Raw genomic sequence first — 57671 nt, 5'->3', positions numbered from 1 at the left:
GAGCGGCATCCCCAGGCCCTGGCCGATCAGCCGCGGTTCGCCCTCGGGCGGCAGTAGGACCGCGGGCAGGTGCCCGGCGTTGGCGAGGGTCAGCGTCTGCTCGACCGGGTCGTGCACCGCGTACAGGCAGGTGATGAAGGTGGCGCCGGGCGTGGTGTCGGCCAGGTTCGACACGCGGCCGAGCACGTCGCCGGGCGGCAGGTCCAGCAGGGCGTAGGACCGCACGGCGGTGCGGATCTGCCCCATGACCGCCGCCGCGGTCACGCCGCGGCCCACCACGTCGCCGATGACGAACGCGGTGCGCCCGCCGGGCAGCTCGATCACGTCGAACCAGTCGCCGCCGACCTCCGAGCCGGTGGCGGCGGGCAGGTAGCGGGAGGTGATCTCCAGGTCGGGCACGTCCGGCACGGTCGGCAACATGCTGCGGGCCAGCTCGGTGGCCATGCTGCGCTGGCGGTCGAACAGCCGGGCGTTGTCCAGCGCGATCGCCGCGTACCCGGCGATGCCCTCGACGAGCTGCTGGTGGCGGGCGGTGAACCGGCCCGGCTCGTGGTGGCCGAAGAAGAAGCCGCCCAGCACCTCCTGCGACGACGGCGAGACCACCGACACGGCGAGGTAGCTGCACACCGGCAGGTGCCCCGGCGGCATCCCCCGGTAGGGCTCGCTGAGGCCGTAGCGGGGGTCCCGGGTGATGTCGTCGGAGCGGACCGTGCCCAGGCCGTCGAACGTCGCCGCGAACACCGCGGTGTTGCGCGGCATGGGGAAGCTCTCGAACGCCGCGCGCGGCACGCCGGAGAGGGTGTAGAGCGTGTAGGACTCGCCGTACTGGTTGATCAGGTTGTAGAAGAAGGCGCCGAACTCCGCCCCGGTCGCCCTGGTGGCCGCGTCCGTGGCGTCCTGGACCAGCACGTCGAGGTCGAGCTGGGCGGTCAGCCGCTGCCCGACCACCTGGAGCACGTCGACCAGCTCGGCTTCCGCGCGGATGTCCTCCAGCGCGTTCTCCAGCGCGGCGGCCTGGGCGCGGGCGATGTCCTCCAGCACCTCCAGGTGCTCGTGCAGCGCGTCGCGCCGGGCGGCCAGGCCCGCTTCGCGCTGCCCGTTCCAGGGGTGGGCGAGCAGGCCCGCGCGGACGCTGACCGCGACGGCCCGGAACAGCTCGGCGGCGTCGGTCGGGATGGGCACGCGGGAGAACAGCACCACGCAGAACAGGTCGCCGCTGGGCAGCACGCCGCCGAACCCGAGGGCCGAGGCGATGCCGTGGGCGGCTACGAAGTCCTGGTCGGGTACCCGGTCGCTGCCCGCGGCCACGGGCACGTGGAACACGCCGAACCGGCCCTCGGCGTCGGCGAAGGACCCGGCGGCCACGTCGGCGGGCCGCACGCCCAGCTCGTCGACCAGGGTGGAGATCATCGGCGCGCCCGCCACGGCCTCGGCGTCGGGCAGCGGGATGACGCGGTGGGCCCGCGAGCGGGCGGGGTCGTTCCAGTCCGGCTCGACCCCGGCGGTGGCCTCCAGGGTCAGGCAGCGCAGGTCGGGGGCCGGCGGCTCGGCCGCGCCGGCGAGCACGAGCTCCCGCACGTCCCCGGCCAGGTCGGCGAAGCGTCGCGTGGCGAAGACCCGGACCAGTTGGAGGACAGGTTCGCCGTGCTCGTCGACGAAGCCCTCGCGCAGCCGGTGGACCACGGCCTCGGCGGCCGCGACGAAGTCGGGTGCCCGCTCGGCCGCGCCGCGCAGGACGGCGGCGACCTCCACCATGTCGGACAGGCCGAAGGTGGCGAAGCGGTGGCCGCGCCGGGTGTCTCCAGCTCCGCTCATGACCGGTGGTTCTCCTCCGGCCCCGCCGGAACCTGGTCGACGATGGTGAGCAGGCGGTCCAGCGAGGTCATCGTGATCGCCGACCGGACCTGGGGGCGCAGCGAGGCGAGGACCAGCGCGCCGCCCGCCGCCCTGGTCGCCTTGTGCAGCCGGACCAGCGCGCTGAGGGCGCTGGAGTCGCAGAACGTGAGGTCGGCCAGGTCGAGCACCAGCGGGCCACCGGCGGCGGCCAGCGGTTCCGCGACCGCGAGCAGGCGCGGGGTCGTGCCGAAGTCCAGTTCGCCGGAGACCACCACCACGGTGTCCTCGGGTCGTTCCCGGACGTCGACCGACAGCGGTAGCGCGTCGCCCACCCTCGCCTCCTCCACACCGTTCATCAACCGGAGCCTAACGCGCGACGCCGGATGTCGAGCACCACGCCGGGCCGGTGACCGGGTGTTACGCGATCACCGGTACGCCACGCGCGGGAGTGTCGCACCTCCGTGTGACAGAGGCGGGGGAACGCCGTGCTCCGGCCCCGCGCCGGACCCACCCGGCGTGATCACCGCCGCGGATCGCACCGGTCGAGCGGCAAGCCGCCGACCAGCGTGGTTGAGTGGAGCCGTGACAACCCCGGAGACGACGAACCAGGAGGGGGAGGACCCGTGGACGCGGGTCGAACTCCTCGCCGATGCCCAGGCGGTGGCGGTGCGGGTCGGTGGCGACATCGACCAGAAGACCGTCGAGGTGCTGGACAAGGGACTGGACGAGGGCCTGGCCAAGGCGGTCGAGGCCGAGGCGCTGCTGGTGGTGGTGGACCTCCAGGAGGTGGGTTTCGTCGCCTCCACGGGGCTGTCCTCGCTGATCCGGGTGCACAACGCCACCAGGGACAAGGGGCTGGAGCTGGTCGTGGTGCTGCCCGACGAGCACCGGCTGTCCCGGCTGCTGTGGCTGACCGCGCTCAGCCGCATCCTCACCGTGACCCCCTCGGTCGAGGAGGCGCTCGCGCAGGCTCCCCGCAACCCCGCCTGACCCCCTCGCGCGTCCCCTCACCCTCCCCCGCGCGGGGCGTCGCTCGGCGCGATAGCGCAGCGATAACCGGCGGTTAGCGCAACCGAGGAGGTTGATCGGGGCAGGGAAGCCTACGGAGGGGAACGGTGCCATGGCAGCGGACCGGTGGCAGGGCGCTCGACAGCCCGGCTCCGCGGTCACCGCGGTGGGGGTGGAGCACGTCCGCCTGAGCTACGAGTACCTCGACCGCAGCGACCTCGACGGGTACGCGTCGCTGTTCGACGCCGACGCCGTGCTCCAGCGACCGGGCGAGCGGGAGGTCCGGGGGCGCGAGGAGATCGAGGCGTACCAGGCCCGCCGGGAGCACCGGGGTGGCGCGCACGTGCTGGACGAGGTGATCGCCGCCGAGGGCCGCGTGGCCGTCGTCGGCAAGATCGTCCGCGCGGGCACCGAAGTCGGTTTCGCCGACATCTTCGCCCTGAGCGAGCACGGCCTGCTGCGGTCGCAGCGGACGTACTTCTTCGCCACGCCCGCCTGATCGGCGCACCCCGGCTGCTCCCGACGCCCGCCGGACGATCTGGACGAACGGCCCATTTACCAACGCCGGCGCCGGGGCGCGGTACCACATCCCGGAACCGCCGGTTACGGTCTGCCGGGGGGTCGAGCACGGGGAGTCGAGCTTGGAAGACGGGGCACGGTTATCGCAGGCTTCTCCGGTGTACCGGGTGCTGGGACCGCTGCACGTGTCCAGCGAGCCAGGTCGGGTCGGCAAGGTGCCGCCGGGGCGGCAGCAGGTGGTGCTCGGCGCGCTGCTGCTGGAGGCCAACCGCGTGGTCAGCATCGAGCACCTGATCGACGCCGTCTGGGACGAGTCCCCGCCCGCCACCGCGCGCACGCAGGTGCAGATCTGCGTGTCGGCGCTGCGCAGCACCCTGGCCGCGGTCGACCGCGGTGACGCGATCTCCACCCGGCCGCCCGGCTACCTGCTGCGGGTCGCCGACGGCGAGCTGGACGCCCACGTGTTCGCGCGGCTGACCGCCGAGGCCGAGAACCTGGCGCGCCGGGGCGACCCCCGGACGGCCGCGGAGCTGCTGCGCCAGGCGCTGGGCCTGTGGCGGGGCCCGGCGCTGAGCGGCACCACCAGCAACGCGCTGCTGGCCAAGGCCGCCAAGCTGGACGAGGACCGGCTGGCGGTCCTGGAGACCTCGCTGGACCTGGAGCTGGGCGCGGGGCGGCACCGCCAGCTCGTGGGCGAGATCGGCGCGCTGGTGGCCCAGCACCCGCTGCGGGAGCGGCTGCGCGGGCAGCTGATGGTGGCGCTGTACCGGTCGGGCCGGCAGGCCGAGGCGCTGGAGGTCTACCGCACGGGCCGGGACCTGCTGATCGACGAGCTGGGCCTGGAGCCCGGCGAGGAGCTGCGCCGGCTGGAGGCGGCGATCCTCACCGGCGACGCGGCGCTGGCCGTGCCGTCGCAGGCCCCGCCGGTGGAGGTGGTCCGGCAGGCCGTGCCCGCCCCCGCGCCCCAACCGGTGGTGCCGCTCCAGCTGCCGGCCGACATCGGCGACTTCACCGGTCGCGCCGACCTGGTCGCGCGGGCGCTGCGGCTGCTGGAGCCGGGCGGGCGGGCGACCCGGGTCGTGGCGCTGGTCGGCAAGCCCGGCATCGGCAAGAGCGCGCTGGCCGTCCACCTCGCGCACCTGCTGGTGGAGGCCCACTTCCCGGACGGCCAGCTCTACTGCGACCTCGGCGGCACCAGGGCGCACCCGGCCACCGCCGCCGACGTCCTCGGCCGGTTCCTGCGCGCCATGGGCATCCCCGGCACGTCCATCCCGGACGCCGAGGACGAGCGCGCCGAGATGTACCGGCAGCTGGTGGCGCGCAAGCGGATGCTCGTGGTGCTCGACGACGCGGCGGCCGAGCGGCAGGTGCAGGCGCTGCTGCCGGGCAGCAGCACGTGCTCGGTGGTCGTCACCAGCCGCGCCCGGCTGACCGGGTTGCCGGGCGCGCGGGTGCTGGAGGTCGAGGTGCTCGACCACGACGAGGCCACCGACATGCTCGCCGCGGTCATCGGCCCCGAGCGGGTCGCCGCCGAACCGGCCGCCGCCACCGCGCTGATCCGGCTGGTGGGCTGCCTGCCGCTGGCGCTGCGCATCGTGGCCGCCCGCCTGGCGGCCCGGCCGAGCTGGTCGCTGGCGTGGATGCTGGAGCGGCTGTCGGACGAGCGGCGGCGGCTCGACGAGCTGGCGCACGGCGAGATGATGGTGCGCGCCAGCCTCGCGCTGACCTACGACGGCCTGGACGTCGAGTCGCGCCGGCTGCTGCGGCTGCTGGGCGCGCTCGACGGGTTGAGCTTCCCCACCTGGGTGGCCGCGGCGCTGCTGGACGTGGAGCTGATGCGCGCCACCGACCTGCTGGAGCGGCTGGTCGACGCGCAGATGCTGGAGCTGGTCGCGATCGACGTCACCGGCACCCCGCGCTACAAGTTCCACGACCTGATCCGGCTGTTCGCCCGGGAGCAGCTGGAGCAGCACGAGGAGGAGGACGAGCGCCGGACCGCGCTGCGCCGGGTCGTGGGCGGCTGGCTCGCGCTGGCCGGCGAGGCGCACTCGCGGGTCTACGGCGGCGACTTCACCTCGCTGCACGGCGACGCGCCGCGCTGGCGCCCGTCGCGGTCCTATGTGGACCGACTGCTGGCCGACCCGCTGGTGTGGCTGGAGGCCGAGCGCCCCACCCTGTGCGCGGCGGTCGAGCTGACCGCCGCGGAGGGCATGGACGAGGCGTGCTGGGACCTCGCGGTCACCCTGGTGACGCTGTTCGAGGCGCGGTGCTACTTCGACGACTGGGAGCGCACGCACCGGCAGGCGCTGGACGCGGTGCGCGCGGCGGGCAACGAGCGGGGCGAGGCCGCGCTGCTGTGCTCGCTGGCGTCGTTGCAGCTGAGCTGGTCCCGGGCGCGGGCGGCGCGCGACCTGCTGGGCCCGGCGCTGCGCACGTTCGAGGAGCTGGGCGACGTGCGCGGGCTGGCGCTGGCCCGGCGCAACCTGGCGCTGGCCCACCACCGGCTCGGGGAGAACGAGCTGGCCGCGCCGGTCTACCTGAGCGCGCTGGAGGGCTTCCGGCTGGCGGGCGACCCGGTCGGCCAGGCGTACGTGCTGGCGCAGGTCGCGCAGATCGACCTGGAGAACGGGGACCAGGAGCTGGCCGCGGGGCGGCTGTACGAGGCGCTGGACATCTGCCGGGAGTTCGGCAACCAGCGGGTGGAGGTGCAGGTCCGGTACCGGTTGAGCGACCTGATGGCGCGCCAGGGGCGCAACGCCGAGGCGGAGGAGGCGCTGGCCGAGCTGCTAAACGTGGTCCGCGCCGGTCGCGACATCGTGGGCGAGGCGCGGGTGCTGCACCGGCTGGCGGTGGTGAAGCTCGCCCTGGGCGACCCGGGGGCGGCGGAGGCGCTGCTGCGGACCGCGCTGGAGGTGCGGGAGCGGGCGATGGACCACGGCGGTGCGGCGGAGACGCGGGCGGAGCTGGCGCTGCTGCTGGCCGGGCGGGGGGACCGGACCCAGGCGGTCGGTCTGCTGGGGCGGGCGATCACCACGTTCGCGGAGCGCAACATGAGCGCGGCGCGGCTGCGGGCGCAGCAGGCCCTGGACCTGATCCGGGCGGGCTGAGGGTCCCGGTCCGGGTCACGCGGCCGAGGTCGGGCCCCAGGGGGTGTCGTCGGCGGTCGGACCCCACGGGGTGTCATCGGCCGTCGGACCCCAGGGCGTGTCGTCAGCGGTCGGACCCCAGGGCGTGTCGTCGGCCGTCGGGCCCCACGGGGTGTCGTCACCCGTCGGGCCCCACGGCGTGTCGTCACCCGTCGGGCCCCACGGCGTGTCACCGGCCGTCGGGCCCCAGGGGGTGTCACCGGCCGCGACCGAGGTGGCGGTGACGGCCTCGGCGGCGTGGGCGGCGGTCGCGCCGAGCACCGGGGCGAGCACGATCGCGGCGAGGGCGGCGGTGGTGGCGAGGGCCTTGTTGACGCGCATCTCGTGTCCTCTTCCCGGCTGTCGGTCCCGGTGTCCCGGGCTTGCTGGAACCGACGTTAGGAATGGCGGCCATCACCGGATTATCACCGCGAAAAGGACCGCCGCCGCGTTCGCTATCGCGGCGCGGGAGGTCCGGCGATAACGCCGCGATAAGCGCGCGGACATGCTGGGAACCGGGTCGAGGACCGACACGTTCCGGCAGGTCGGAGCGAGGTGCCGGCCCCCAAGTCGGACAGCGGGATCTCGTCGCCACCTGGAGTTCGCATGGACGCAAGATCGGTAGACCGGCAATTCGGCGAACTGCTCCGGCAGCACCGGATGAGGCGAGGAGCCACCCAGCGGCAACTGGCGGACCTGTCCACCATCAGCGTGCGGGCGATCCGCGACCTGGAGGCGGGTCGGGCGAGCCGCCCGCGCCGCGACACCGTGCGGCTGATCGCCGAGGGCCTGCGGCTCAGCGGCCGCGAGCTGACCTCGTTCGAGGCGGCGGCGCTGCGGGCGCGCGGCGGGGTCGAGATCGACCTCGTGCCCGACCTGGACGCGGTGCCGCCGCCGTCGGCGCTGGACGCCCTGGTCGGCCGGGGCGCCGAGGTCACCGCGCTGCTGGACCTGCTCAGCGAGGGCGGCTCGCGGCTGGTCGCGGTCACCGGTCTGCCCGGCGTCGGCAAGACCCGCCTGGCCGTCGAGGTCGCGGGCCGGCTGCACGAGTCCGGGTCGGTCCGCGTGCTGTGGGACACCGCCGGCGCGAACCCGGCCGGGACCGCCGGCCGGCTGCGGTTGCTGGTGCGCTCCGCGCTGGGCCGCGCCGAGGACGGCGAGGGCCTGGACCCGCTGGCCGCGCTCATCGGGGACCGGGAGCTGCTGCTGGTGCTCGACGGCCACGACGCGGGCTGGCCGGACCCGGACCGGGCGCTGACCCTGCTGCACCGCTGCCGCCGGCTGCGCCTGCTGCGCACCACCCGCGAACCGCTGGACATCCCGGGCGAGCGGGTCCTCGCGCTGCCGCCGCTGCCCGGTGAGGACGCGGTCCGGCTGCTGACCCGGCTGGCCGGGCAGGTCTCCCCCGGCGCGGCGGCCCGCTCGGCGGACGCGCTCGTCGAGCTGGCCGACCGGCTCGACGGCCTACCGGGCGCGCTGGAGGCGGCGGCGTCGTGGTTGCTGGTGCACCGCCCGGAGGAACTGCTGGAGCTGGTGCGCGCCGACCCGCTGGGCGTCACCGCCGACCGGCTGCCGGGCCTGCGCGGCGCGCTGGCGCAGGCGTTGGCCGCGGTGGGTGGTGAGCGGGCCGTGCTCGACGCGGCGGGCGGCGCCTGGACCGTGCCCGACGCGGCGCGGTTGACCGGCGTGCCCCCGGTCGCGTGCGCGCACCTGGTGCGGCGGCTGCGGCTGCTGGGCCTGGTGCGGCCGGTCGGCCACGACCGCTTCCGGGTGCTGAACCTGGCGCGCGCCGCAACTGCCGCACTGCTGCCGGTCGGGCTGCCGCTCGCCGGGGTCCGCGACTCCTAACTTGGCGATCACGACCATCCTGCGACGCAAGGGGTTGCCGTGGACTTGGCAGAACCGGTCAGCGACCGGCGAGGGCTCGACATCGTGGTGACGAGCCTCGCTTCCGACGCCCACACCTGGAACCTGGTGTACCTCCAGCTGTTCCTGGAGGAGCTGGGGCACCGCGTGGCGAACCTGGGCGCGTGCGTGCCCGACGACCTGCTGGTGGCCGAGTGCGCCCGGCGGCGGCCGGACCTCGTGGTGATCAGCACCGTCAACGGGCACGGCTTCCACGAGGCCAAACGGGTCATCGCCCGGCTGCGGGCCCGGCCGGAGCTGACGGCCACCCCGGTGGTCGTCGGCGGCAAGCTGGGCATCGACGGGCCTGGCGGGCTCGACCGCGCCGCCGCGCTCACCGCGGCGGGCTTCGACGGCGTGTTCGAGGACGGGGGCGCCCTGGCCGCGTTCCGGTCCTTCCTGGCCCGGCTGCCCGTGGGCGTGCGGTCATGAGCGACGGGTCGTTCGGCGGGTTCGTGGCCGCCGCCGCCCGCCGCGGCGAACTGGTGGTCCAGCCCCGGATGGGCATCGGCGACCCGGCGGGGATGCGCGCCGGGCTGCTGGCCGTGCGGCGCGCCGGGGTGCGCGCGGTCGGCACCCTCACCCTGGACAGCTTCACCCGGGTCGGCGACCACGGCGCGGTGCGCGCCGCGCTGGCCGCGGGCGACCACCTCAACGGCTACCCCATCGTGGCCTACCCGCCCGAAACCACCCGGTCCGTGCTGGCCGGGGCGCACGACGACTCGTTCCCGGTGCAGGTGCGGCACGGTTCGGCCAAGCCGCAGGACATCGTGGTCGCGCTGCTGGCCGCCGGGCTGCACGCCACCGAGGGCGGTCCGCTGTCCTACTGCCTGCCCTACAGCCGGGTGCCGGTGGCCGAGGCGGTGCGCGCGTGGGCCGAGTCGTGCCTGCTGCTGGCGGGCCTGCGCGAGCGCGGCGGCCGGCCGCACCTGGAGTCGTTCGGCGGCTGCATGATGGGCCAGCTGTGCCCGCCGGGGCTCCTGGTCGCGATCAGCGTGCTGGAGGCGCTGTTCTTCCGCCAGCACGGCCTGGGCAGCGTGTCGCTGAGCTACGCCCAGCAGACGCACCCGGAGCAGGACGCGGAGGCCGTGCACGCGTTGCGGGCGCTGGCCGCCGAGCACCTGTCCGACGTGGAGTGGCACGTGGTGCTCTACACCTACATGGGCGTGTTCCCCCGGACCCCGCGCGGCGCCACCGCGCTGCTGGAGCGCGCGGCGGAGCTGGCCGTGCGCACCGGCGCGGAGCGGCTGATCGTCAAGACCGTGGCGGAGGCGCACCGCATCCCCACGGTCGAGGAGAACGTGGCGGCGCTGCGGATCGCGAGCCGCGCGGCGGCGCGGGCCCGGCGCGACCGGGCGACCCCGGACACCGGGGTGCTGGCCGAGGCCCGCGCCATCGTCGAGGCGGTGCTGGACCTCGCCCCGGACGTGGGCGTGGCCCTGGTCCGCGCGGTCGAGCGCGGCTACCTGGACGTGCCGTACTGCCTGCACCCGGACAACGCGGGGCGCACCAGGGCCGTGGTCGACGGGACCGGCCGGCTGCGCTGGTCCCGGACCGGGTCGCTGCCCCTGGCGGGCCTCGTGCGGGCCTCCGGGCGCGCCGAGACCACCGCCGCCGAACTGCTGCGCTCGCTGTCCCACGTGGAACGGACCTACGACGACGCCGCCCTGCACCCGGTCGTCACCGGTTGACCTCCCAGCCACCCCGAAGGAGCGAGATGGACACCACCACGACCGTCGACGCGGCGACCCCGCTGCTGCCGGCCGACCCCCGCGAGCACCTGTCGTCGCCCACCACGCGCGCGGTGCTGCGCGTCCAGCACGAGGTGCTGGCCGCGGCGCGCGAGCACCTGGGCGGCCGGGGCTTCACCGAGCTGCTCCCGCCGGTCATCGGGCCGGTCACCGACCCCGGCGCCCGGGGCGCGAAGCAGGTCGACGTGGACTACTACGGCCACCGCTACAAGCTGATGACCAGCGCCATCCTCTACAAGCAGGCGTCGCTGACCGCGTTCGACCGGATCTACTGCATCGCGCCCAACGTGCGGCTGGAGCCGCTGGAGACCAGCTCGACGAGCCGGCACCTGGCCGAGTTCCACCAGATCGACGTGGAGGTCGCGGGCGCGTCCCGCGAGGACGCCATGACCGTGGCGGAGGAGCTGGTGCGGCACGTCGTGCGGCGGGTGGTGGAGCGGGCGGCCGGGGAGCTGGAGGTCCTCGGCCGCGACACCGACGCGTTCGCCGACCTGCTGTCCGGCGCCCCGTTCGAGCGCCGCACGCACGCCGGGGCGGTCGCCGACCTGCACGGGCTGGGCCACGGGCAGAACCCGGACGCGGAGATCGACTGGGAGGGCGAGGCGGTGCTGTCGGCCAAGGCCAGCAGGCCGTTCTTCCTCACCGACTACCCGAAGGGCTCGCGCGGGTTCTACGACCGGGAGAGCCGCGAGCACCCCGGCCTGCTGCGCAACTTCGACCTGCTGGCGCCGGAGGGCTACGGCGAGCTGTGCAGCGGCAGCGAGCGGGAGCACGAGTACGGCGCGATCATCGCGCGGATGCGCGAGACCGGCGAGAACCCGGCCAAGTACGGCTGGTACCTGAGGATGGTGCGCGACGGCATCCCGGGCAGCTCGGGCTTCGGCATCGGCCTGGAGCGGCTGACCCGGTACATCGCGGGCCTGGAGCACGTGTGGCAGGCCACCGCCTACCCGAAGGTGCCGGGGGTGGTGTCGCCGTGAGCGGGCTGCGCGCGGAGACCTTCCCCGAGGCGGCGGTGCGCGACCGCGCCCGCACGGGCACGGCGGCGGCGTTCCCGCCGCTGGCGGACTACGGGCACGCCCTGTTCGGCGCGGCGGTGTCGGGGGCGGGGTCCGGGTCCGGGTCGGCGGGGTCGGCGTCGGGGGTGTCGGCGTCGGGGATGGTGTCCGACGAGCTGGACGCCGCGCGGCTGGTGCCGCCGGTGTTCGTGCCGGAGCGCCTGGAGAAGCTGATCGACCTGGCCCGCGAGCCGCTGCACGGCGACGTGGACCTGACCACCTCCGTCGGCGGGTTCGCCTCGGCGCTGCCGGTGTACCTCTCGGCGTTCGGCTCCACCCAGGTCGCGAGCGCCGACCTCGGCGTGGCCGCGAGCGCGCAGGCCGGCGCGCTGGGCGTGCCGGTGGTGGTGGGCGAGAACGTGGTGCCGGTCAACGGGTACGGCCGGCTCGCCGACGGCGGTGGCCGGTCGCTGCTGGCGCGCATCCGCGCCTACGCCGACGCCGTGCCGGACGGGCTGGGCGGCGTGGTGGTGCAGCAGAGCACCGAGGACGCCGACGCCGAGGTGTGGAACCTGGTCTACAGCGACCCGTCGGCCCGGCCGCTGCTGGAGTCCGGGCGGCTGGGCTTCGAGCTGAAGGTGGGCCAGGGCGCGAAACCCGGCCTCGGCGGCATGACCGTGGTCGACGCCGCGGACACCCGGCGGCTGTCCGAGCAGTTCGCGCTGGAGCCGGTGTTCGACCCGGCCACCGGTCGGGTGCTGCGCTGCGCGAGCCCCGGCACGTTCACCGAGGAGATCCTGCGCCAGCAGGTCCGCCTGATGCGCAACAACTTCCCGCGCGCCCGGGTGTGGGTGAAGCTGCCGCCGGGCCGGGACGTGGCCGCCGCCGCGGCGATCGCCTGGGCGGCCGGCGCGGACGCGGTCACCGTGGACGGCGCGGAGGGCGGCAGCGGCTGGGCCCCGGCGGCGTTCCTGGCGGGCGTCGGCCTGCCGCTGGCCGAGTGCCTGCGCCGGATCGGCCCACCCGACGGCTGCCTGCTGGTGTCCGGGCGGGTGTGGGAGGGGTTGCGCGCGGTGAAGTGCCTCGCGGCGGGCGCGGGCGCGGTGGGCCTGGGCCGGGCGGCGCTGATCGCGGTGGACGAGGACCCGCGCGCCGGGCTGGTCCGGCTGGTCGAGTGCCTGGCGCTGGAGCTGCGGATGCTGATCAGCGCGCTGGGCAAGTACCGGGTGTCCGCGCTGTCGCCGGACGACCTGTGGTCGCCGACCGGGTGGGCGGTGCCGGCGCGCGACCGGCTCGGGGCCGTGCGGTGACCGCTCCGACCCTCGTCCGCGGCACCCCCTCATCGGCACGCTACCTGGGGTTCGTGTCCGCCACGGGGCTGTCCTCGCTGGGCGACGCGGCCTGGCTGATCGCCTTGACCGCGGTGCTGGTGGACGTCGGCAGCGCCACGGCGGCGGGCGTGGTCCTGGCGCTCGCCGGTTTGCCCCGGGTGTGCGCGCTGGTCGGCGGGGCGGTGGTCGACCGGTGGGGCCCGACGCGGGTGATGGTGTGGGCGGACCTGCTGCGGTGCGCGGTGATGCTCGGGGCGGCGGGCACGGTGCTGGTGACGGGGCCGTCGGTGCTCGTACTGGCGGTCGTCGCGGCGGTCATGACGGCGCTGAGCGCCTTCTTCGGGCCCGCCTCGGGCGCGCTGCGACCGCTGCTGCTGCCCGATGAGCACCTGGTGCGCGGCAACTCCCTGTACCTGATCGGCCTGCGCGCGGGGCAGACCGCGGGCGGACCGGTCGGCGCGGCGCTGCTGCCGCTGGGCGGCGTGGTGCTGGTGGCGCTGGCCAACGCGGTCAGCTTCCTGGTGTCGGCCGCGGCCGTGAAGCGGGTCGGGCCCCCGGCCGAGCCACCCCGTCCCGGGGGCTCACCCCGGTTGACCACCCGCGTGGCCGAGGGGTTCCGGCACGTCGTCGGGGACGCGGAGCTGCGGGTGCTGCTGCCGGTGATGGCGCTGGTCGAGCTGGCCGCGGCCGGTCCGGTGAACATCGGGTTGGTGCTGCTGGCCGACCACGCCGGCGCGGGCGCCGCCGGGGCGGGCCTGCTGCTGGCCGCCACCACGGTGGGCGCGACCGCGTCGTTCCTCGGCACCCTGGTCCTGCCGGCCGGCCGGCGGGCGGGCGCGGTGCTGCTGGCCGGCGTCGTCGCGCAGGCCGCGGTGCTGGCTTGCCTCGGCCTGGTGGGCACGCTGCCCGGCGCGGTGCTCTGCTACGGGCTGCTGGGGCTGGTGACCGCGCAGTCGGGCGTGGTGCTGGTGTCGCTGGTGCAGCGCCGGACGCCGGTCGAGGTGCGTGGCCGGGTCATGTCCATCCTGCAACTGGTCGTGTTCAGCGCCCCGGTGCTGGGCAACCTCGGTTTCGGCGCGCTGCTCGACCTGGCGGGCGCGCCGGCCACGATGGCGCTGCACGGCCTGCTGGCCGCCGCCGCGGCGGCGGTGCTCGCCGCCACCCCGGCCCTGCGGACGGCCCGCCTCGGTTGAGGCCACCGCCCCTCGCCCTACCCGCACGGCCCCGAGAAGGCGCACCGCGGAACCGCGGTGCGCCTTCGGCGTTCCGGTGCGGGAGTTCGGCGCTCCCGCCCCCGTCCCTGCCTCCCGTACTGCCTCCGATCTGCCTCCCGCACTGCCGGAAACGCCGCCGCACCGCCCCTAGTTTCTGGAGTTGTCGCCGCCGGCGACACCGTCGCAGCCCAACCGAAGGAGCCACCATGACGAACCCGTTCGACGACCAGGACGCGGAGTTCCTGGTGCTGGTGAACGAGGAGCGGCAGCACTCGCTGTGGCCCGCCTCCCTCACCGTGCCCGCCGGCTGGGAGGTCGCCCACGGCCCCGACAGCCGCCCGGCGTGCCTGGCGCACGTCGAGGCGAACTGGACCGACCTGCGCCCGGCGAGCCTCGCCGCGCTGCGCGGCTGAGCCGACCTCATCGACGAACGCGACGACTGGGAGCTGGTTGCGGTGACCACCACACACCCGAACGACGTGGCCCTGCCGGGCACGCACGAGCTGTTCGCCCGGCAGGCCGGGCTGACCCCCGGCGCGACCGCGCTGATCAGCGGGACCGAGCGGGTGACCTACGCCGAGCTGGACGCCCGCGCCGACCGGCTGGCCCACCACCTGCTCGGGCTGGGCACGCGGCCCGGTGACGTCGTGGGTGTGTGCCTGCCGCGCGGGGTGGAGCTGGTCCTCGCGGTCCTCGCGGTGCTCAAGGCGGGTGGCGCGTACACGGTGCTCGACCCGCGCTTCCCCGCCGCGCGGCTGACCGCGGTGTGCGAGCGGGCCGGTGTCCGGGTGGTGGTGTGCGAGGACGACGGGCCCTTCACCGGTTTCACCACCGCCGGCCCGACCAGCACCGACCCGGCAACCACCGCCCCGACCACCCCCGCCCCGACCACCTCCGCCCCGACCACCTCTGGGCACCTCGCCGCACCGACCGGCGCACCGGGTGTGGCGGTGTCGCCCGAGGACGTCGCGTGCGTCATGTTCACCTCCGGCTCCACCGGCGAGCCCAAGGGCGTCGTGGCCCCGCACCGGGCCCTGGTCGGCACGCTGTCCGGGCAGGACTACGCCCGCTTCGCCGCCGACGAGGTGTGGCTCCAGTGCTCGCCGGTCTCCTGGGACGCCTTCGCGCTGGAGCTGTTCGGCGCGCTGCTGCACGGCGGCACGTGCGTGCTCCAGCCCGGCGAGGCGCCCGAGCCCGCCGTCATCGCCCGGCTGCTGGTCGAGCACCGGGTGACCACCGCGCACGTCTCCGCGAGCCTGCTGAACTTCCTGGTCGACGAGCACCCGGAGGCGTTCGCCGGGCTGCGCGTGCTGATGACCGGCGGCGAGGCCGCCTCGACCCACCACGTCGCGCGGCTGCTCGACCGGCACCCCGGGCTGCGGCTGGTCAACGGCTACTCCCCCGTGGAGAACATGATCTTCACGCTGTGCCACGACATCCGGCCCGAGGACGCCCGCCGGCCGTCGGTCCCGGTGGGCAGGCCGCTGGCGGGCAAGCGGGCCGTGGTGCTCGGCCCCGACCTGCGGCCGGTGCCCGACGGGGAGACCGGCGAGATCTACATGGGCGGCACCGGCCTGGCCCACGGCTACCTGGGGCAGCCGGCGCTGACCGCCCAGCGGTTCGTCGCGGACCCGGCGCACCCCGGCGAGCGCATGTACCGCACCGGCGACCTGGGGCGGGTGCGCGAGGACGGCGCGGTGGAGTTCCTGGGCCGCGCCGACGACCAGGTCAAGATCCGCGGCTTCCGGGTGGAGCCCGCCGAGGTGCAGGCCGCGCTGACCGCGCACCCGCGGGTGCGGCAGGCGGCGGTCGTGGTGCGCGAGGACCGGCCCGGCGACAAGCGCCTGGTGGGCTACGTGGTGGGCGACGCGGAGCCGGCCGACGTGCGGGCGCACGTGGCCGGGCTGCTGCCCGAGCACCTGGTGCCCTCCGCCGTGGTGGTGCTGGACGCGCTGCCGCTGACCGCCACCGGCAAGCTGGACCGCAGGGCGCTGCCCGCGCCGACCTTCGGGTCTACTTCGGACAGTGCGCCGCGCACCGCCCGCGAGGAGGCGCTGTGCGGGCTGTTCGCCGACGTGCTGGGCCTGCCTTCGGTGGGCGCCGAGGACGACTTCCTGGACCTGGGCGGCCACTCGCTGCTGGTCGCCACCCTCGTCAGCCGGGTGCGCGCCGCGCTCGGGGTGGAACTGCGCGTCGCCGACGTGTTCACCCTCCGCACGCCCCGGGCGCTGGCCGCCGCGCTCGGCTCGGCCGCCACCGCCCGGCCCCCGCTGGTGCCGGCGCGGCGGCCCGACGTGCTGCCCCTGTCCTTCGCCCAGTCCCGGCTGTGGTTCCTCGACCAGGTCGAGGGCGGCGCCACCTACGCGGTCCCGGTGACCCTGCGGCTGCGCGGCGACCTGCGGCCCGACGCGCTGCGCGCGGCGCTGACCGACGTGGTGGACCGGCACGAGGCGCTGCGCACGGTGTTCCCGGTCGTGGCCGGCGAGCCCGCGCAGCGGGTGCTGGAGGCCGTCACCCCCGCCTGGCGCACCCACGAGACCACCGAGGAGGGCCTGGCGCCGCTCGTGCGCGAGCTGGCCTCGGTCCCCTTCGCGCTGGCCGACGAACCGCCGCTGCGCGCCCACCTGCTGCGGCTCGCGGCCGACGACCACGTCCTGCTGCTGGTGCTGCACCACATCGCGGGCGACGGCTGGTCCACCACGCCGCTGCTGCGCGACCTCGCCACCGCCTACCGCGCCCGCCTCGACGGCCACGCCCCCGGCTGGGCGCCGCTGCCCGTGCAGTACGCGGACTACGCGCTGTGGGAGCGCGCCGCGCTGGACCACGCGCTCGACGCGCAGTCGCGGTACTGGCGAGGGGCGCTGGCCGGGCTGCCCGAGGAGTCCACCCCGCCCGCCGACCGGCCGCGCTCCGCGACGCGCGGCGCGCACGGCGGCGTCGTGCCGCTGGAGCTGGGCGCCGGGCTGCGCCGGGAGCTGCGCGAGCTGGCCGGGCGCACCGGCACCACGCTGTTCATGGTGCTGCACGCCGGCGTGGCCGCCCTGCTCACCCGGTTGGGCGCGGGCACGGACCTGGCGATCGGCAGCCCGGTGGCCGGGCGGTCGGACGAGGCCCTGGACGAGCTGGTCGGCTTCTTCGTCAACACCCTCGTGCTCCGCACCGACACCAGCGGAGACCCGACCTTCACCGAACTCCTCGCCAGGGTCAGGGACACCGACCTGGCCGCCTACGACCACCAGGACCTCCCCTTCGACCGCCTCGTGGAGGAGCTCAACCCGGCCCGCTCGCTGTCCCGCCACCCGCTGTTCCAGGTCATGCTGGTGCTCCAGAACACCCCTCCCGTCGAGGCGGGGTTCCCGGGCCTGCGCACCGAGCACCGGGTGGTGGACCTGGACGTGGCCAAGTTCGACCTGACGATCGACGTCACCGAGACCGCCGACGGGATCACCGGCGCGGTCAAGTACGCGACGGACCTGTTCGACCGCGCCACCGCGGAGCGGTTCGCCACCGCCCTGGCCCGGCTGCTCGCGGCGGTCGCCGCCGACCCCGGCACGCCGATCACCGCCGTGGAGCTGCTCGACGCCGAGGAGCGCGAGCGCCTCCTGGTGACGTGGAACGGCGGGCCCGACGCCACTCCCCGCTGCGCGCACGAGCTGGTCGCCGAGCAGGCGCGCCGCACGCCCGGCGCCGTGGCCCTGGTGTCCGGCACGACCCGGGTCGACTACGCCGGGCTCGACGCCGCCGCCAACCGGCTGGCGCACCACCTGGTCGACCTCGGGGTGCTCCCCGGCGACGTGGTGGGCGTGCTGCTGGACCGCGACGTCGACCTGGTGGTGGCGGTGCTGGCGGTGCTCAAGACCGGTGCCGCCTACACCGCACTGGACCCGAGGTTCCCGGTCGAGCGGCTGACCGCCGTGGCCCGGTCGGCGGGCCTGCGGCACGTGGTGTGCGACCGGGGGCGGACTCTGCCCGGCGTCACCGCGGTCGATCCCCGGGCGGGCGCCGCGCACCCGGGGACCGCGCCCGACGTCGCCGTGGACCCCGCGGACGTGGCGTGCGTGATGTTCACCTCCGGCTCCACCGGCGAGCCCAAGGGCGTCCTGGGCACCCACCAGGGGCTGGTGGCCACGCTGACCGGTCAGGACTACGTGGACTTCGCCCCCGGCGAGGTGTGGCTCCAGTGCTCGCCGGTCTCCTGGGACGCCTTCGCCCTGGAGCTGTTCGGTCCGCTGCTGCACGGCGCGACCTGCGTGCTGCAACCCGGCCACGTCACCGATCCCGCCGTGATCGCGCGCCTGCTGGTCGAGCGGGGTGTGACCACCGCGCACCTGTCCGCGAGCCTGCTCAACCACCTCGTCGACGAGCAGCCCGCCGCGCTGCGGGGCGTGCGGCAGCTGATGACCGGCGGCGAGCCCGCCTCCGTGGCGCACGTGCGGGAGCTGCTGGCGCGCCACCCCGGCCTGCGGCTGGTCAACGGCTACTCGCCGGTCGAGAACATGATCTTCACGCTGTGCCGGCGGATCACCTCCGCCGACACCGCCCTGGCCACCGTGCCGGTCGGCGCGCCGATCGCGGGCAAGCGCGTCTACGTGCTCGACCGGCGGCTGAACCCGGTGCCCGTGGGCGTGCCCGGCGAGGCGTACATGACCGGCGGCCTGGCGCACGGCTACCTCGGCGCGCCCGGCGCGACCGCCGAGCGGTTCGTGGCCAACCCCTTCGAGCCGGGCACGCGCATGTACCGCACCGGCGACCTGGTGAGGTGGCGCGCCGACGGCGGCCTGGACTTCCTCGGCCGCGTCGACGACCAGGTCAAGATCCGCGGTTTCCGGGTCGAGCCGGCCGAGGTCCGCACCGCGGTGGAGCGGCACCCGGACGTCCGGCAGGCGGCGGTCGTGGTGCGCGAGGACCGGCCCGGCGACAAGCGGCTGGTCGGCTACGTCGTGCCGGAGCCGGGCACCGGGCTCGACGTGGCGGCGCTGCGCGCCCACGCGGTCGCGCTGCTGCCCGAGCACCTGCGGCCCGGCGCCTACGTGCTGCTCGACGCCCTCCCGCTGACCCCCAACGGCAAGCTGGACCGCAAGGCGCTGCCCGCGCCGGGCGCCGCCGTGGCCGTCGAGGGCCGCCGCCGGCCGCGCACGGTGCGCGAGCAGCTCGTGGTCGGCCTGTTCGCCGACGTGCTGGGGCTGGCGGAGGACGCCGTGGGCCTGGACGACGCCTTCTTCGACCTCGGCGGGCACTCGCTGCTGGCGGCCAGGCTGATCGGCCGCGTCCGGGGCGCGCTGAACGCCGAGATCGGGGTGCGCGACCTGTTCGACGCGCCCACCCCCGCGGCCCTGACCGAACGCCTCGACACCGCCCGCGCCGCCCGCACCCCCCTGCGACCCGCCGACCGACCCGACGACATCCCGCTGTCCCCCGCCCAGGCCCGCCTCTGGTTCCTCGACCAGTTGAGCGGACCCGGCGCCACCTACAACGTCGCCCACACCGTGCGGTTGCGCGGCGAGCTGGACGCGGACGCGCTGCGCGCGGCCCTGGCCGACGTGGTCGACCGGCACGAGGCGCTGCGCACGGTGTTCCCCGCGGTGGACGGCGTGCCGCGGCAGGTCGTGCGGCCGGCCCACGACGTCGGGCTGCCGGTGCTGGAGGTCGGACCGTCCGGTGTGGACGCGGCGGTGCGGGCGGGCGCCCGGCACGCCTTCGACCTGACCGCCGAGCCCCCGGTGCGCGCGAGCCTGCTGCGGATCTCGCCCGACGAGCACGTGCTCCTGCTGGTGCTGCACCACATCGCCGCCGACGGCTGGTCGATGAACCCCCTGCTCGACGACCTCGCCACCGCCTACCGGGCCCGGCTCGCCGGCGGCACCGCTCCCGACCGGACACCGCTGCCCGTCCAGTACGCCGACTACGCGCTGTGGCAGCGCGAGCTGCTCGACCAGGTCCAGGCCGACCAGCTCGACTTCTGGCGGCGGACCCTGGCCGGGCTGCCCGAGGAGGCGCCGCTGCCCACCGACCGACCGCGGTCCGCCGAGGCCGGTCCCGGGAACCGGATGGAGATCGCCCTGGGCCCGGAGCTGCACGCCGCGCTGCTGGAACTGGCCCGCGCCAACGGGTCCACGCTGTTCATGGTGGTGCAGGCGGCGTTCGCGACCCTCCTGACCAGGATGGGCGCGGGTACCGACATCCCCCTGGGCACCCCGGTGGCCGGACGCACCGACGAAGCCCTGGACCGCCTCGTCGGGTTCTTCGTCAACACCCTGGTGCTGCGCACCGACACCAGCGGAGACCCCACCTTCCGCGAGCTGCTGGCCCGGGTCCGGGAGTTCGACCTCGCCGCCTTCGACCACCAGGACCTGCCCTTCGACCGGCTGGTGGAGGAGCTGAACCCGGTGCGCGACCAGGCGAAGCACCCGCTGTTCCAGGTCGCGTTCGTGGTGCAGAACAACGCGGACGCGCGGCCCGAGCTGCCCGGCCTGGCGGTGGAGGTCGCCCCGGTCACCACCGGCACCGCCAAGTTCGACCTGACCCTGAGCGTGGCCGAGCGGCACGACGCGGCCGGCGCGCCCGCCGGGCTGACCGGTGACCTGGAGTTCGCCACCACCCTGTTCGACCACGACACCGCCGCCGCGCTGGTCGACCGGCTCACCGCCGTCCTGACCACCGTCACCGCCGACCCGGACACCCGGATCAGCCGGGTGGACGTGCTCACCGCCGCCGAACGGGACCGGCTCGCGGGCGGTCCGGTCGTCGACCCAGCGCGGGTGGTCGACGAGCGCTGCGTCCACGAGGTGATCGCGGCGCGGGCGGCGGAGCGCCCCGACGCCACCGCCGTGGTCTTCGAGGACACCCGCCTGACCTACGCCGAGCTGGACACCGCCGCCAACCGCCTCGCCCACCACCTCATCGACCGGGGCGTCCGACCCGGCGCGCTCGTCGGCGTCCTGCTGGATCGGGGCCCCGGGCTGGTCGTGGCGATCCTCGCGGCGCTCAAGGCCGGCGCGGGCTACACCCTGCTCGACCCCGCGTTCCCGCCGAACCGGGTGGCCGCGGTCCTGCGCGCCGCCGACGCGGTGGCCGTGATCACCGACGCGGCCGGGGCGGAGCACCTCGGCGCGGCCGACTCGCCGCCGCCCGTGCGGTTCGTCGACCTCGGCGCGGACCTCGGCGGCCTGCCCGCCGACGCGCCCGGGGTGGTCGTCGACCCCGCCTCGCCCGCGTGCGTCATCTTCACCTCCGGCTCCACCGGCAAGCCCAAGGGCGTGCTGGCCCCGCACCGCTCGATCGTGCGGACCCTCGTCGGCCAGGACTACCTGGACCCCGCGCCCGACCAGGTGTGGTTGCAGTGCGCGCCGCTGCCGTGGGACGGGTTCGCGCTGGAGCTGTTCGGCGCGCTGCTGTCCGGCGCGGTGTGCGTGCTGCAACCCGGCTCGGTCCCGGAGCCGGCCCGGATCGCCCGGCTGGTCGTCGAACACGGCGTCACGACCGTGTTCCTGTCCACCAGCCTGTTCAACTTCATGCTCGACGAGCACCCCGCGGTCTTCGACCGGCTGCGCCACGTGATGACCGGCGGCGAGGCCGTGTCGGCGGCGCACGTGGCCCGGGTCCTGCGCGACCACCCGCGCGTGCGACTGGTCCACGCCTACGGCCCGGTCGAGCACATGATCTACACCAGCACCCACGACGTCCGGGCGGAGGACACCGCCGGTCACACGGTGCCGATCGGCACCCCGTTGGCGGGCAAGCGCTCCTACGTGCTGGACCGCCGGCTCGAACCGGTCGCCCCGGGCGTGGTCGGCGAGCTGTACGTCAGCGGCACCGGCTCCGCGCACGGCTACGTGGGCGAACCCGGCCTGACCGCGGAGCGGTTCGTGGCCTGCCCGTTCGAACCCGGCGAGCGCATGTACCGCACGGGCGACCTGGTGAAGTGGCGCAACGACGGCACCCTGGAATTCGTCGGCCGCGCCGACGACCAGGTCAAGATCCGCGGCTTCCGCATCGAACCCGCCGAAGTCCAAGCCGCACTCGACACCCACCCCGGAGTGCGCCGCACCGCCGTCGTCGTCCGCGAGGACCGACCCGGGGACAAACGGCTCGTCGCCTACGTCGTGCCCGAGGCCGGTGCCGGTCTGACGCCGGCGGCCCTCGGCGCCCACGCCGCGGCCCTGCTGCCCCAGCACCTGCGGCCCGCCGCCCACGTGCTGCTGGAGCACCTGCCGCTCAACCCGAACGGCAAGCTCGACCGCGCCGCCCTGCCCGCGCCGCAGGTGGTCGCGGCCGAGCGGCGCGCACCGCGCACCACCCGCGAGGAGATCGTGGTCGGCCTGTTCGCCGCCGTGCTGGACCTGCCGGAGGACCGGATCGGCGCCGACGACGACTTCTTCGCCCTCGGCGGTCACTCCCTGCTCGCCGCCAGGCTCATCAGCCGCCTGCGCACCGCCCTGGGCGCGGAGATCGGCATCCGCGACCTGTTCGACGCGCCCACCCCGGCCGCGCTGAGCACCCGCCTGGACCGCCGGGCGGCCACCCGTCCCGCGCTGGTCCCGGCGTCCCGGCCGGACGAGGTGCCGCTGTCACCGGCCCAGGCCCGGCTGTGGTTCCTCGACCAGTTGCAGGGCGCGAACGCGGCCTACAACGTCGCCCACGCGATCCGCCTGCGCGGCACGCTCGACGCGGACGCGCTGCGCGCCGCCCTGGCCGACGTGGTCGACCGGCACGAGGCGCTGCGCACGGTCTACCCGGAGGTGAACGGCGAGCCCCGGCAGGTCGTCCTCCCGGTCGGCGACGCCGTGCCGGAGCTGCCGGTGCACGAGGCCACCGGGTCGGCCGCCGACGAGCTGGTCCGGGCCGGCGCCCGGCACACCTTCGACCTGACCGCCGAACCGCCGGTGCGCGCGAGCCTGGTGCGGGTGGCCGGGGACGAGCACGTCCTGGTGCTGGTGCTGCACCACATCGCCGGTGACGGCTGGTCGATGAACCCCCTGCTCGACGACCTGGCCACCGCTTACACCGCCCGCCTGGACGGGACCGCGCCGGGCTGGGCGCCGCTCCCGGTCCAGTACGCCGACTACACCCTGTGGCAGCGCGACCTGCTCACCCACGACCAGCTCGACTTCTGGCGGCGGACCCTGGCCGGCCTGCCCGACGAGGTCCCGCTGCCGACCGACCGCCCGCGCCCGCCGAGGTCCGACGGGCACGGCGAGCTGGTCGGGATCAGGCTGGACGCGGGGCTGCACGCCGCGCTGCTGGAACTGGCCCGCGCCAACGGGGTCACGCTGTTCATGGTGCTCCAGGCGGCACTAGCGTCCCTGCTCACCAGGATGGGCGCGGGCACCGACATCCCGCTGGGCACCCCGGTCGCCGGGCGCACCGACGAGGCGCTGGACCGGCTGGTCGGGTTCTTCGTCAACACCCTGGTGCTGCGCACCGACACCTCCGGCGACCCGACCTTCACCGAGCTGCTGGCCCGCGTCCGCGACACCGACCTGGCCGCCTACGACCACCAGGACCTGCCCTTCGACCGCCTGGTCGAGGACCTGAACCCGGTGCGCGACCCCGCCAAGCACCCGCTGTTCCAGGTCGCGTTCGTGGTGCAGAACAACGCCGACACCACCGCGTCCCTGCCGGGGGTGGAGCTGGAGGTCAGCCCGATCACCACCGGCACCGCCAAGTTCGACCTCACCTTCAGCGTGGCCGAGCGGCACGACGCGGCCGGCGCGCCCGCCGGCCTGGCCGGCGACCTGGAGTTCGCCACGGCGCTGTTCGACCACGACACCGCCGCCGCGCTGGTCGACCGGCTCACCGCCGTCCTGACCGCCGTGGCCGCCGACCCCGCCACCCCCCTCAGCCGGGTGGACGTGCTCACCGCCGCCGAGCGGGACCGGCTCGCGGGCGGTTCGGTGAGCGGCCCCGGGCGGGTGGCCGACGAGCGCGTCATTCACCGGATCGTGGCAGACCAGGCGGCGGCCACCCCGGACGCCACCGCACTCATCTTCGACAACACCCGCCTGACCTACGCCGAACTCGACACCGCCGCCAACCGACTCGCCCACCACCTCATCGACCGGGGCATCCGACCCGGCGCACTCGTCGGCATCCTGCTCGACCGGGGTCCGAACATGGTCGTGGCCGTGCTGGCGGTGCTCAAGGCCGGCGCGGGCTACACCCTGCTCGACCCCGGCTTCCCGCCGAACCGGCTCGCGGACCTGCTGGCGCGCACCTCCGCGCCGCTCGTGGTCACCGCCGAGCACCTCGCCGACCTGGTGCCGGGCACCTCGGCGGTGCTCGTCGGCGCCGACCGCGTCGCGGCGATGCCCGGCACCGCGCCCGCCGTGGACGTCACCCCCGACGACGCCGCCTGCCTGATGTTCACCTCCGGCTCCACCGGGGTGCCCAAGGGCGTGCTGGCCCCGCACCGGGCCGTGGTCGGCAGCGTCACCGGACAGGACTTCGTCGACTTCGGCCCCGACCAGGTGTGGTTGCAGTGCGCCCCGATGCCCTGGGACGCCATCGCGATGGAGCTGTTCGGCGCGCTGTTCACGGGCGGGGTCTGCGTCCTGCAACCCGGTCCCACTCCGGAGCCTGCCCGGATCGCCCGGCTGGTCGACGAACACGGCATCACGACCGTGTTCCTGTCCACCAGCCTGTTCAACTTCGTGCTCGACGAGCACCCCGAGGTGTTCCGGCAGGTCCGGCAGGTCATGACCGGCGGCGAAGCGGTGTCCGTGGCGCACATGGCCCGGGTGCTGCGCGAGTTCCCGCACGTCCGCCTGGTCCACGCCTACGGACCGGTGGAGCACATGATCTACACCAGCTGCCACCAGGTGCGGCCCGAGGACGTCACCGCCGGCGCGACGACCGTGCCCGTGGGCATCCCGCTGGCGCACAAGCGCTCCTACGTCCTGGACGAGCGGCTGCGCCTGACCGCGCCCGGCGCGGTGGGCGAGCTGTACGTCAGCGGGATCGGCTCCGCGCACGGCTACCTCGGTGAGCCCGGCCTGACCGCCGAACGCTTCGTGGCCAACCCGTTCGAACCCGGCAGCCGCATGTATCGCACGGGTGACCTGGTGAAGTGGCGCGGCGACGGCACCCTGGAATTCGTCGGCCGCGCCGACGACCAGGTCAAGATCCGCGGCTTCCGCATCGAACCCGCCGAAGTCCAAGCCGCACTCGACACCCACCCCGGAGTGCGCCGCACCGCCGTCGTCGTCCGCGAGGACCGACCCGGGGACAAACGGCTCGTCGCCTACGTCGTGCCCGAGGCCGGTGCCGGTCTGACGCCGGCGGCCCTTACCGCGCACGCGGCCGCCGTGCTGCCGATCCACCTGCGGCCCACGGCGCACGTGCTGCTGGAACGCCTGCCGCTCAAGCCCAACGGCAAGCTCGACCGCGCCGCGCTCCCCGCACCCACCCACGAGGACGGCGGCCACCGACGCACCGCCCGCACCGCCCGCGAAGAGATCCTGACCAGCCTGTTCGCCGCCGTGCTCGACCTCCCGGAAGCACGCATCGGACTGGACGACGACTTCTTCACCCTCGGCGGACACTCACTCCTCGCCGCCAAGCTCACCAGCCGCATCCGCACCGCACTCGGCGTGGACATCGGCATCCGCGACCTCTTCGACGCACCCACCCCGGCCGCGCTGAGCACCAGGCTCGACACCGCCCGCGCCGCCCGCACCCCCCTACGACCCGCCAACCGACCCGACGACATCCCGCTGTCCCCCGCCCAGGCCCGCCTCTGGTTCCTCGACCAGTTGCAGGGCGCGAACGCGGCCTACAACGTCGCCCACGCGATCCGCCTGCGCGGCACGCTCGACGCGGACGCGCTACGCGCCGCGCTGACCGACGTGGCGCACCGGCACGAGGCGCTGCGCACGGTGTTCCCGTCGGTCGACGGCGAACCGGCGCAGGTGGTCCGCCCCGCGGCGGACGTGCTGCTCCCCGTGCCGACCCGGGACGTCACCGAGGCCGAGGTGGACGGGATCGCGCGGACGGCGGCGCGGACGGCGTTCGACCTGACCGCCGACCTGCCGGTGCGCGCGGAGCTGCTGCGGGTGGCCGGGGACGACCACGTCCTGGTGCTGGTGCTGCACCACATCGCCGGTGACGGCTGGTCCATGACCCCGCTCCTGGACGACCTGGCCACCGCGTACCGCGCCCGCCTCGACGGCCAGGCCCCCGACTGGGCGCCGCTGCCCGTCCAGTACGCCGACTACAGCCTGTGGCAACACGACCTGCTCGCCGGGGACCGGGCCGCGGAGCAGCTCGACTTCTGGCGGCGGACCCTGGCCGGCCTGCCCGACGAGGTCCCGCTGCCGACCGACCGCCCGCGCCCCGGCGCGCCCCTCGGACGCGGCGACCTGGTGGGGATCGCGGTGCCCGCCGGGGTCCACCGGGCCTTGCTCGACCTGGCCCGCGCCAACGGCGTGACCCTGTTCATGGCCCTCCAGGCGGCATTCGCCACCCTCCTGACCCAGATGGGCGCGGGCACCGACATCCCCCTGGGCACCCCCGTCGCCGGCCGCACCGACGAGGCGCTGGACCACCTCGTCGGCTTCTTCGTCAACACCCTCGTACTCCGCACCGACACCAGCGGCAACCCCACCTTCACCGAACTCCTCGCCCGCGTCCGCGACACCGACCTGGCCGCCTACGACCACCAGGACCTCCCCTTCGACCGGCTCGTGGAGGAGCTCAACCCCACCCGCAGCCCGGCCAGGCACCCGCTGTTCCAGGTCATGACCGTGCTCCAGAACAACAGCGCGGCCACCGCGACCCTGCCGGGTCTCGACCTGGAGGTCCGCCCGATCACCACCGGCACCGCCAAGTTCGACCTGACCTTCGCCCTGACCGAGGAGCACGACGCGACCGGCGCCCCCGCCGGCCTGGGCGGCGAGCTGGAGTTCGCCACCGACCTGGTCGACCGCGACACCGCCACCGCCCTGGTCGACCGGCTCGTGCGGGTCCTGGCCGCGGTGACCGCCGACCCGGACGCCCCGATCAGCCGGGTGGACGTGCTCACCGCCGCCGAGCGGGACCGGCTCGCGGCCGGCTCTCCCCCGACCCACGAGCAGCCGCTGGAGGAGCGCGTCATCCACCGGATCGTGGCGGACCAGGCGGCGGCCACCCCGGACGCCACCGCACTCATCTTCGACAACACCCGCCTGACCTACGCCGAACTCGACACCGCCGCCAACCGACTCGCCCACCACCTCATCGACCGGGGCATCCGACCCGGCGCACTCGTCGGCATCCTGCTGGAGCGCGGCCCGGACCTCGTGGTCGCCCTCCTCGCGGTGCTCAAGGCCGGCGCGGGCTACACGCTGCTGGACCCGTCCTTCCCGGCGAGCCGGATCGCGGACCTGCTGGCGCGGGTCGAGGCCCCGCTCGTGGTCACCGCCGCCGACCTCGCCGGCCTCGTGCCGGGCACCCCGGTGGTGCTCGTCGGCGCCGAGGACATCGCCACCGCGCCGGGCACCGCACCGGACGTCGCGGTCACGCCCGACGACGCGGCGTTCCTGATGTTCACCTCCGGTTCGACCGGCATCCCGAAGGGCGTGCTGGCCCCGCACCGGGCGCTCGTGGGCAGCGTGACCGGTCAGGACTTCGTCGACTTCGGCCCCGACCAGGTGTGGTTGCAGTGCGCGCCCATGCCCTGGGACGCCTTCGCGATGGAGCTGTTCGGGGCGCTGTTCACGGGAGGGGTCTGCGTCCTGCAACCCGGGCGCACCCCCGAGCCGGCGCGCATCGCCGACCTGGTGGTCCGGCACGGCGTCACCACGGTGTTCCTGTCCACGAGCCTGTTCAACTTCGTGCTCGACGAGCACCCCGAGGTGTTCCGGCAGGTCCGGCAGGTCATGACCGGCGGCGAGGCCGTCTCGGTGGCGCACATGGCCCGCGTCCTGCGCGAGTTCCCGCACGTCCGCCTGGTCCACGCCTACGGACCGGTGGAGCACATGATCTACACCAGCACCCACCAGGTGCGACCCGAGGACACGACCGGCACCACCGTGCCGATCGGCACCCCCCTGGCCCACAAGCGCTCGTACGTGCTCGACGACCGGCTCCAGCCCGTCGCACCCGGTGTGGTCGGCGAGCTGTACGTCGCCGGTGTCGGCTCGGCCCGCGGCTACGCCGGCGAACCCGGCCTCACCGCGGAGCGCTTCGTGGCCTGCCCCTTCGAGCCCGGCGCGCGCATGTACCGCACCGGTGACCTGGTCAGGTGGCGCAACGACCAGACCCTGGAGTTCATCGGTCGCGCCGACGAGCAGGTCAAGATCCGCGGCTTCCGCATCGAACCCGCCGAGGTCGCGGCCACCCTGGACACCCACCCGGCGGTCCGCCGCAGCGCCGTCGTCGTCCGCGAGGACCGGCCCGGGGACAGGCGACTCGTCGCCTACGTCGTCCCCGAGGCCGGTGCCGCGCCCGACACCGCGGAGCTGCGCGCCCACGCGGCCGACCGCCTGCCCGAGCACCTGCGGCCCGCCGCCTACGTGCTGCTGGAGCACCTGCCGCTCAAGCCCAACGGCAAGCTCGACCGCACCGCACTCCCCGCACCCACCCGAGAAAGCGGCGGCGAACGGCGCACGGCCCGCACCGCCCGCGAGCAGATCCTGATCAGCCTGTTCGCCGCCGTGCTCGACCTCCCGGAAGCACGCATCGGACTGGACGACGACTTCTTCACCCTCGGCGGACACTCACTCCTCGCCGCCAAGCTCACCAGCCGCATCCGCACCGCACTCGGCGTGGACATCGGCATCCGCGACCTCTTCGACGCACCCACCCCCGCGGCCCTGGCCGAACGCCTGGACACCGCCCGCGCCGCCCGCACCCCCCTGCGACCCGCCAACCGACCCGACGACATCCCGCTGTCCCCCGCCCAGGCCCGCCTCTGGTTCCTCGACCAGGTCCAGGGCGGTGGCGCCACCTACAACGTGCCGCACGCGGTCCGCCTGCGCGGTGAGCTGGACGTGGACGCGCTGCGCGCCGCCCTGGCCGACGTCGTGGACCGGCACGAGGCGCTGCGCACGGTCTACCCGGCCGTGAACGGCGTGCCCCACCAGGTCGTCCTCCCGGTCGGGAGCGTGCCGCCGGACTTGCCGGTGCACGAGGTCACCGGGTCCGCCGCCGACGAGCTGCTCCGGACCGGCGGGCGGCACGTGTTCGACCTGACCGCCGAGGCCCCGATCCGGACCACCCTGCTGCGCACGGCGCCCGACGAGCACGTGCTCCTGCTGGTGCTGCACCACATCGCCGCCGACGGCTGGTCGATGAACCCCCTGCTCGACGACCTCACCACCGCCTACACCGCCCGCCTCGGCGGCCACGCCCCCGGCTGGGCGCCGCTGCCCGTCCAGTACGCCGACTACACCCTGTGGCAGCGCGACCTGCTCGCCCACGACCAGGACGGCCAACTGGAGTTCTGGCGGCAAGCTCTGGCCGGCCTGCCGGAGGAGACGCCGCTGCCCACCGACCGACCGCGCCCGCCGAGGTCCGACGGGCACGGGGACGTGGTGCTGGGGTCGGTGCCGGCCGACGTGCACTCGGCGCTGCTGGAGTTGGCCCGCGCCAACGGGGTCACGCTGTTCATGGTGCTCCAGGCGGCGTTGGCCACCCTGCTCGACCGGATGGGCGCGGGTACCGACATCCCCCTGGGCACCCCCGTCGCCGGCCGCACCGACGAAGCCCTGGACCACCTCGTCGGCTTCTTCGTCAACACCCTCGTACTCCGCACCGACACCAGCGGAGACCCCACCTTCCGCGAACTCCTCGCCCGCGTCCGGGACACCGACCTGGCCGCCTACGACCACCAGGACCTCCCCTTCGACCGCCTGGTCGAGGACCTGAACCCGGCACGGGCCTCGGGCGGCCACCCGCTGTTCCAGGTGATGTTCGTGCTCCAGAACAACAGCGCGGCGCGGACCGGGCAGGCCGGGCTGGAGCTGGAGGTCGAGCAGGTCACCACCGGCACCGCCAAGTTCGACCTGACCTTCGCCCTGACCGAGGAGCACGACGCGGCGGGCGCACCGGCCGGCCTGGGCTGCGGCCTGGAGTTCGCCACCGACCTGGTCGACCGCGAGACGGCCGCCGCGCTGGTGGACCGGCTCGCCGGGGTGCTGGCCTCGGTCGCCGCCGACCCGGACACCCGGATCAGCCGGGTGGACGTGCTCACCGCCGCCGAGCGGGACCGGTTCACCGGCGGGGCCGCGTCGGGGACCCCGGGCACGTCCGACGGGCGGTGCGTCCACGAGGTCGTCGCCGCGCAGGCCGCCGCCACCCCGGACGCCACCGCACTCATCTTCGAGGACACCCGCACCACCTACGCCGAACTCGACACCGCCGCCAACCGACTCGCCCACCACCTCATCGACCACGGCATCCGACCCGGCGCACTCGTCGGCATCCTGCTCGACCGGAGCACGGACCTGGTCGTGGCGCTCCTGGCGGCGCTCAAGGCCGGCGCGGGCTACACCCTGCTCGACACCGCGTCCCCGCCCGACCGGCTGGCCGACCTGGTCGAGCGGATCGCCGCGCCGCTCGTGGTCACCACCGGCGAGTTCGCCGGACTGGTGGCGGGCACGCCCGTGCTGCGGCTCGAAACCGACACCGACACCGACCGCGTCGCGGCGTGGCCGGCCACCGCACCGGACATCGCGGTCACGCCCGAGGACACGGCGTTCCTGATGTTCACCTCCGGCTCCACCGGGGTGCCCAAGGGCGTCGTGGCCCCGCACCGGGCCGTGGTCGGCAGCGTGACCGGACAGGATTTCGTCGACTTCGGCCCCGACCAGGTGTGGTTGCAGTGCGCGCCCATGCCCTGGGACGCCTTCGCCCTGGAGCTGTTCGGGGCGCTGTTCACCGGCGGGGTCTGCGTCCTGCAACCCGGCCGGACGCCCGAGCCCACGCGGATCGCCCGCCTGGTCGACGAACACGGCATCACCACGGTGTTCCTGTCCAGCAGCCTGTTCAACTTCATGCTCGACGAGTACCCGGAGGTGTTCACCCGGCTGCGGCAGGTGATGACCGGCGGCGAAGCGGTGTCCTCGGCGCACGTGGCCCGGGTCCTGCGCGACCACCCGCACGTCCGCCTGGTCCACGCCTACGGCCCCGTCGAACACATGATCTTCACCAGCACCCACCAGGTGCGACCCGAGGACACCGCCGGTCACACCGTGCCGATCGGCGTTCCCCTGGCGCACAAGCGCTCCTACGTGCTGGACCACCGGCTCGAACCGGTCGCCCCGGGCGTCGTCGGCGAGCTGTACGTCAGCGGCACCGGCTCCGCGCACGGCTACGTGCGCGAACCCGGCCTCACCGCCGAACGCTTCGTCGCCTGCCCCTACGAACCCGGCGAGCGCATGTACCGCACGGGCGACCTGGTGAAGTGGCGCAACGACGGCACCCTGGAATTCGTCGGCCGCGCCGACGACCAGGTCAAGATCCGCGGCTTCCGCATCGAACCCGCCGAAGTCCAAGCCGCACTCGACACCCACCCCGGGGTACGCCGCACCGCCGTCGTCGTCCGCGAGGACCGACCCGGGGACAAACGGCTCGTCGCCTACGTCGTCCCGGAACCCGGCGGTGCGCCGGACCCGGCCGAGCTGCGGGCGCACGCCGGGAAACTGCTCCCGGAGCACCTGCGGCCCTCCGCCCACGTGCTGCTGGAGCACCTGCCGCTCAAGCCCAACGGCAAGCTCGACCGCGCCGCCCTGCCGCGGCCGGACCTCCTCGACCGGCCCGCCGGCCGCAAGCCGCGCACCCCCCGGGAAGAGGTGATGTGCGGGTTGTTCGCCGAGGTGCTGGGCCTGGACGGCGAGGTCGGCGCGGACGACGACTTCTTCGCCCTCGGCGGTCACTCGCTGCTGGTGACCCGGTTGATCAGCCGGGTGCGGTCGGCCTTCGGGGCCGAGCTGTCCATCAAGTCCGTGTTCGAGAACCGCACCCCGGCCGCCCTGGTGTCGTGCCTCGGCGGAGCGGAGCAGGCCCGTCCCGCGCTGCGGCGCCGGGCCCGGTTGGAGGAGGTCCAGTGAGCGCGAAGATCCCCCTGTCGTTCACCCAGCGGCGGCTGTGGTTCCTCAGCCGGGCCGAGCCGGGTCCGGTCTACAACATCCCGCTGGCGCTGCGGCTGCGCGGCCCGCTGGACGTGCCCGCGCTGCGCGCCGCCCTGGCCGACGTGGTGGAGCGGCACGAGGTGCTGCGCACCGCCTACCCGGAGGTCGACGGCGAGCCCCACCAGGACATCCGGCGCGACGTGCCCGAGCTGCCGGTGGTGGCGGTGGCCGAGGGGGACCTGCCCGGGGCGCTGGACCGGGCGGCGCGGCACGTGTTCGACCTGACCTCCGCCCCGCCGGTCCTGGCGCGGCTGTTCGAGGTGTCCGACGAGGACCACGTGCTGCTGGTGGTGCTGCACCACGTCGCGGGCGACGGCGGCTCGATGGGCCCGCTGACCGGCGACCTGGCCGCGGCCTACGCCGCGCGGCTGGCCGGCCGCGCGCCGCGGCTGCCGGAGCTGCCCGTGCAGTACGCCGACTACACCTACTGGCAGCAGGACGTGCTGGGCGACCCGGACGACCCGGACAGCCGGTTCGCCCGGCAGGTCGGGCACTGGGCGCACGCGCTGGCCGGGCTGCCCGACGAGGTGGGCTTCCCGGCGGACCGGCCGCGGGCGGCGGTCTTCGGGAACCGGGGCGGCTCGGTGTCGGCGGAGGTGCCGGCGGAGGTCCACCGGGCACTGCTCGACCTGGCCGCCGAGACCGGGTCGACGCTGTTCATGGTGGTGCAGGCGGCGGTGGCGGCGCTGCTGACCCGGTACGGCGGCGGGACGGACGTGCCGTTCGGCACGGCCGCCGCCGGCCGCGCCGACGAGGCCCTGGAGGAGCTGGTCGGCTTCTTCGTCAACACCCTGGTGCTGCGCACCGACACCTCCGGCGACCCGACCTTCCGCGAACTGGTCACGCGGGTCCGCGACACCGACCTGACCGCCTTCGCCCACCAGGACGTGCCGTTCGAACGGGTCGTCGAGGAGCTCAACCCGCCCCGGTCGCTCTCCCGGCACCCCCTGTTCCAGATCATGCTCGTGCACGTCCCCGACGGCGGGGGCGGCCCGGCGCTGCCCGGCCTGCGCGTCGAGCCGGTGCCGCTGGGCACGGGCGGGGTCAAGTTCGACATGACGCTCGGCGTCCGCGAGCGCCCGACCGCGGGCGGCCTGCGGGTGGACTGGGACTACGCCGCCGACCTGTTCGACCGCGAGACCGTCGCGGAGTTCGGTCGGCGCCTGGTCCGGCTGCTCACGGCGGCGGCGGAGGACCCCGCCACGCCGATCGGCTCCCTGCCGCTGCTGGACCGGCACGAGCGGGAAGAGCTGACCAGGCCGGCCCAGGACCCCGTCCCGGGGTGCGCGCACGACCTGTTCGCCGCGCGGGCCGCCCGCACACCCGACGCCACCGCGCTGGTCCACGGGGACGGCCGGACCACCTACGGCGAGCTGGACGGGTGGGCGAACCGGATCGCCCACCACCTCATCGGGCGCGGGGTGCGGCCCGGTTCCGCGGTCGGGGTGCACCTGGACCGGGGCCCGGCCCTGGTCGCCGCGCTGCTCGGGGTGCTCAAGGCCGGCGGCTGCGCCACCGTGCTGGACACCGCGTTCCCCGCCGAGCGACTGCGGGCCGCGGTGCGGCGGGCGGGTGTGGACGTGGTGGTCGGCACGCCGCCGGCCGGGGTCGACGCCCGGTGGGTCGACCCGGGCGCGCCCGGTCCCGGCCACGCCCCCGCGGTGGCGGTGGACCCGCGCGACCCGGCGCTGGTCATGTTCACGTCCGGCTCGACGGGCGAGCCGAAGGGCGTGCTCGCGCCGCACCGCGCCCTGGTCGCCACGCTGACCGGCCAGGACTACGCGGAGTTCGGCGAGGGCCAGGTGTGGTTGCAGGCCGCGCCGGTGTCGTGGGACGCGTTCGCCACCGAGCTGCTCGGGCCGCTGCTCAACGGCGGCGCGTGCGTGCTGCACCCGGCGGGCCCGCCGGACCCGGAGGTCATCGCCCGGCTGGTGGTGGCGCACGGCGTGACCGTGTTCAAGGCGTCGGCGAGCCTGTTCAACCACGTGCTGGACCGCCACCCCGAGGTGTTCGCCACCGTGCGGCGCGCCATGACCGGCGGTGAGCCCGCGTCGGCGGCGCACGCGGCCAGGGCGCTGCGCGGGTTCGGGCACGTGCGGCTGACCAACGGCTACGGCCCGGCCGAGAGCATGGGCTACAGCACCGCGCACGAGATCACCGCGGCGGACCAGGGGGGCCGCTCGGTGCCGATCGGCCGTCCGGTGGCGGGCAAGCACGGCTACGTGCTCGACGCCCGGCTGGAGCCGGTGCCGCCGGGCGGGATCGGCGAGCTGCACCTGGCGGGCGCCGGCCTGGCGCTGGGCTACCTGGGCGCGCCCGGCGCGACCGCCGAGCGGTTCGTGGCAGACCCGTTCCGGTCCGGTGAGCGGATGTACCGCACCGGCGACCTGGTGCGGCTGCGGCCCGACGGGGTGCTGGAGTACGTCGGCCGGGTCGACGAGCAGGTGAAGCTGCGGGGTTTCCGGGTGGAGCCGGCCGAGGTGCGGGCCGCGGTGGCGACGCACCCGGCGGTGACCTCCGCCGCGGTCCTGGTGCGCGAGGACCGGCCGGGCGACCGGCGGCTGGTGGCCTACGTGGTGGGCGGGGCGTCCCCGGCCGAGGTGCGGGAGCACGTGGCCGAGCGGCTGCCCGAGCACCTGGTGCCCGCGGCGGTGGTCGTGCTGGACGCGCTGCCGTACACGGCCAACGGGAAGCTGGACCGGGCCGCGCTGCCCGCGCCGGACTACGCGGCGGCCGGGACCGGCGGCACGCCCCGGACCCCGCAGGAGGAGATCCTGTGCGGCCTGTTCGCCCGGGTGCTGGGGCTGCCCGCGCCGGTGGGCCCGGAGGACGGGTTCTTCGCCCTGGGCGGCCACTCGCTGCTGGCCACCAGGCTCATCAGCCGGGTGCGCGCGGCGCTGGGCGTGGAGCTGGGCATCCGCGACCTGTTCACCGAGCCCACGCCGCGCGGTCTCGCCGGCCGGCTGGCCCTCGCCGGGCGGGCCCGGCCCGCGCTGCGGCCGGTGGCGCGGCCGGAGCCGCTGCCGCTGTCGCACGCGCAGCAGCGGCAGTGGGCGCACCAGCGGGTGCACGGGGGCGCGGCCCACAACTCGCCCTGGGCGGCGCGGCTGCGCGGCGGGGTGGACGTGCCCGCACTGCGGGCGGCCCTGGCCGACGTGGTGGCCCGTCACGAGCCGCTGCGCACGGTGTTCCCGGTGGTGGCCGGCGAGCCGGTCCAGCGGGTGCTGGGCGCCGCGCCGGACCTGGCCGTCGCGCCGGTGGCCCCGGACCGGGTGGACGCCGAGGTGCGGGCCCTGACCGCGCACGTGTTCGACCTGGCGGTGGAGGCGCCGCTGCGCGCCCACCTGCTCGTGGTCTCGCCGGTGGAGCACGTGCTGGTGCTCGTGCTGCACCACATCGCCAGCGACGGCTGGTCCAAGGGGGCGCTGCTGCGCGACCTCGCCGACGCCTACGGGGCCCGGAAGGCCGGTGCCGCGCCGGGCTGGGCGCCGCTGCCCGTCCACTACGCCGACTACGCGTTGTGGGAGCGCGAGGTGCTGGGCGCCGAGGACGACCCGGGCAGCGTGGTCGCCACCCAGCTGCGGTTCTGGCGCGACACCCTGGCGGGCGCCCCCGCGCAGTTGGACCTGCCCGGCGCCCGGCCGCGACCGGCGGTCCGGTCGGAACGCGGCGGGCTGGTGGTGGCCGAGTTCGGCGCCGGGCGGCGCGACGCGGTGCGCGCGCTGGCGGGCGCCACCGGCAGCACGGTGTTCATGGTGCTGCACGCCGCGCTGGCCGGCCTGCTCACCCGGCTGGGCTCGGGCACGGACCTCCCGATCGGCTCGCTGGTCGCCGGGCGCACCGACGAGGCCCTGGACCACCTGGTCGGGTTCTTCGTCAACACGCTCGTGCTGCGCACCGACACCTCCGGCGACCCCACGTTCCGCGAGCTGCTGGCCCGGGTCCGCGACACCGACCTGGCCGCCTACGCCCACCAGGACGTGCCCTTCGACCGCGTCGTCCGGGAGCTCAACCCGCCCCGTTCGCTGTCCCGGCACCCGCTGTTCCAGGTGCTGCTGGTGCTCCAGAACGCGAGCGGCGCGGAGGGTCCCGCCCTGCCCGGTCCCGCGCTGCCGGGGCTGGAGGTGGAGCCGGTGGGCGCGTGGATGGGCACGGCGAGGTTCGACCTCTCGCTGGCCGTGGTCGAGGACGAGCGGATGACGGTGAACCTGGAGTTCTCGACCGACCTGTTCGACGAGGGCGCGGCCCGGTCGCTGGTCGACCGGCTGGGCCGGGTGCTCGACGCCGTCACGGCGGACCCGGACGTGCGGCTGGGCGAGGTCGACGTGCTCGGCGACGGGGTCCCGGCACCCGGTGCGGTACCCGCCTCCTCCCCACCCGCCTCTTCCCCGCCGGCCTCTTCCCCGCCGGCCTCTTCCGGGAAGCCCCCGACCCCCGTCGAACGCGCGCTGGCCGAGGTGTTCGCCGAGGTGCTGGGCGTGCCGGCGGTCGGCGTGGACGACGGGTTCTTCGAGCTGGGCGGCCACTCGCTGCTCGCCACCCGCCTGGTGTGGCGGATCAACGAGGAGTTCGGCTCGCGGCTGGACGCGCGAGCGGTGTTCGAGGCACCCACGGTCGCCGCGCTGGCCGGCCTGCTGGGCGGCTGCCCGCTCCCGCCCACCGGCGAGGTGCTCCCCCCGCACGACCCGGACGCGCTCGCCGCGCTGCTGGGCCCCCAACCCGGACCGGCGCCGACCCGGACCACCACCGACCGGACCGCTCACCCGCGCGTGCTCGCCGACCACCGCCGCTGACCCCACCCCGGAGGAACCCCGTGACCACCGCCCTGACCACCCCGGCCACCACGACCGCCCTGGTGCACGAGTTCTACCGGCGCATCGACGCCGGCGACGTGCCCGCCCTCGTCGCGCTGTTCACCGAGGACGCCGTCTACCACCGCCCCGGCTACCCGCCGCTGGTCGGGCGGCACCAGGTGGCCCACTTCTACACCCACGAGCGGGTCATCGAGGAGAGCACGCACCGGGTCGAGTCGGTGGTGCGCGAGGGCGACCGGGTCGCGGTGCGCGGCACGTTCGAGGGCGTGCTGCGCGACGGCACCCCGGCCGGCTGGCGCTACGCCGAGTTCTTCACCCTCGCCGCCGACGACGACCGCTTCAGCGAGCGCGAGACCTTCTTCTCCACCCCCCTGGCCTGATCCCCCTTCCCTTCTGCCGCAAGAGGAGCCCGTCATGACCTCCGTCCTGAACAAGCCCGTCGCCGCCGCGCCCGCCGTCAAGTCCCCCGGCCACGGCGACGCGTTCACCAGCCACATGTACAGCCTGCGCTACTCCCCCGACCTGGGCTGGCACGACGGCGGCCTCCAGCCGCTGGCGGACCTCTCGCTGCACCCGGCGACGCTCGGCCTGCACTACGGCCAGGTGATCTTCGAGGGCATGAAGGCGTTCCGGCAGCAGGACGGCTCGGTCGCGGTGTTCCGGCCGTGGGAGAACGCCCGCCGCTTCAACCGCTCGGCCGCCCGCCTGGCGATGCCCGACCTGCCCGAGCACCTGTACGTCGCGGGCGTGGACGCGGTGGTCGCCGCCGACCAGGGCGAGCTGTCCGACGACCCCGACCACAGCCTGTACCTGCGCCCGCTGATGTTCGGCACGGACGCCAACCTCATGCTGCGACCGTCCGAGGAGTACCGATTCCTGGTGATGGCGTTCGTGGCGGGCGGCTTCTTCGGCGACGTGGTGCGCCCGGTGTCGGTGCTGGTGTCGCGCGACCAGGCCAGGGCCATGCCCGGCGGCACGGGCGACGTGAAGTGCGCGGCGAACTACGGGCCGTCGTTCGTGGCGCAGCGCCGGGCGCAGCAGGCCGGGTGCCAGCAGGTGGTGTGGCTGGACGCCGCCGAGCGCCGCTGGGTCGAGGAGATGGGCGGCATGAACCTGTTCTTCGTGCGCGGCAGCGGTCCGGGCGCGGAGGTGTTCACCACCCCGCTGACCGGCACCCTGCTGCCCGGCGTGACCCGCGACTCGCTGCTGCGCGTGGCGGCCCGCCTGGGCTACCGGGTGGCGGAGCGCCCGGTGTCGGTGGACGGGTGGCGGGCCGAGTGCGAGGCCGGGGAGATCACCGAGGTGTTCGCCTGCGGCACGGCGGCGGTGGTGACGCCGGTCGGGCGGGTCAAGGACGTCGAGGGCGACTTCACCGTGGGCGACGGCGAGATGGGCCCGGTGACCCGCAGCCTGCGCACGGCGCTGGTCGACCTCCAGCACGGCCGGGTGCCGGACGTGGACGGGTGGCTGCACCAGGTGCGCTGAGGTCCGGGCGACGCGGGCCGGGGTCCTCACCCCGGCCCGCCCTCCACCGCGCGATCGCTCAACGGGAACCGAGGTGTCCGGAGCGCTCCGATCGGGTAACCGGTGCCCAACACGGACCTCGACGAGATCGGGAGCGCACCATGCCTTGGGTCAGCCGGCACCGCCGTCGCCTGCCGCACAGCTTCTTCCGCACCACCACGGTGCAGAGCCACCACCGCCGACGTCCCGGCAGCGTGCCGATCGTGCCGATCGCCATCGTCGCGGGGATCATGCTGCTGCTCATCCTGATCTTCTGAGGATCTTCAGGGGCCCGCCGGTGGTGCGGGGGCCGGGGCGGTGACACCTCGTCGCGCCTCGGCCAAGAGGACCAGGGAAAGACGGATGCCCCCGTCGGCCGGCCGTGACTGCGCCCGGGGTCACCGCCGTCCTGGTCGACGATCCGCCGTTGCACGGCCGGTACGCGCTGGGCGGCAACCCCCGCGCGGCAGCAGGCCGAGCCGCCGTCGCGGTCGCGGGACCGGCCCGGGAGCGGGTCGGGGCGCTGGACTCCGCGTGACGGGGCGCGGCCCGCTCCCCCGGTCGATCCCGAGAGCGGGCCGCGCCACTGGTCAGCGGTGGCCCGACACGGGGATCGTGACCCGCACGGGCGTGCTGTGGCGCGGTCCGGTGTTGGCCACGTCGCGGTAGCCGCCGTCGGCCAGTCGGCGTTGGTAGGTCAGGGTGAGTCGGGCGGCCCGGTGGCCGGTGGTGGTGACGGTGACCTGGTCGCCCCGCACGACGACGGTCCCCGCGTCGGCCGGTCGCAGCACCGCGTGGACGCGGTTCTGCGGGTTCGCCAGGTCGAACTCGCCGCCGCGCGCGCTCGTCACGCGCACCGTCGTGGTCGCCGAGCCGCCGGCGCGCGGGCGCAGCACCCGCTCGTCGGCCCGCATCCCCAGCGGCCCGACCCCCGACGGCAGCGGTTCGTCCGATGTGGACGCGTCGATGGACACCTCCGCGCCGAGGTGCAGGCGCGAGGTGTACAGCGCGCGGGACGACGTGGTGGACGGCCGCCCGTGGTGGACGTAGTAGAGCTGCTCGCCGTCCGGTGAGCCGATGACGCTGCCGTGCCCGGTCGAGTAGAGGCCCTGGGCGGGGTCCTGGGACAGCACCGGGTTGGCGGGGCTCTTGCGCCAGGGTCCGAGCGGCCCGGTGGCCGTCGCGTAGCCGACGCCGTAGAACTCGTTCTCGTAGTTGTTGGCCGAGTAGGTCAGGTGGTAGCGGGGGTTGCCCCGCGCGTCGAGGGTCCGGATCGTGGTCGAGCCCTCGGCCCAGCGGCGGTCCTTCCTCTGCCCACCCGACTCGGCGTAGTCGTGGACGTGCGCGTTCTCCCACCCCTGCTTGTCGGAGCCGTGGGCCAGCACGGGGACGTAGCCGTCCTTGCGGACGTTCGGCGGGTCCTCCGGCGCGCGGTTGCTGTCGCGGTACGCGGGCGCGATGGCGGGCATGGTCCGGCCGGTGGGGTCGCGCCACCAGTCGCCGGTCAGCTCGACGGCGTAGATGTTGGACTCCTCGACGTACTTGCCGAGGTCGGTGTCCCACACCCAGTTCCGGTAGGCGTTGCGGGAGAAGTAGAGGTAGATCCGGCCGTCGGCGTCGAAGAAGACGTTGGGGTCGATGTAGGGGATGTAGGTGCCGAGCGGCGCGGTGCGGCCCTCCTCCTGCGTGGCGGGCGGCTTCTTCTGCTCGGCGTCCATGATCAGGTTGACGTCGTGGTAGGCCGGGTCGTACGGGTGGTAGTCCAGCGGCGCCTCGGCGATGTCGCGGAACGGCCCGGCCGGCGAGCGCGACACCGCGACACCCACCTTGCACGGCTCCTCGAAGTCCGCGTACCGGAAGTGCTCGGCCACGCCGCGGTTCATCCGGCCCGCGTAGAACAGGAAGTACAGGCCGGTGTCGGGGTTGTGGTAGACCTCGGGCGCCCAGAACCAGTCGTGCGCCCAGTCCCCGTCCTGCCCGGCGACCAGCGCGCCGCCGGGGAGCTGCTCCCAGGTGGCGAGGTCGGGCGAGCGGTAGACGGCGAAGTGGTGGCCGGGGTCCGCGCCCTCGGTGGAGTAGGCGTAGTAGTGGCCGCTGGGGCGGTCGAAGAGCACGAACGGGTCGGCGCCGGGGGTGGCGGCGTCGTTGTGGTAGGTCGCGTCGGTCGTCCGGGCCGGGTGGGCCGCGGCCGGGGCGGGCAGGAGGGACAGGGCCGCGAACGCGGCGACGAGCAGGGTGGTGCGTCGCATACCCGCCATCCTGCCGCCGACCGGGGCGCACGGCACCGCGGACCGGCGCTCCTTACCCGGACGGATTGCCTCCGGGCGCCGTCGTCGCCGCCGCCCCCGGCGCACGTGCCCGAGGGCCCTCGCGACGCTGCGAGGGCCCTCGGGGACGCGCCCACGACCCGGGCGCGACCGGTCGTCAGAGGCGCGGGTAGGCGTTCGCCACGAGCTGCCGGAACTGGGCGGAGAACCAGTGCCCCGACAGCGGGGCGTCGGCCAGCGAGCCCGGCCGGTTGTTGCCGTTGCGGGCGTTCCCGGTGTAGGTAGGGTCGCACATCCGGTCGAAGCCCTTGCCCTCGTCGTTCGGGATCTCCCGGCTCGCGCCGTCGGACTCGCCCGGCGGCTTGGCCCACACGTAGGCGTCGACACCGCTCGCCGGGTTCGCGCGCGGGCGTTCGCCGATGCCCGCCCCGGACTGGTTGCACCAGTTGCCCAGGTGGATGCGCCGGTCGTACCGGCCGCCGTCCACGTAGGCGTCGACGCTGGTGGTCGGGCCCTTGGCGGTCGGGCGCTGGGAGCCGCCCCACCCGTTGCGCGAGGTGTCGACCAGCATCCCGATGTTCGACGGGAAACCGGCGCTGATCAACTGCGTGCGGAACGCCTGGACGAACGACAGCTCGTCCGTGTACCGGTTCCAGTCGATCCACTTCGACTGGCGCACCGAGGTGCCGTTCACGGTGTCGTTGATGGTGAAGTGGTCCTCTTTGAGAACACCGTAGTTGGCCGTGTTCGAGATGAACCCGGTGACGTTGTTGACCGTGCTGCCCGAGGCGCGGGCGGCCTGGGCGAACAGCGTCGCGGAGGCGCTGAAGTTGTCGTCCCACCCGATCCAGCCGTGGTGGGCGGCGTCGATGTAGTTGTAGACGTTGCCGATCGCGCCGAGCTTGGCCAGCGCGTAGCCGACGCCGTTGACGTAGTTGCCGTTGGCCAGCATCCGGTCGCACATGGCCGTGGCGGTCGGCCGGCCGCCGACGTTGGTCACCAGGTTGGGCAGCGAGTCGATCTCGATGATCGTCACGATCCGCAGGTTGGCGTACTTCGACTCGCCCATGATCGCGGCGATCCGGTCGATGTACTCGGTCTTGTACCGGGGCAGGTCGTCCGGGCCGAGCTCGCCGTTGGACGCCAGCGCCGCGCAGTCGCGACCCGGCAGGTTGTAGATGACGAACTGGACCACCATCTGCCGCCCGGCGGCCTGGCTCAGCGCGTTGTCCAGGTGCGCGCGCAGGCCGCGGGCGCCCGACGTGCCGTTGATGGCGGCGATCCGGTCCATCCAGACGAAGGTCGGCTGGTTCGCGATGGCGGACCCGCCGTCGGCGCGGGCCTTGGCCGACCAGTCCGGGTTGACGTACACCGAGGCGCCGGCGTACGGGTTGTCGACCCGTGCCGCGGCACTGACGTCCGCGGTGGCCGGACCCGCGCCGAGCACCACCGCCGAGGCGAGGGCGACCACCGCCGCCAACGTGGTCCCGCGCCGGGGTCCCCGTTTCCAGGATCGCTGTGAAGATGACTTCACCGGCATCTCCGATTCCTGTTGGAGCACTGTGGCGGCGGATTATGGGACGCTCCCAATAAATGGACCGTAGCAGAGGCCGCGCAACCCGTGAAGAGTCTTCCGAAGCGCCGGACAACAACAGATCACGAAAGCCGGGCACCTCGTCGGAACAAAAAATTTCCCGTGATAAAGAATTCGACTCGAATTCGCGGTCGAACACCGACCCGCCTCGAAAAACGCGAGCGTTGCGCATGATCCCGCTCCCGGCCGGTTGACAGCGGTCCAGACCACCGGCCACCCTGGTGGAAGCGCTCTCACGTCCGTCGCCGCGCACGTGGTTCCCGTTCGACCATGCCGATCATGGAGGAACAAGGCGCATGCGAGGCCCACGACCACTGCTCGCCCTCGCCCTGGCGGCGCTCACCGCCCTCGGCGTGCTCACCACCCCCGCCGCGGCCGTCGCGACGAAGAAGGGCGTGAGCGTCAACAACCACCCCGGCGTCTCCACCGCGCTCGTCGACGTGCGGGCCGGCTGGTACTACACCTGGGCGTCCGACACGCAGGGCGTCACTCCACCGCCCGGCGTCGAGTTCGTGCCGATGATCTGGGGCGCGGGCGCGGTCACCGACGCCCAGCTCGGCCGGGCCCGGTCCCTCGGCACGACCCTGCTCGGCTTCAACGAACCCGACATGGCCGGCCAGGCGAACATGTCGGTCGAACAGGCGCTGGCCCTGTGGCCGCGCCTCCAGGCCACCGGCATGAGGCTCGGCGCGCCCGCCGTCGCGTTCGGCGGCGACCGCGCGGGCGGCTGGCTCGACCGGTTCATGAGCGGGGCCGCCGCGCGCGGCTACCGCGTCGACTTCATCCCGCTGCACTGGTACGGCAGTGATTTCTCGGCCGCCGCCACCGGGCACCTCCAGAGCTACGTCCAGGCCGTCCACAACCGCTACCGCAAACCGATCTGGCTCACCGAGTACGGCCTGATCGACTTCACCGGCCCGCAGCCGGTGTACCCGGACCAGACCCGGCAGTCCGACTTCGTCCGCCGCTCCAGCGCCATGCTCAACGGCCTCTCCTACGTGGAGCGGTTCGCGTGGTTCTCGCTGTCCACGCGCACCAGCCCGACCGGCCTCTACGACGGCACCACGCCCAACGCCACCGGCGTGGCCTACCGGTCCGTCGCCTGACCCGTCCCGGAGGAGCGATGCGCAAGTTCCTGTGCGCGGTGGTCACCGCGATCGCCGCCCTCGCCGTGGTCGCGCCGCCCGTCACCGCCGCGGCCGACCACACCGTCACCTTCGTCAACCGGTCCGGCCGCGCGGTGTGGATCGGCAGCACGGTCAACGCCGACGGCTCGCGCGCCCTGACCGGCCTGCCCACCCTGGCCCACGGCCAGTCGGCCACCATCACCATCCCCGAGTCGGGCACGCCGAACCACTGGCGCGGCAAGTTCTTCGCCCGCCAGGACTGCACCGGCACGTCCGGCAGCACGTTCCGCTGCCGGGTCGGCGACTGCGGCCCCCTGTCGGACCGCTGCACCACCGGCGAGCGGCCCGCGAGCCTGGCCGAGTTCAACTTCGACCGCAAGGACTGGCTGGCGCCCTGGTACAACGTCAGCTACGTCAACGCCTTCTCGCTGCCGATCACGATCGAGGCCCGGGACGGGGTGACGCCACCCGGCTCCACCGAGTGCACCGCCGTGGGCTGCCCGGAGGACCTGCTGCCGTACTGCCCGCCGGAGAACCTGACCCGGTGGGCCGACGGCAGGCCGATGCTGTGCACCAACCCGAACCGCGACGCCAGGACCGCCTACAGCAACGCCCTGTCCTCCCGCTGCCCCAAGGCGTACGCGTGGTCCCGGCACGACACCGAACCGGGCAACCAGGTCGTCCGGCAGTGCCGCCAGTGCACCGGTTTCACCGTCACGTTCCACCCGGTGGCCTGATCCGGTCGAACGGCGGGCCGGCACGCCCGGCCCGCCGTTCCCCCGGGGTCACCGCTTCCAGAACGGCTTGCGCCGACGCGGCTCGACCAGCGGCTCCAGGGTCGTGATCGCCAGCCGCAGCCGGCGCTCGACCTCCGCCGGGTCGGTGGTCGGGACCGCCAGCGCGGCGACCAGCCCGGTCAGCGCCCCGGTCAGCTCGGCGGGCGCGCCGGCCGCCTCCCACGCGGGCAGGTGGCGGGTGATCGCCTCGTGCAGGTGGCGCAGCAGGGTCCCGTGCGCGCGCGGGTCGTCCGCGCCGCGCAGCCGCGCCAGCACGTCGAGGAGGAACTCGGCCACGTTCGGGGCGGGCTCCGGCGTGACGGGCTTCGGCGGCGCGGCAGGCGACGGCGCGACGGGCTTCGGCACGGCGGACGGCCGCGCGGCGGGCGAGGGCCCGGCAGGCACCGGCCCAGCAGGCGAGGGCGGGGCAGGCGAGGGCGGGGCAGGCACCGGCGCGTCGGGCACCGGCCCGGCAGGCACCGGCGCACCGGGCCTCGGCAGGTCCGGCATCCCACCGGGCCGCCCCGCGCGCTTGCGCAGCACTCCCCCCGCCGGCGGCGCGGACATCAGGGCGGGCGCGGCGGCGAAGGCGGCGGGCATCCCGGCCGACGCGCCGTAACCACCACCACCCACCGACATGTCCGGCGCAGCCCAGCCGTCGGGCAGCTCGACCGGCTGCGTGACCCGCCGCACCCGCCCGCCCTCGTTCACCACGCGCTCGTCCACCGCCACGAACGCGGTGAACCGGGACAGCACGCCGAAGCGCAGCGACGTCTCCACGATCCGCCGCTCCAACTCGCCGGGGTCCCCCGCGCCCACGACGTACCGGTCCTCCAGGTCGCGCACCCGTGCCCTGGCCCACAGCGCGGTCAACCCGGCGTTGTCGCTGGTCACGGCGTCCAACCGCTGCCGCCAGCCGCCCGAGCCGGTGACCTCGACCCCGCCGGTCGAGCCACCCGCGTACCGCCCGGTGACCACCACCGGCGCGCCGGGGAACAGGTCCGGCAGCGGCGAGGGCGCCAGCGACGCCACGTCCACGGCCAGGCCGGCGGGTCGCACGTCCAGGCCGGTCAGCACGGGCGCGCCGATGCGGTGGTGGATCTGCCGCATGGCCTCGTCCAGCCGGTCCTCGGACTCGACCAGCTCGCAGCGGCCGGTGGAACCGGCGAGCCGTTGCAGGAACGCCGCGTTCACCGCCCGGTCGATGCCCACGGTGTGCACGCGCACGCCCGCCAGCCCGGTCGCGACCTGGCGCAGCAACCGGTCCTCGTCGCCCACCTGCCCGTCGGTCACCAGCACCAGCACGCGCTCCCGCCCGGTCTCCCCGCCGAGCAGCTCGGCCGCCCGGCGCAGCGGGGCGAGCATCTCGGTGCCGCCCCGCGCCTCCAGGCCCGCCAGGAACTCCACCGCGCGGTAGCGGTTGCGGTCGGTCGCCTCGGCGAGCCCGTCGGGCAGCGTCGAGGGGCTGTCCAGGTGGTTGTCGAACGCCAGCACGGCGAACCGGTCGCGCGCGCCGAGCGAGTCGACCACGCGGCTCGCGGCCCGGCGCGCCGCGACGACCTTCCAGCCGTGCATCGAGCCCGACCGGTCCAGCACGAGCACCACGTCCCGACCCCGCTCGCGCCCGACGCCCTCCGGCGGCAGCACGGTCAGCGCGAACGTGCCGCCGGTCCCGTCCTCGTCCGGGCGCACCGCCAGCGACGTGCGGACCGCGCCCGCGTCGGCGAAGCGCAGGCGCAGCAGGAAGTCCCGGTCCACCCGCGCGCCCGGCTCGACCGTGATCCGGTAGCCGGTGGCGGTCTCCTCGGTGACGGTCGCGTGCAGGCTGGCCGACGGCTCGGCGGGCGGCAGGCCGGCCGGGTCCACGTCCACCACCAGGGAGAGGCGGACCGGGTTCGGGAAGCCGGGCAGCAGCACCGGCGGGCTGATCCGGGAGGCGTCCGGCACCGCGTCGGTGTCCCGGGCGACGCCGTCGCCGACCTGGCCGCCGGGCAGCGGCGCGCCGGGGACGTAGCGGGGCGCCACGACCAGCGGGAGGCGGTACTCGGCGGCGTCGTCCTCGTAGGCGAGGACACCGGCCAGGGTGAGCCGCACGGTGACCCGCTCGCCGGGGAGGACGTTGCCGACGCGCGTGGTGAACACGCCGGGCCGCTCCTCCTCGGCGATGGCGGCGCGCTTGCCGTCGGACAGGGCCCGGTCGTAGTCGGCCCTGGCCCGGCCCCGTTCCTTGAGCACGCCCTCGACCACGCGGCCGTCGGCCTCCACGCGCAGGGCGGTCACCGCCGCGCGGGCGGGCAGCGGGAAGACGTAGGTCGCCTCCAGCGGCTCGTCGTGCGGGTTGTGGAAGGTCTGGGTGATGGTGGTGCGCGAGGCGAGGCCGGTGACGGTGGCGTGCACGTCCAGGGCCTCCAGCGGGAGGTTGCCGCGCTCGGTGCGCAGGCAGCCCAGGCCGTCGTCCTCGGTGGGCCGGTGGTCCCCGGTGGTCTCGACGACTCCGATACGGGTGGTCATCCGTTGTCCTCTCCAGTGGTCGGGGCCAGACCCGTGCGGGTGAGCAGGTCGAGCAGGGGTGCCGCGGCGGCGTGGATCGCGGCGAGGTCGGTGGCGTCGGGGACGCGGTCGGCGGTGTGGAGCACGAGGGTGACGCCGTCCGCGAGGCGCAGGGCGGGGACGACGGCGGGTGGGGTGGCCGGGACCTCGGCCGCCGGCGACCCGGCGGTGGGCGCGGTGTCGGCCCCGGTCCCGGTGCCGGAGAAAAGCGCGACGTCCGGCGGCGCTTCGGGCCGCTCGCGCCAGAACGCCGCGCTGCGGGCCGGTTCCGCCGCAGCCCCGGGCCGCCCGTTGGTCCCGGCAGACCCCGCGGACCCAGGCGGCCCGGCGGACCCAGGCGGCCCGGCGGACCCAGGCGGCCCGGCGGACCCAGGCGGCCCGGCGGACCCGGTCAACCCAGCCGGCCCGGCCGCCCCCACCACCCCCGCCAGTTCGGCCAGCCGCGCGTCGGACGCGCCGACCGTCATCCCCTGGATCTCCGCGATCGTGTGCCCGGCCGCCTGGAGCTTCTTGACCGCCACGACCTGGAGCAGTTGACGCCGCCCGTACAGCGCGGTGCGCCCCCGGTGCGCCACCGGCCGGTCCACCAGCCCGATGGTGGTGTACCAGCGGATGGCGCGACCGTTGGGCAGCTCCCGCACCCGGCCGCTGCGCTGGCCGTCGTAGTTGTCGGCCAGCAGCGCGGCGACCCGGTCCGGGAGCTGCTCGATCGTCCACAGCTCCTCGTCGCTCACGGGCACGATGCTGCCCTATCCATCTGACACTGTCAACATGACAGTGTCAGATGGAGCCGGCGCTCACCGGAGGGCGGCGGGGTCCTCCCCCGGCTCGGCGAAGTCGCGGCGCAGGTACCTGGCCCACCCCTCCAGGTAGTGGGCGTCCCGCGCCTCCGTGCGGCTGTGCCGCTCGACCCAGGTCGCGAGTTCCGCCAGGCCGCGGCGCAGGAGGGGCTCGTCCTCGTCACGCGTGATCGCCCGGTCCCACCACAGGGCGTGGACGCCGATCAGCTCGTGCAGGAACGGGAGGTCGACGATGCCGGCGACCCGCGCCGCGTTGACCCGGTCGAAGTGCCGCAGCACCACGTTGGCGTCCCGGATCGGCCTGCCCTGCGCCGGGTCGGCGTAGGCGGCGAACTCCCCGTCGGTGCGCAGCCGGTCCAGCGAGACCGGCCGGACCTTCCCCTCCTCCCGGGCCGCCTGGAGGCGCAGGAGCAGGCGGACCCGGGCGGCCTGCACGTCACCCGTGGTCAGCTCGGCGTGCAGGGCCAGCGCCCGGTCGACCCTGCGGTTCCGGGTGTCGGACAGGAGCGTGCCGGCGCCGAAGACCAGCGCGACGGTGACGCCCAGCGCCTGCACGCCGGTGGCCAGCGCCTGGTACTGGTCCGCGTTCAGGAACCAGATCGGCACGACGAGCAGGACGGCGGTGGCGCCGACGAGGGCGATCGCCGCCCATAAAAGGCTGCGCTGCATGGTTCTCGCTTCCGGACGGGGGCTCGGGAGGGTCGAGTATCGGGGATCGCCCGCTCCGCCGGGTCCGGAACGCTCAGGCGCTGTCGCGCAGCACCAGCGTCGACGGGTACAGCCGCTCGGGAACGCCCCGGTACCGGTCCAGCACCGCCGCGGTGGCCCCGGCGGCGATCTCCTCCACCGGGTTGGTGCTGGTGGTCAGGCGGCTCGGGGACGCCACCGCGAGGTCGTCGAAGCCCGCCACCGCCACGTCGCCGGGCACGTCCACCCCCGCCCGCCGCAACGCGCCCAGCGCGCCCAACGCGCTCAGGTCGCCCAGGGCGTAGACCGCGTCGGTGTCCGGCCAGCGGGCCAGCACCTCCAGCGCCGCGACCTCGCCCCGGGCCGCGGTGAAGTCGCCCGGCACCACCCTGACCGGGCAGCCCGCCCCACCCACCAGCCGCTCGTACGCGTCGACCGCCCGCCGGACGCACGGCAGCCACGCCGCCCCGGTGACCATCGCGATCCGCCGCCGACCGGAGGACAGCAGGTGCGCCACCACGCTCGCGGTGCCGCCGCCGTTGTCGACGTCGAACGCCGGGACCTCGCGCGTGCCGACGCCGATGGCCGCGACCCGGCCACGCGCCGCCCTCGGCACGGCGGCCAGCAGTTCCGGCGTCGGGTTGACCACCACGATGCCGCCGACACCCCGGTCCTCGCCCAACCGCGCCAGCGCGCCGGGGTCGTGCAGCGGCAGCCAGTGCAGCGACACACCGGCCTCGTGCGCCCCGGCCACCGTCGCCGCGGCCGCGACCACGCGCGCGACGTAGGGATCGGCCAGCACGTGCGCGCTCCGACCGCCGACGCCGATCGCGACCCGCGGCCCGCCCCTGGTGGCCAGGGCGCGGGCGGCGGCGTTGGGCACGTAGCCGAGTTCCCGCGCGGCCGAGGCGACCCGCGCCCGCACGGCGGCGGAGGCCGGGCCGCGACCGCTCAGGGCGCGCGACGCCGTCGCCGGGGACACGCCGGCGGCACGCGCCACGTCCGTCAGCTTCGCGCCGCGCCACGCCTCCCGGGCCACCGGGCCAGTGTGGCACCCGCGTGAGAGCGCTTCCAGGCTTGGTGCGTCAGACCTTGACGCCTGCCCAGCGGGCGAACCCGGCCAGGGAGTCGGTGGCGCGCCGGTCGGCGGCGGCGATGGCGTGCAGGGTCTCGCGGACGGCCGGGTGGTAGCGGGTCTGCTGGGGCGAGACGGCACGGGCTGTGTACAGCGATCGGAGGGCCTTCTCCCGGTCACCGTGCAGGACCCAGGCCCGCGCCACGTCGATGTGGTGGTGACCGATCCTGGTCGCGTCCTCCTTCAGCCCCTCCACGGGCAGGTGCGTCCTCTCCGCGCGGGCGACCGCCGTGGTGCCGTCCGACATCTCCACCGGCACCGCGACGGAGTGGATCTCCACATTGGCCCGGTTGGAGGAGACCTGGAAGTAGGGGTAGGCCGGCACACCCCGGGCGACGAGGCCGCGCGCCTCGTCGATGTGGGAATCCGCCTCCCGCCCGTTGCCCCTCCGCGCCTCGAAGATGGCCTGGCGCAGGTGGAGCTGGGCGACGACGGCCAGCCCCTCGGGCGTGCCCTGCTCACCGGCCAGCGCCAAGGCCCGGTCCACGCAGCGCATCCCCAGGTCGTAGTCACCCCGGTGGAGCTGCAAGGTCGACCGGAAGAACTGCGCGACCGCGACCCGCAGCGGATCGCCGGACCGCCGGGCCGAGTGGCTCATCCGGTCCCGGGCCAGCGCGGTCAGGTCGAGGTAGCCGAACCGGTAGGCGATGGCCGCCACGAGGCTGTACGCGTCACCGAGAAGCGCGTGTGCCGCCTCGGTCGCGTCGGCGGTCGACGACTCGGCGAGGTTCGCGTACAGGTGTTGGAGCAACAGGGGCAGGCGTTCGGTCATGAGGGTGTACCGGCCCCTGCGGCGCAGCGCCTCGCCCTCGTCCAGCGCCGCGCGCAACCGCACCGCGTCCCACACCGGTCCGTCGACCTCCGGCGCGTCGTAGCGGTCGAGGGCCCGGCGCAGTTCGGGAATCCCGGCGAAGTCCTGCCTCGTGTCGACCGTCAGCTCCTCGTAGGGCTGACCGGTCAACACCGTCACCTCCACCCCGAACGCCTTCGCGCAGGCGGCGGTGAACGACGGCGACGCCGGGGCGTGCCCCGCCTCCACTTTCTTCACCAGGCTCATGCTCACGTGCGCCGCCGTGGCGAGCTGGTGCTGCTTGAGCCCCAGCAACTTCCGCAGCGCGGCGACCCTCTGCCCGACCCCGCCGGCGGCGCCCTCGTCCACGGTCCAACTCCTCACGTCCGCTGCCGTCCCCAGCGTGGCAGCCCCGCCCCACCGGACCCAGTCCCCGATCGGGTCTTGAACCCGTTTTGACCCTCCAGCCCCCACCACCCCGAGGAACCACCGCTTGCGGTGGAAGCGCTTCCAGGCGTGGAGTTCCCCCAACCCCCGGAGGAGCACCCATGTCCGTCAGCACCCCGCCCGCTCCCCCGCGCCCCCTCGTGGTGGGCGTGGGCGTCACGTTCGCGCTCAACGGCCTCGCCGTGGCCACGTGGTTCGCCCGCGTGCCCGCCGCCCGGGACGCCCTGGGCCTCGGCGCGGGCGCCCTCGGCCTGGTGCTGCTCGCCCTGTCGGCGGGCTCCACGCTCGCGATGGTCACCGCCGGCGCGGTCACCCACTGCCTCGGCACCCGGCGGACCGTCCGGCTCTCGACCGGGGTGGTCGCCCTCGGCCTGGTGGTCGCGGGCACGGCCGTCGGCGCGCTGCCGTCGGTCGCGGGCGCCTCGGTCGGCCTGTTCGCCCTCGGGTACGGGTCGGGCACCTGCAACGTGGCGATGAACGTGGAGGCGGCCGAGGTCGAGCGGCTGCTGGGGCGGGCGGTGATGCCGCGCTTCCACGGCCTGTGGAGCCTGGGCACGGTGGCCGCGGCGGGGCTGGCCGCGCTCGCCGCGTGGGTGGCGCTGCCCGTCACCGCGCACCTGGTGGGCGTGGCCGCGGTGGTGCTGGTCGGCACCGCGGTCGCGGCCCGCCCGTTCCGCTCCCGGGACGGCCGGGCGGGCGGCAGCGGCGTCCTGGCGGCCTGGCGGGAGCCGCGCACGCTGCTGATCGGGCTGCTGGTGATGGTGCTGGCGCTCACCGAGGGCACCGCGAACGACTGGCTGGCCGTGGCGTTCGTGGACGGGCACGCGTTCGGACCGGCCGCGGGCGCGGCGGTGTTCGGGGTGTTCGTGACCACGATGACGCTGGGCCGCGTGCTCGGCACCACCGCCCTGGACCGCTGGGGACGGGTGCCGGTGGTGCTGGGCGGGATGCTGCTCGCGGTGGTCGGGGTGGTGGTGGCCGTGCTCGGGGGTCCGGCGGTGGCGGTGGCCGGGGTCGCGCTGTGGGGCCTGGGCACGTCGCTGGGCTTCCCGGTGGGCGTGAGCGCCGCCGCCGACGACCCGGAGCGCGCGGCGGCTCGGGTGAGCGTGGTGGCGCTCATCGGCTACACCGCGTTCCTCGCGGGCCCGCCGGTCGTGGGGCTGCTCGGCGACCAGGTGGGGGTGCTGCGGGCCCTGCTGGTCGTGCCGCTGCTGCTGGTCCCGGCGCTGGCCCTGGTGCCGGTGCTGCGGCCGGCCGGGGCGGTGGAGCCGGGGAGGTGAAGCGGGCGGCGGTGGAGCCGGTCCGCCGAGGTGCGGCCCCCGCGCGGAGGTGCCAGCATGGTTGCCGTAGGCATCGGAGGTGGGCGTGGGACCGAGGCGGTGGCTGTCCTCCTGGCCGGTGTTCCGGCAGCTCACCGGGCCCGACCCGCTGGGCCGGGGCAAGGCCGCGCAGTCCGACCGCTCCGCCGACCTGCGCGCCCGCACCGCCGACGCCGACCACGTCGCCAAGTCCGTCTGCCCCTACTGCGCGGTGGGCTGCGGGCAGCGCGTCTACGTGGCCGACGGCGAGGTGCTCCAGGTCGAGGGCGACCCGGACAGCCCGATCTCGCGCGGCCGCCTGTGCCCCAAGGGCTCGGCCAGCACCCAGCTCGTGACCGGGCCGCAGCGCGCCCGCAAGGTCCTCTACCGCCCGCCCTACGGCACCGAGTGGCAGGAGCTGGCCCTCGACCGGGCCGTGGAGATGGTGGCCGACCGGGTCCTGGACGCCCGCGACCGGGGCTGGCAGGACGTGGACGAGAACGGCGACCGCGTCCGCCGCACGCTCGGGTTCGCGAGCCTCGGCGGCGCGACCCTGGACAACGAAGAGAACTACCTGATCAAGAAGCTGTTCACCGCGCTCGGCGCCCTCCAGATCGAGAACCAGGCGCGTATTTGACACTCCGCCACGGTTCCCGGTCTGGGAGCCTCCTTCGGTCGCGGCGGCGCGACGGACTACCAGCAGGACCTGGTCAACTCCGACGTGATCGTCATCATGGGCTCCAACATGGCCGAGGCCCACCCCGTGGGCTTCCAGTGGGTCGTGGAGGCCAAGGAGCGCGGTGCGAGGGTTTTGCACATCGACCCGCGGTTCACCCGCACCAGCGCGCACGCGGACGTCCACGTGCCGCTGCGCGCGGGCAGCGACATCGCGTTCCTCGGCGGGGTGATCAACCACGTCCTGACCAACGGGCTGGACTTCCGCGAGTACGTGGTGCCCTACACCAACGCCTCCTTCCTGGTGAGCGAGGACTTCCGGGACACCGAGGACCTGGACGGGCTGTTCAGCGGCTACGACGAGGCGACCGCCTCCTACGACCCGACCTCGTGGCAGTACGAGACGGTGGACCGCGAGGAGTCCGCCGAGCAGCACGACGGGCCCTCCGGCGACAAGGAGCGGTCCACGCCCTACCAGCACGGCAGCGGCGGGCCGAAGGTCGAGGGCGGCAGCGACCCCATCGCCGCCGATCCGACCCTCCAGCACCCCAGGTGCGTCTACCAGGTGCTCAAGCGGCACTTCAGCCGCTACACCCCGGAGGTCGTGGCGCGCGTCTGCGGTGTGTCCGAGGAGCTGTTCCGCGCGGTCTGCGAGCTGTGGACGGCCAACTCCGGCCGCGAGCGCACCGGCGCGCTGGTCTACAGCGTCGGCTGGACCCAGCACAGCACGGGCGCCCAGTGCATCCGCGCGGGCGCGATCATCCAGCTGCTGCTGGGCAACATCGGCCGGCCCGGCGGCGGTGTGTTCGCGCTGCGCGGCCACGCGAGCATCCAGGGCTCCACCGACATCCCGACGCTGTTCAACCTGCTGCCCGGCTACCTGCCGATGCCGACGCCCGAGCACACCGACCTGGCCACCTACGTGGAGGACATCCGCGCCGACCACCAGAAGGGCTTCTGGCGCAACGCCGACACCTACGCCGTCTCGCTGCTCAAGGAGTACTGGGGCGACGAGGCGACCGCCGAGAACGACTACTGCTTCGACTACCTGCCGCGCATCACCGGCGACCACGGCACGTACCGCACGGTCATGGACATGGTCGACGGCAAGGTCTTCGGCTACTTCCTGCTCGGCCAGAACCCGGCGGTGGGCTCCGCGCACGGCCGGCTCCAGCGCCTGGGCATGGCCAACCTCGACTGGCTCGTGGTCCGCGACCTGACCATGATCGAGTCGGCGAGCTTCTGGAAGGACTCCCCCGAGGTCGAGACCGGCGAGATCGCGCCGGAGCGGTGCCGCACCGAGGTGTTCTTCTTCCCCGCCGCCTCGCACGTGGAGAAGGAGGGCACGTTCACCCAGACCCAGCGGATGCTCCAGTGGCGCGAGAAGGCCGTGGAGCCGAAGGGTGACCAGCGCTCCGAGCTGTGGTTCTTCTACCACCTGGGCCGGCTGCTCAAGGAGCGGCTGGCGGGCTCCACCGCCGAGCGCGACCGGCCGCTGCTGGACCTGTGGTGGGACTACGAGGTGGTCGGCGACGAGCCGCAGGCCGACGACGTGCTGCGCCGCGTCAACGGCGTCGACCTGACCACCGGCCGCCCCGTGGACGGCTACACCGAGCTGCGGGCCGACGGCACCACCGCCGCCGGCTGCTGGATCTACAGCGGCGTCTACGCCGACGGCGTCAACCAGGCCGCCCGCCGCACACCGGGGCAGGAGCAGGACCTCTACGCCCCCGAGTGGGGCTGGGCGTGGCCGATGAACCGCCGCGTGCTCTACAACCGCGCCTCCGCCGACCCGCGGGGGCGGCCGTGGAGCGAGCGCAAGGCGCTGGTCTGGTGGGACGCCGAGCGCGGCGAGTGGACCGGCCACGACGTGCCGGACTTCGAGCGCGCCAAGCCGCCGGACCACGTGCCGCCGCCGGACGCGGTCGGCCCGGACGCGCTGCGCGGCGACGACCCGTTCATCATGCAGGCCGACGGCAAGGGCTGGCTGTTCGCGCCCAGCGGCCTGGCCGACGGCCCGATGCCGACGCACTACGAGCCGCACGAGTCGCCGGTGCGCAACGCGATCCACCCGCAGCAGGGCAACCCGACGCGCAAGGTCTACGGGCGGCCGGACAACCCCTCGAACCCGGCCCCGCCCGAGCCGCACGGCGAGGTGTTCCCGTACGTGCTGACCACGGCCCGGCTCACCGAGCACCACACCGCGGGCGGCATGAGCCGGACCCTGCCGCACCTGGCCGAGCTGCAACCGGAGCTGTTCGTGGAGGTGTCGCCGGACCTGGCCCGGGAACGCGGGCTGGAGCACCTGGGCTGGGCGCACGTGGTCACCAGCCGCGCCGCCGTGGAGGCGCGCGTGGTGGTCACCGGGCGGATGCGGTCCCTGCCGGTGCACGACCGCCTGGTGCACCAGGTGTGGCTGCCCTACCACTGGGGCGCCACGGGGCTGGTGACCGGCGACTCGCCGAACGACCTGTTCGGCGTCGTGGTCGACCCGAACGTGTTCATCCAGGAGTCCAAGGTGGCGACCTGCGACGTGCGGCCGGGCCGCCGCCCGCGCGGGCCCGCGCTGCTCTCGTACCTGGAGGGCTACCGGCGGCGGGCCGGGATCACCGCCGAGACCGGCACGCACGTCCACACCACCGGTCCGGCGCACACCGAGGAGGACTCGTGACCGAGAACCGGCTGTCCGGGCCGCTGCCCGACGTGGCGGGCGAGGCCGGGTACGACGCCGACCACCCGCCGCGCGTGGGGTTCTTCACCGACACCTCGGTGTGCATCGGGTGCAAGGCGTGCGAGGTGGCGTGCAAGGAGTGGAACCACGTGCCGGAGGCGGGCTTCGACCTGCTGGGCATGTCCTTCGACAACACCGGGCACCTCAACGCGAACGCGTGGCGGCACGTGGCGTTCGTGGAGCAGCAGCGGCCCGCGCCCGAGCCGGCGGCGCGGGACCTGGGGATGCCGTCGTTCGACCGGCCCGGCACCGCGACCGGGCCGGAGGCGCGCACCGACTTCCGGTGGCTGATGGCCTCGGACGTGTGCAAGCACTGCACGCACGCGGGCTGCCTGGACGTGTGCCCGACCGGGGCGCTGTTCCGCACCGAGTTCGGCACGGTCGTGGTGCAGCAGGACATCTGCAACGGGTGCGGCTACTGCGTGTCCGGCTGCCCCTACGGGGTGATCCAGCGCCGCGAGGGCGACGGGCGGGCACAGAAGTGCACGCTGTGCTACGACCGGCTGCGGGTGGGCGAGGAACCCGCCTGCGCCCAGGCGTGCCCGACGGACTCCATCCAGTTCGGCGAGCTGGACGAGCTGCGCGAGCGGGCCGCGGCGCGGGTCGAGCGGCTGCGGGAGCGCGGCGAGGTCGGGGCCCGGCTGTACGGGGCGGACCCCGAGGACGGCGTGGGCGGCAACGGCGCGTTCTTCCTGCTGCTGGACGAGCCGGAGGTGTACGGGCTGCCGCCGGACCCGGTGGTGCCGACCCGCGACCTGCCCGCGATGTGGAAGCGGGCCGGGCTGGCGGCGGCGGCGTTCGCCGCGGCGGCGGTCGTGGCGTTCGCGGGAGGGCGTTGATGGCGCCCGGTGGTGGCGGCGGCGGTCGCGGTGGTGGCGGCGGCGGTCGCGGTGGCGGTCGGCGTGATGGGTCCGTGGTGCCCGAGGCGGAGTTCCGCTCCTACTACGGCCGGCCGGTGCTCCAGGAGCCCGCGTGGGAGTGGCCGGTGCCCGCCTACCTGTTCGCGGGCGGGGTGTCGGCGGGCTCGACGCTGCTCGCGGTGGGCGCGGACCTCACCGGGCGGCCCGCGCTGCGGCGGGCCGGGCGGCTGGGCGCGCTGGTGTCGCTGGGCGCCGGGATGGTGTTCCTGGTGATGGACCTGGGGCGGCCGGAGCGCTTCCTGCACATGCTGCGGGTCGCCAAGCCGACCTCGCCGATGAGCGTGGGCACGTGGTTCCTGGTCGCCTACGGTCCCGGCGTGGGCGTCGCCGCGGTGGCCGAGGTGCTGCCCGCGCGGTGGCGGCTGGGCCGGCTGCTGAGGTGGGCGGCCCGACCGGCGGGGATGTCGTCGGCGGCGCTCGCGCCCGCCGTGGCCTCCTACACCGCCGTGCTGCTGTCGCAGACGGCCGTGCCCGCGTGGCACGAGGCGCACCCGCACCTGCCGTTCGTGTTCACCGGGTCGGCGGCGGCCGCGTCCGGTGGGCTGGGCATGGTGTGCGCGCCGGTGGCGCAGGCCGGTCCGGCGCGGGTGTTCGCCGTGCTCGGCGGGGCCGCGGAGCTGGTGGCGTCCCGGGTCATGGAGTCGCGGTTGGGGCTGGTGCGCGAGGCGTACGAGTCGGGGCGGCCGGGGAGGCTGCGGCGGTGGTCGGAGCTGCTGACCGCCGGTGGTGTGCTGGGAGCGGCGCTGGGCGGGCGGCGGAGCCGGGCGGTGGCCGTGGTGTCCGGGTTGGCGTTGGTGGCGGGCAGCGCCTTGCAGCGGTTCGGGGTGTTCGAGGCCGGGGTGGCGTCCACGCGGGACCCGAAGTACGTGGTGGTGCCGCAGCGGGAGCGGGCGGCGCGGCGGGACGCGGACCTGGTGCGGGAGGCCGTGGGGCAGGACGGGGTCGGGCAGGACGGGGTTGTGGAGGACGGGGCGGATCGGCGGGTGTGATCGGCAGGCGTGACCGGCGGGCGGAGCTGGGGGCGGGGCCAGCAGGCGTGACCGGCGGAGACGACCTTCAGCCCGCCGATCCCCCCGGCGTCACGGCACCACCCGCGTGTGGTCCGGCAGCCGACGGGTCAGGCCCAGCGAGTCCAGCAGCTCCAGCAGCGGCACCGCGACCCGCCGGGTGGTGCCCAGCGCCTGCTTGGCCCCGGTGGCGGTGAACGGCGCGGGCAGCCCGGCCAGCACCTCGGCCGCGCGGCGCGGTGCGTCGGGGGCGAGCACCACGCCGTCGGCCACGCGCAGGAGCCGGCCCACCCGCACCGCCGCCGCGACCTCCCTGCCGCCCAGCCCGAGTTCCGCGAGCCGCGCCGCGTCGGGGGCCCGGAACGGGTCGCGCGCCAGGTCCGCCTCCACCGCCGCCACGGCCCGTTCCACGGCGGGCGGCAGGGTCGGCGCGGCGGGCACCCGGCCGGTCACCACGTGCGGCACCAGCTCCGCCACCACCTCGGCCGGCGCGCCCAGCCGGCGGGCCAGCACCTCCACCGGCACGCCGGGGTCCAGCGGGTGCTCGCGCCGCCACTCGTCGACCGCCTCGGGGACACGCCGCGCCAGCTCGGCCCGGTGACCGGGGTCGACCCGCCACCGCCCCACCGGCTCGCCCACGTCGCCGAAGCCCAGCGCCCGCAGCTCGCTCGCGGCGACCACGCCCCGCGCCCGCAGGTGGGCGGCCGCCCCGTCGCCGGCCAGGTCCGCGCCGCGCCGCCCGGCCCCCCCCCGCCC

Annotated in this window: 33 protein-coding genes (1 of these 33 running past the window's edge); 22 read left to right on the top strand and 11 right to left on the bottom strand. The window is 75.2% G+C overall.

Features of this window, described 5'->3' with window-relative positions; all coding sequences use genetic code 11:
• Both ACFP3R_RS27700 and ACFP3R_RS27695 read right to left on the bottom strand, forming a co-directional pair.
• A protein-coding gene (locus ACFP3R_RS27700) for an ATP-binding SpoIIE family protein phosphatase (protein WP_380639902.1) crosses the window boundary here: on the bottom strand, window positions 1-1815 show its 5' portion. 651 nt of this gene lie to the left of the window's left edge; 1815 of the gene's 2466 nt are visible here — the first part of the coding sequence; the start codon lies at window positions 1813-1815; its stop codon lies beyond the left edge, outside the window.
• A complete protein-coding gene (locus tag ACFP3R_RS27695) occupies window positions 1812-2192 on the bottom strand; it encodes an STAS domain-containing protein (protein ID WP_380639900.1) in 381 nt (126 codons plus the stop codon). The genes ACFP3R_RS27700 and ACFP3R_RS27695 overlap by 4 nt, the downstream gene beginning before the upstream one ends.
• Window positions 2193-2418: 226 nt before the next feature.
• On the opposite strand from ACFP3R_RS27695, the gene ACFP3R_RS27690 reads away from it, so the two are divergent.
• The 3 genes from ACFP3R_RS27690 (at window position 2419) to ACFP3R_RS27680 (ending at window position 6470) form a co-directional block, all read left to right on the top strand.
• Window positions 2419-2826, top strand: coding sequence for an STAS domain-containing protein (locus tag ACFP3R_RS27690; protein ID WP_380639898.1), 408 nt, complete (start codon window positions 2419-2421; stop codon window positions 2824-2826).
• Window positions 2827-2956: 130 nt separating this feature from the next.
• Window positions 2957-3343, top strand: a complete 387-nt coding sequence (locus ACFP3R_RS27685) for a nuclear transport factor 2 family protein (protein ID WP_380639896.1) — start codon at window positions 2957-2959, stop codon at window positions 3341-3343.
• 178 nt (window positions 3344-3521) lie between these two features.
• Entirely contained in the window at window positions 3522-6470 is a 2949-nt protein-coding gene (locus ACFP3R_RS27680; protein ID WP_380639894.1) for an AfsR/SARP family transcriptional regulator, read from the top strand.
• Between the two features lie 15 nt (window positions 6471-6485).
• On the opposite strand, the gene ACFP3R_RS27675 is transcribed toward ACFP3R_RS27680, so the two are convergent.
• Entirely contained in the window at window positions 6486-6830 is a 345-nt protein-coding gene (locus ACFP3R_RS27675) for a hypothetical protein (protein ID WP_380639892.1), read from the bottom strand.
• 264 nt (window positions 6831-7094) lie between these two features.
• Between ACFP3R_RS27675 and ACFP3R_RS27670 the strand changes: the two genes are divergently transcribed.
• From ACFP3R_RS27670 to ACFP3R_RS27610, 13 genes are all read left to right on the top strand, one after another.
• A complete protein-coding gene (locus tag ACFP3R_RS27670; RefSeq protein ID WP_380639890.1) occupies window positions 7095-8336 on the top strand; it encodes a helix-turn-helix domain-containing protein in 1242 nt (413 codons plus the stop codon).
• Between the two features lie 39 nt (window positions 8337-8375).
• Window positions 8376-8825 (top strand): cobalamin B12-binding domain-containing protein, encoded by a 450-nt coding sequence (locus ACFP3R_RS27665; protein ID WP_380639888.1) that lies wholly within the window; start codon window positions 8376-8378, stop codon window positions 8823-8825.
• Window positions 8822-10084, top strand: a complete 1263-nt coding sequence (locus tag ACFP3R_RS27660; RefSeq protein WP_380639886.1) for a methylaspartate mutase — start codon at window positions 8822-8824, stop codon at window positions 10082-10084. The genes ACFP3R_RS27665 and ACFP3R_RS27660 overlap by 4 nt, the downstream gene beginning before the upstream one ends.
• A 26-nt stretch (window positions 10085-10110) precedes the next feature.
• Window positions 10111-11124, top strand: coding sequence for an asparagine synthetase A (locus ACFP3R_RS27655; protein WP_380639884.1), 1014 nt, complete (start codon window positions 10111-10113; stop codon window positions 11122-11124).
• Entirely contained in the window at window positions 11121-12452 is a 1332-nt protein-coding gene (locus ACFP3R_RS27650; RefSeq protein ID WP_380639882.1) for a glutamate synthase-related protein, read from the top strand. Before ACFP3R_RS27655 ends, ACFP3R_RS27650 begins: the two co-directional genes overlap by 4 nt.
• A gap of 53 nt (window positions 12453-12505) precedes the next feature.
• The gene (locus ACFP3R_RS27645; protein WP_380639880.1) at window positions 12506-13666 is read left to right on the top strand and encodes an MFS transporter; all 1161 of its coding nucleotides are present in this window, start codon (window positions 12506-12508) and stop codon (window positions 13664-13666) included.
• A 227-nt stretch (window positions 13667-13893) separates the two neighbouring features.
• Complete coding sequence (locus ACFP3R_RS27640; RefSeq protein WP_380639878.1) at window positions 13894-14100, top strand: MbtH family protein; 207 nt, start codon at window positions 13894-13896, stop codon at window positions 14098-14100.
• Between the two features lie 42 nt (window positions 14101-14142).
• Window positions 14143-31713, top strand: coding sequence for a non-ribosomal peptide synthase/polyketide synthase (locus ACFP3R_RS27635; RefSeq protein WP_380639876.1), 17571 nt, complete (start codon window positions 14143-14145; stop codon window positions 31711-31713).
• Window positions 31710-36587, top strand: coding sequence for an amino acid adenylation domain-containing protein (locus ACFP3R_RS27630; protein WP_380639874.1), 4878 nt, complete (start codon window positions 31710-31712; stop codon window positions 36585-36587). Before ACFP3R_RS27635 ends, ACFP3R_RS27630 begins: the two co-directional genes overlap by 4 nt.
• 20 nt (window positions 36588-36607) lie before the next feature.
• Window positions 36608-36988, top strand: a complete 381-nt coding sequence (locus ACFP3R_RS27625) for a nuclear transport factor 2 family protein (protein ID WP_380639872.1) — start codon at window positions 36608-36610, stop codon at window positions 36986-36988.
• A gap of 34 nt (window positions 36989-37022) precedes the next feature.
• Window positions 37023-38093 carry a branched-chain amino acid aminotransferase gene (locus ACFP3R_RS27620; RefSeq protein ID WP_380639870.1) on the top strand — a complete coding sequence of 357 codons (1071 nt, stop codon included), beginning with the start codon at window positions 37023-37025 and terminating at the stop codon, window positions 38091-38093.
• A 140-nt stretch (window positions 38094-38233) separates the two neighbouring features.
• Window positions 38234-38389, top strand: a complete 156-nt coding sequence (locus ACFP3R_RS27615) for a hypothetical protein (RefSeq protein WP_380639868.1) — start codon at window positions 38234-38236, stop codon at window positions 38387-38389.
• Window positions 38390-38493: 104 nt separating this feature from the next.
• Window positions 38494-38649, top strand: coding sequence for a hypothetical protein (locus ACFP3R_RS27610; protein WP_380639866.1), 156 nt, complete (start codon window positions 38494-38496; stop codon window positions 38647-38649).
• A 52-nt stretch (window positions 38650-38701) separates the two neighbouring features.
• Here ACFP3R_RS27610 and ACFP3R_RS27605 read toward each other — a convergent pair whose 3' ends face one another.
• Both ACFP3R_RS27605 and ACFP3R_RS27600 read right to left on the bottom strand, forming a co-directional pair.
• Complete coding sequence (locus ACFP3R_RS27605) at window positions 38702-40360, bottom strand: family 43 glycosylhydrolase (protein WP_380639864.1); 1659 nt, start codon at window positions 40358-40360, stop codon at window positions 38702-38704.
• A 175-nt stretch (window positions 40361-40535) separates the two neighbouring features.
• Window positions 40536-41849 (bottom strand): glycoside hydrolase family 6 protein, encoded by a 1314-nt coding sequence (locus ACFP3R_RS27600; protein WP_380639862.1) that lies wholly within the window; start codon window positions 41847-41849, stop codon window positions 40536-40538.
• A gap of 419 nt (window positions 41850-42268) precedes the next feature.
• Between ACFP3R_RS27600 and ACFP3R_RS27595 the strand changes: the two genes are divergently transcribed.
• Together ACFP3R_RS27595 and ACFP3R_RS27590 are read left to right on the top strand one after the other, a co-directional pair.
• A complete protein-coding gene (locus tag ACFP3R_RS27595) occupies window positions 42269-43078 on the top strand; it encodes a glycoside hydrolase family protein (protein ID WP_380639860.1) in 810 nt (269 codons plus the stop codon).
• A 17-nt stretch (window positions 43079-43095) separates the two neighbouring features.
• Entirely contained in the window at window positions 43096-43836 is a 741-nt protein-coding gene (locus ACFP3R_RS27590; RefSeq protein WP_380639858.1) for a thaumatin family protein, read from the top strand.
• Between the two features lie 48 nt (window positions 43837-43884).
• Here the strand turns inward: ACFP3R_RS27590 and ACFP3R_RS27585 are convergent, their stop codons facing one another.
• From ACFP3R_RS27585 to ACFP3R_RS27565, 5 genes are all read right to left on the bottom strand, one after another.
• Window positions 43885-46386 (bottom strand): VIT domain-containing protein, encoded by a 2502-nt coding sequence (locus ACFP3R_RS27585; RefSeq protein WP_380639856.1) that lies wholly within the window; start codon window positions 46384-46386, stop codon window positions 43885-43887.
• Complete coding sequence (locus ACFP3R_RS27580) at window positions 46383-47159, bottom strand: MerR family transcriptional regulator (RefSeq protein WP_380639854.1); 777 nt, start codon at window positions 47157-47159, stop codon at window positions 46383-46385. Before ACFP3R_RS27580 ends, ACFP3R_RS27585 begins: the two co-directional genes overlap by 4 nt.
• Window positions 47160-47222: 63 nt before the next feature.
• On the bottom strand, window positions 47223-47894 hold the full coding sequence (locus ACFP3R_RS27575; protein WP_380639852.1) for a hypothetical protein: 672 nt from the start codon (window positions 47892-47894) through the stop codon (window positions 47223-47225).
• 73 nt (window positions 47895-47967) lie between these two features.
• The gene (locus tag ACFP3R_RS27570; protein WP_380639850.1) at window positions 47968-48951 is read right to left on the bottom strand and encodes a LacI family DNA-binding transcriptional regulator; all 984 of its coding nucleotides are present in this window, start codon (window positions 48949-48951) and stop codon (window positions 47968-47970) included.
• Between the two features lie 46 nt (window positions 48952-48997).
• Entirely contained in the window at window positions 48998-50206 is a 1209-nt protein-coding gene (locus ACFP3R_RS27565) for a helix-turn-helix domain-containing protein (RefSeq protein WP_380639848.1), read from the bottom strand.
• Window positions 50207-50385: 179 nt separating this feature from the next.
• On the opposite strand from ACFP3R_RS27565, the gene ACFP3R_RS27560 reads away from it, so the two are divergent.
• The 4 genes from ACFP3R_RS27560 (at window position 50386) to nrfD (ending at window position 56897) form a co-directional block, all read left to right on the top strand.
• Window positions 50386-51564 (top strand): MFS transporter, encoded by a 1179-nt coding sequence (locus ACFP3R_RS27560; protein WP_380639846.1) that lies wholly within the window; start codon window positions 50386-50388, stop codon window positions 51562-51564.
• An 85-nt stretch (window positions 51565-51649) separates the two neighbouring features.
• Entirely contained in the window at window positions 51650-54928 is a 3279-nt protein-coding gene (gene fdh, locus ACFP3R_RS27555; protein WP_380639844.1) for a formate dehydrogenase, read from the top strand.
• A complete protein-coding gene (locus ACFP3R_RS27550; RefSeq protein ID WP_380639842.1) occupies window positions 54925-55827 on the top strand; it encodes a 4Fe-4S dicluster domain-containing protein in 903 nt (300 codons plus the stop codon). Before fdh ends, ACFP3R_RS27550 begins: the two co-directional genes overlap by 4 nt.
• A complete protein-coding gene (gene nrfD, locus ACFP3R_RS27545; RefSeq protein ID WP_380639840.1) occupies window positions 55827-56897 on the top strand; it encodes an NrfD/PsrC family molybdoenzyme membrane anchor subunit in 1071 nt (356 codons plus the stop codon). The genes ACFP3R_RS27550 and nrfD overlap by 1 nt, the downstream gene beginning before the upstream one ends.
• Before the next feature lie 90 nt (window positions 56898-56987).
• On the opposite strand, the gene ACFP3R_RS27540 is transcribed toward nrfD, so the two are convergent.
• Window positions 56988-57671 (bottom strand): SelB domain-containing protein (locus ACFP3R_RS27540; RefSeq protein WP_380639838.1); only part of this gene is annotated, 684 nt, incomplete at its 5' end.

The organism is Saccharothrix lopnurensis (genome assembly GCF_042658445.1).
GTDB lineage: Bacteria > Actinomycetota > Actinomycetes > Mycobacteriales > Pseudonocardiaceae > Actinosynnema > Actinosynnema lopnurensis.
The sequence above is the reverse complement of the archived record's forward strand: the minus strand, read 5'-3'. Positions and strand labels throughout refer to the sequence as shown.

Bases quoted from the DNA above. Each gene is read 5' to 3' on its own strand.
- ACFP3R_RS27595 (WP_380639860.1), top strand. From the start codon at position 42,269: ATGCGAGGCCCACGACCACTGCTCGCCCTCGCCCTGGCGGCGCTCACC.
- nrfD (WP_380639840.1), top strand. From the start codon at position 55,827: ATGGCGCCCGGTGGTGGCGGCGGCGGTCGCGGTGGTGGCGGCGGCGGT.
- ACFP3R_RS27585 (WP_380639856.1), bottom strand. From the start codon at position 46,386: ATGACCACCCGTATCGGAGTCGTCGAGACCACCGGGGACCACCGGCCC.
- ACFP3R_RS27660 (WP_380639886.1), top strand. From the start codon at position 8,822: ATGAGCGACGGGTCGTTCGGCGGGTTCGTGGCCGCCGCCGCCCGCCGC.
- ACFP3R_RS27575 (WP_380639852.1), bottom strand. From the start codon at position 47,894: ATGCAGCGCAGCCTTTTATGGGCGGCGATCGCCCTCGTCGGCGCCACC.
- ACFP3R_RS27695 (WP_380639900.1), bottom strand. From the start codon at position 2,192: ATGAACGGTGTGGAGGAGGCGAGGGTGGGCGACGCGCTACCGCTGTCG.
- ACFP3R_RS27620 (WP_380639870.1), top strand. From the start codon at position 37,023: ATGACCTCCGTCCTGAACAAGCCCGTCGCCGCCGCGCCCGCCGTCAAG.
- ACFP3R_RS27670 (WP_380639890.1), top strand. From the start codon at position 7,095: ATGGACGCAAGATCGGTAGACCGGCAATTCGGCGAACTGCTCCGGCAG.
- ACFP3R_RS27655 (WP_380639884.1), top strand. From the start codon at position 10,111: ATGGACACCACCACGACCGTCGACGCGGCGACCCCGCTGCTGCCGGCC.
- ACFP3R_RS27675 (WP_380639892.1), bottom strand. From the start codon at position 6,830: ATGCGCGTCAACAAGGCCCTCGCCACCACCGCCGCCCTCGCCGCGATC.
- ACFP3R_RS27605 (WP_380639864.1), bottom strand. From the start codon at position 40,360: ATGCGACGCACCACCCTGCTCGTCGCCGCGTTCGCGGCCCTGTCCCTC.
- ACFP3R_RS27615 (WP_380639868.1), top strand. From the start codon at position 38,234: ATGCCTTGGGTCAGCCGGCACCGCCGTCGCCTGCCGCACAGCTTCTTC.
- ACFP3R_RS27590 (WP_380639858.1), top strand. From the start codon at position 43,096: ATGCGCAAGTTCCTGTGCGCGGTGGTCACCGCGATCGCCGCCCTCGCC.
- ACFP3R_RS27640 (WP_380639878.1), top strand. From the start codon at position 13,894: ATGACGAACCCGTTCGACGACCAGGACGCGGAGTTCCTGGTGCTGGTG.
- ACFP3R_RS27560 (WP_380639846.1), top strand. From the start codon at position 50,386: ATGTCCGTCAGCACCCCGCCCGCTCCCCCGCGCCCCCTCGTGGTGGGC.
- ACFP3R_RS27685 (WP_380639896.1), top strand. From the start codon at position 2,957: ATGGCAGCGGACCGGTGGCAGGGCGCTCGACAGCCCGGCTCCGCGGTC.